Source organism: Pontibacillus marinus BH030004 = DSM 16465 (genome assembly GCF_000425225.1).
Taxonomy (GTDB): domain Bacteria; phylum Bacillota; class Bacilli; order Bacillales; family BH030062; genus Pontibacillus; species Pontibacillus marinus.
Window position 1 is genome coordinate 1 of record NZ_AULJ01000008.1, and the last position, 57,671, is coordinate 57,671.

42 protein-coding genes and 1 riboswitch (1 of these 43 running past the window's edge) are annotated in these 57,671 nt (G+C 36.0%); of the genes, 30 read left to right on the forward strand and 12 right to left on the reverse strand.

The window, feature by feature from the left end; translation table 11 throughout:
- Window positions 1-98 precede the first annotated feature (98 nt).
- Entirely contained in the window at window positions 99-1,622 is a 1,524-nt protein-coding gene (locus H514_RS22195; RefSeq protein ID WP_051254966.1) for an IS1182 family transposase, read from the forward strand.
- A gap of 110 nt (window positions 1,623-1,732) precedes the next feature.
- Here the strand turns inward: H514_RS22195 and H514_RS0101290 are convergent, their stop codons facing one another.
- Entirely contained in the window at window positions 1,733-2,080 is a 348-nt protein-coding gene (locus H514_RS0101290) for a hypothetical protein (protein WP_027445320.1), read from the reverse strand.
- 582 nt (window positions 2,081-2,662) lie between these two features.
- Between H514_RS0101290 and H514_RS0101295 the strand changes: the two genes are divergently transcribed.
- The 3 genes from H514_RS0101295 to H514_RS0101305 all read left to right on the forward strand — a co-directional run bounded on the left by H514_RS0101295 (window position 2,663) and on the right by H514_RS0101305 (window position 5,873).
- The gene (locus H514_RS0101295; protein ID WP_027445321.1) at window positions 2,663-4,183 is read left to right on the forward strand and encodes a CAP domain-containing protein; all 1,521 of its coding nucleotides are present in this window, start codon (window positions 2,663-2,665) and stop codon (window positions 4,181-4,183) included.
- A gap of 317 nt (window positions 4,184-4,500) precedes the next feature.
- A complete protein-coding gene (locus H514_RS0101300) occupies window positions 4,501-4,980 on the forward strand; it encodes a magnesium chelatase domain-containing protein (RefSeq protein WP_027445322.1) in 480 nt (159 codons plus the stop codon).
- Between the two features lie 113 nt (window positions 4,981-5,093).
- Window positions 5,094-5,873, forward strand: coding sequence for an REP-associated tyrosine transposase (locus tag H514_RS0101305; RefSeq protein ID WP_027445323.1), 780 nt, complete (start codon window positions 5,094-5,096; stop codon window positions 5,871-5,873).
- A gap of 222 nt (window positions 5,874-6,095) precedes the next feature.
- Here the strand turns inward: H514_RS0101305 and H514_RS0101310 are convergent, their stop codons facing one another.
- Complete coding sequence (locus tag H514_RS0101310) at window positions 6,096-10,661, reverse strand: AAA domain-containing protein (protein ID WP_027445324.1); 4,566 nt, start codon at window positions 10,659-10,661, stop codon at window positions 6,096-6,098.
- 14 nt (window positions 10,662-10,675) lie between these two features.
- Window positions 10,676-11,137, reverse strand: a complete 462-nt coding sequence (locus tag H514_RS0101315) for a hypothetical protein (protein ID WP_027445325.1) — start codon at window positions 11,135-11,137, stop codon at window positions 10,676-10,678.
- 254 nt (window positions 11,138-11,391) lie between these two features.
- A riboswitch (cyclic di-GMP riboswitch) is annotated at window positions 11,392-11,479 on the forward strand.
- Between the two features lie 59 nt (window positions 11,480-11,538).
- On the opposite strand from H514_RS0101315, the gene H514_RS0101320 reads away from it, so the two are divergent.
- The 3 genes from H514_RS0101320 (at window position 11,539) to H514_RS0101325 (ending at window position 15,268) form a co-directional block, all read left to right on the forward strand.
- Window positions 11,539-12,666 (forward strand): hypothetical protein, encoded by a 1,128-nt coding sequence (locus tag H514_RS0101320; RefSeq protein ID WP_027445326.1) that lies wholly within the window; start codon window positions 11,539-11,541, stop codon window positions 12,664-12,666.
- Between the two features lie 30 nt (window positions 12,667-12,696).
- A complete protein-coding gene (locus H514_RS25125; RefSeq protein WP_081672888.1) occupies window positions 12,697-12,837 on the forward strand; it encodes a YqaE/Pmp3 family membrane protein in 141 nt (46 codons plus the stop codon).
- Window positions 12,838-13,195: 358 nt separating this feature from the next.
- On the forward strand, window positions 13,196-15,268 hold the full coding sequence (locus H514_RS0101325; protein ID WP_154657291.1) for an ankyrin repeat domain-containing protein: 2,073 nt from the start codon (window positions 13,196-13,198) through the stop codon (window positions 15,266-15,268).
- A gap of 246 nt (window positions 15,269-15,514) precedes the next feature.
- Here H514_RS0101325 and H514_RS23815 read toward each other — a convergent pair whose 3' ends face one another.
- From H514_RS23815 to H514_RS0101340, 3 genes are all read right to left on the reverse strand, one after another.
- Window positions 15,515-17,395 (reverse strand): RCC1 domain-containing protein, encoded by a 1,881-nt coding sequence (locus tag H514_RS23815; RefSeq protein ID WP_051254967.1) that lies wholly within the window; start codon window positions 17,393-17,395, stop codon window positions 15,515-15,517.
- 1,144 nt (window positions 17,396-18,539) lie between these two features.
- Window positions 18,540-19,064: a hypothetical protein gene (locus H514_RS0101335; RefSeq protein WP_027445328.1), complete on the reverse strand. Its 525-nt coding sequence runs from the start codon at window positions 19,062-19,064 to the stop codon at window positions 18,540-18,542.
- Between the two features lie 26 nt (window positions 19,065-19,090).
- Entirely contained in the window at window positions 19,091-19,945 is an 855-nt protein-coding gene (locus H514_RS0101340; RefSeq protein WP_027445329.1) for a zinc metalloprotease HtpX, read from the reverse strand.
- Window positions 19,946-20,246: 301 nt separating this feature from the next.
- Between H514_RS0101340 and H514_RS0101350 the strand changes: the two genes are divergently transcribed.
- The 4 genes from H514_RS0101350 (at window position 20,247) to H514_RS0101365 (ending at window position 26,022) form a co-directional block, all read left to right on the forward strand.
- Window positions 20,247-21,638, forward strand: a complete 1,392-nt coding sequence (locus tag H514_RS0101350; protein ID WP_027445330.1) for a hypothetical protein — start codon at window positions 20,247-20,249, stop codon at window positions 21,636-21,638.
- 510 nt (window positions 21,639-22,148) lie between these two features.
- Window positions 22,149-24,440 (forward strand): hypothetical protein, encoded by a 2,292-nt coding sequence (locus H514_RS0101355; RefSeq protein ID WP_154657292.1) that lies wholly within the window; start codon window positions 22,149-22,151, stop codon window positions 24,438-24,440.
- Window positions 24,437-24,778: a hypothetical protein gene (locus H514_RS0101360; RefSeq protein WP_027445332.1), complete on the forward strand. Its 342-nt coding sequence runs from the start codon at window positions 24,437-24,439 to the stop codon at window positions 24,776-24,778. Before H514_RS0101355 ends, H514_RS0101360 begins: the two co-directional genes overlap by 4 nt.
- A gap of 29 nt (window positions 24,779-24,807) precedes the next feature.
- On the forward strand, window positions 24,808-26,022 hold the full coding sequence (locus H514_RS0101365) for an Ig-like domain-containing protein (RefSeq protein ID WP_027445333.1): 1,215 nt from the start codon (window positions 24,808-24,810) through the stop codon (window positions 26,020-26,022).
- Window positions 26,023-26,195: 173 nt separating this feature from the next.
- Here H514_RS0101365 and H514_RS0101370 read toward each other — a convergent pair whose 3' ends face one another.
- The gene (locus H514_RS0101370; protein ID WP_027445334.1) at window positions 26,196-28,316 is read right to left on the reverse strand and encodes a hypothetical protein; all 2,121 of its coding nucleotides are present in this window, start codon (window positions 28,314-28,316) and stop codon (window positions 26,196-26,198) included.
- A gap of 308 nt (window positions 28,317-28,624) precedes the next feature.
- Between H514_RS0101370 and H514_RS0101375 the strand changes: the two genes are divergently transcribed.
- The gene (locus tag H514_RS0101375) at window positions 28,625-30,067 is read left to right on the forward strand and encodes an alpha/beta hydrolase (protein WP_027445335.1); all 1,443 of its coding nucleotides are present in this window, start codon (window positions 28,625-28,627) and stop codon (window positions 30,065-30,067) included.
- Window positions 30,068-30,205: 138 nt separating this feature from the next.
- Window positions 30,206-31,054 (forward strand): hypothetical protein, encoded by an 849-nt coding sequence (locus tag H514_RS0101380; RefSeq protein WP_027445336.1) that lies wholly within the window; start codon window positions 30,206-30,208, stop codon window positions 31,052-31,054.
- Between the two features lie 88 nt (window positions 31,055-31,142).
- Here the strand turns inward: H514_RS0101380 and H514_RS0101385 are convergent, their stop codons facing one another.
- Window positions 31,143-31,796 carry a hypothetical protein gene (locus H514_RS0101385; RefSeq protein WP_027445337.1) on the reverse strand — a complete coding sequence of 218 codons (654 nt, stop codon included), beginning with the start codon at window positions 31,794-31,796 and terminating at the stop codon, window positions 31,143-31,145.
- 787 nt (window positions 31,797-32,583) lie between these two features.
- Here H514_RS0101385 and H514_RS22205 point away from each other — a divergent pair.
- The 10 genes from H514_RS22205 (at window position 32,584) to H514_RS0101435 (ending at window position 42,772) form a co-directional block, all read left to right on the forward strand.
- Complete coding sequence (locus H514_RS22205) at window positions 32,584-33,003, forward strand: YbjN domain-containing protein (RefSeq protein ID WP_051254968.1); 420 nt, start codon at window positions 32,584-32,586, stop codon at window positions 33,001-33,003.
- A 157-nt stretch (window positions 33,004-33,160) separates the two neighbouring features.
- Window positions 33,161-33,538, forward strand: coding sequence for a hypothetical protein (locus H514_RS0101395; RefSeq protein WP_027445338.1), 378 nt, complete (start codon window positions 33,161-33,163; stop codon window positions 33,536-33,538).
- Between the two features lie 470 nt (window positions 33,539-34,008).
- Window positions 34,009-34,851 carry a glycosyltransferase family 2 protein gene (locus H514_RS0101400; RefSeq protein WP_027445339.1) on the forward strand — a complete coding sequence of 281 codons (843 nt, stop codon included), beginning with the start codon at window positions 34,009-34,011 and terminating at the stop codon, window positions 34,849-34,851.
- A 506-nt stretch (window positions 34,852-35,357) separates the two neighbouring features.
- Entirely contained in the window at window positions 35,358-36,116 is a 759-nt protein-coding gene (locus H514_RS0101405) for an IclR family transcriptional regulator (RefSeq protein WP_027445340.1), read from the forward strand.
- A gap of 16 nt (window positions 36,117-36,132) precedes the next feature.
- Window positions 36,133-37,359, forward strand: coding sequence for an FAD-dependent oxidoreductase (locus tag H514_RS22210; protein ID WP_051254969.1), 1,227 nt, complete (start codon window positions 36,133-36,135; stop codon window positions 37,357-37,359).
- A gap of 43 nt (window positions 37,360-37,402) precedes the next feature.
- Entirely contained in the window at window positions 37,403-38,422 is a 1,020-nt protein-coding gene (locus H514_RS0101415) for a TRAP transporter substrate-binding protein (protein WP_027445341.1), read from the forward strand.
- Between the two features lie 14 nt (window positions 38,423-38,436).
- On the forward strand, window positions 38,437-38,931 hold the full coding sequence (locus H514_RS0101420) for a TRAP transporter small permease (RefSeq protein WP_027445342.1): 495 nt from the start codon (window positions 38,437-38,439) through the stop codon (window positions 38,929-38,931).
- A complete protein-coding gene (locus H514_RS0101425) occupies window positions 38,928-40,199 on the forward strand; it encodes a TRAP transporter large permease (RefSeq protein WP_027445343.1) in 1,272 nt (423 codons plus the stop codon). Before H514_RS0101420 ends, H514_RS0101425 begins: the two co-directional genes overlap by 4 nt.
- A gap of 30 nt (window positions 40,200-40,229) precedes the next feature.
- A complete protein-coding gene (locus tag H514_RS24825) occupies window positions 40,230-41,645 on the forward strand; it encodes a fumarylacetoacetate hydrolase family protein (RefSeq protein WP_081983659.1) in 1,416 nt (471 codons plus the stop codon).
- A 14-nt stretch (window positions 41,646-41,659) separates the two neighbouring features.
- A complete protein-coding gene (locus H514_RS0101435) occupies window positions 41,660-42,772 on the forward strand; it encodes a cupin domain-containing protein (protein ID WP_027445344.1) in 1,113 nt (370 codons plus the stop codon).
- 249 nt (window positions 42,773-43,021) lie between these two features.
- Here H514_RS0101435 and H514_RS0101440 read toward each other — a convergent pair whose 3' ends face one another.
- The 4 genes from H514_RS0101440 to H514_RS22220 form a co-directional block, all read right to left on the reverse strand.
- The gene (locus H514_RS0101440) at window positions 43,022-44,440 is read right to left on the reverse strand and encodes an NAD-dependent succinate-semialdehyde dehydrogenase (RefSeq protein WP_027445345.1); all 1,419 of its coding nucleotides are present in this window, start codon (window positions 44,438-44,440) and stop codon (window positions 43,022-43,024) included.
- 21 nt (window positions 44,441-44,461) lie between these two features.
- Window positions 44,462-45,853, reverse strand: coding sequence for a membrane protein (locus H514_RS0101445; RefSeq protein WP_027445346.1), 1,392 nt, complete (start codon window positions 45,851-45,853; stop codon window positions 44,462-44,464).
- A 40-nt stretch (window positions 45,854-45,893) separates the two neighbouring features.
- Window positions 45,894-47,042: an iron-containing alcohol dehydrogenase gene (locus tag H514_RS0101450; RefSeq protein ID WP_027445347.1), complete on the reverse strand. Its 1,149-nt coding sequence runs from the start codon at window positions 47,040-47,042 to the stop codon at window positions 45,894-45,896.
- A 173-nt stretch (window positions 47,043-47,215) separates the two neighbouring features.
- Window positions 47,216-47,965, reverse strand: a complete 750-nt coding sequence (locus tag H514_RS22220) for a sigma-54 interaction domain-containing protein (protein WP_051254971.1) — start codon at window positions 47,963-47,965, stop codon at window positions 47,216-47,218.
- A 135-nt stretch (window positions 47,966-48,100) separates the two neighbouring features.
- On the opposite strand from H514_RS22220, the gene H514_RS0101460 reads away from it, so the two are divergent.
- The 7 genes from H514_RS0101460 to H514_RS22230 all read left to right on the forward strand — a co-directional run.
- On the forward strand, window positions 48,101-48,748 hold the full coding sequence (locus H514_RS0101460) for a YesL family protein (RefSeq protein WP_027445348.1): 648 nt from the start codon (window positions 48,101-48,103) through the stop codon (window positions 48,746-48,748).
- Window positions 48,748-50,532 (forward strand): sensor histidine kinase, encoded by a 1,785-nt coding sequence (locus H514_RS0101465; RefSeq protein WP_027445349.1) that lies wholly within the window; start codon window positions 48,748-48,750, stop codon window positions 50,530-50,532. The genes H514_RS0101460 and H514_RS0101465 overlap by 1 nt, the downstream gene beginning before the upstream one ends.
- 16 nt (window positions 50,533-50,548) lie before the next feature.
- On the forward strand, window positions 50,549-51,598 hold the full coding sequence (locus tag H514_RS0101470; protein WP_027445350.1) for a response regulator transcription factor: 1,050 nt from the start codon (window positions 50,549-50,551) through the stop codon (window positions 51,596-51,598).
- Window positions 51,599-51,827: 229 nt separating this feature from the next.
- Window positions 51,828-52,814: an ABC transporter permease gene (locus H514_RS0101475; RefSeq protein WP_407946848.1), complete on the forward strand. Its 987-nt coding sequence runs from the start codon at window positions 51,828-51,830 to the stop codon at window positions 52,812-52,814.
- A gap of 149 nt (window positions 52,815-52,963) precedes the next feature.
- A complete protein-coding gene (locus H514_RS0101480) occupies window positions 52,964-53,701 on the forward strand; it encodes a carbohydrate ABC transporter permease (protein ID WP_324604025.1) in 738 nt (245 codons plus the stop codon).
- 27 nt (window positions 53,702-53,728) lie between these two features.
- A complete protein-coding gene (locus tag H514_RS22225; protein ID WP_051254972.1) occupies window positions 53,729-55,366 on the forward strand; it encodes an extracellular solute-binding protein in 1,638 nt (545 codons plus the stop codon).
- A gap of 71 nt (window positions 55,367-55,437) precedes the next feature.
- Window positions 55,438-57,671, forward strand: the 5' portion of a protein-coding gene (locus H514_RS22230) for a glycoside hydrolase family 38 N-terminal domain-containing protein (RefSeq protein ID WP_051254973.1). 277 nt of this gene lie beyond the right edge of the window; only the first 2,234 of its 2,511 coding nucleotides appear in the window; its start codon is at window positions 55,438-55,440; its stop codon lies off the right edge, out of view.

A 57,671-nucleotide genomic window follows, 5' to 3' on the forward strand; every position in this document is an offset into this window, starting at 1 on the left:
GTTCGAGACCAGTGAAAAAGTCCACCAATATAAAATAAAAACCCCCTACATGGTATAATGAGTACGACCAAATACCGAACCATGAGGGGGTTTTTCTTGTGCTTCGACAAGAGCCAAAGCAACTCAGTCTTCACTCTATATTATATAGTAAAATTCCAGAACATCATATCCTTAAATTGATTGATACCTATATCGATTTCAGTTTTATCAATGAGCTTCTCAAAGAGACCTACTGTACAAATTTTGGACGTCCTGCCAAAGAACCTGAATTGATGTGTAAGTTGTTGTTTATACAACATCTTTACGAGCTTTCGGATGAAGTAACGATACGGGAAGCTAACTTAAACTTAGCTTATATGTATTTTATCGGCGTCAATCCTGAAGATGAACTTCCGGATAAAAGCCTTCTATGCAAATTTCGTCGACATCGTCTAGGTAATTCCACACTAGATGAAATGATGATTGAAATCACCAAACAGTGTGTGGAATTAGGTATTATCAAGGGAACTGGCGTCAGTATTGATGCCACCCATGTCGAAGCGAATACGATTAAAAAGACCCCTGAACGAATGATGAAACATTTAGCACGAAACATTAAACAGCTCTTTGAAGAAGAAAAGGAAGAGGCGTTAACCAACATCCCTGAAACCCCTGATTATCAAGAGATTGAAGATCACAAAGAAGCTAAAGCCGTCATGAAAAACCATTTAGAATTAGTAATTCATGAAGCCGAAAATCAAGGTTCATCTACCGAACCACAAACATCTGAGGCAATTCAAGAGGCTAAGGACATTCTGGCTGATCCGAAGTTTATGGCTCAAAAAGGTATTCGTTCCCTTGTTGATTTGGATGCTCGTGTAGGAAGAAAAGGTAAGAACCAATCGTTTTATGGATACAAAACAGAATTTATGATGACAACAGACGAGCGAATCATTACCTCCGTGCGCACCTCCGATGGTGCCGCAATCGACGGTAGTGATACGAAGGATTTGTTGACGGAAACGAAGAAATCGGGGCTGTGTGTCGAAGAAGTGTTCGGAGATAAAGCCTATTTCAGAAAAGATATTTTAGATGACATCAAATCGCTTGGAGCGAAAGCATATATTCCTGTGAGTCCTCTCGTGTACCGAATGGATGAAGAACAATTCTCTTACAATAAGGATGCCGACGAATGGCACTGTAGCCAGGGAAATACGACAGTCAAGAAGAAGTATTACACCTCAAATAATAAAGATGGCAAACGAGAAGGGTATAAGTATTATTTTGAAATGAATCAGTGTAAAGCTTGTCCCCTCCATGACCAGTGTGCCAAGAGATCGGCTAGAAGAATACTAACGGTAGGGGTAAACACGCCTGAATTTTACCGCATTTCCCAATACCAGAAGACAGAGGCGTTTAAGGAAAAGTATAAAAAGCGAGCTTCCATAGAAGGAAAGAATGCGGAGCTCAAACGATTCCACGGTCTATCCCGAGCTAGGGGGTATGGCCTCTTAAGCATGGACAATCAGGCGAAATTAACCGCCATAGCGGTTAATTTCAAGAGGATAGCAGCCCTACTATCCTCCAAAACTCCTTCTTTTTTGATGCCAAATCCAAATTTAATGGTATATATAACAATTTGAACTTCTCACCCTACCATTTCATCCGAAAAAAGCCTACTTTTTCACTGATCTCGGACGGTTCTTGCGTTTGTGAATAATATCACTAACAGTGAGAACCGTTCCCGCATTTTTTAACGAGAACGTACTCTAAAGTACGTTTTCCCTCTAGCGTGATCGTATTTCCCGAATAACCATTCTGCTGGATGATCTATGATCACCTTATATAAGATTTGCCCATAAAATTTAGCTGCTACTTCATCATTCCGTCCACAGGCTTCCCAGATAGGCTCATAGACAGTCCCTCTCCAGTCACTTCCTGGAATCCAACTTGAGGTTATAACTTCCTCTTGATCTGCAATTCTATTTAGTTCTGTAACGATTGCTCTATGTTTATCTTGGGGGAGTTTCTTCATCAAACTTGTGTAATTCGTTTTATAAGCCACTTCAGTTATCATTTTACCTTCCGTGTTCTTTAACAAGTAAATCCCTCCAAATTAAATAAAGTGTCAGAACTACCTACGTAGATGGTTCATTAGTTCTTTTGCTGCTTCTGAACGAACGGTTTCGTCATCTGCGTTATTCATCAAGTCTTTAAGTCAATAGTGTTGTTATATAGATCTTCAATTGTTGGATAGATTGGACCATGGGGTTGCTTTGTCTCGAGAAATCTTTGGAACTCTCTTCGACTTTGTGCTTACTTTTTATGAAAATGATCACATGGGACCTAGTGATATTTCAGTGACAGTTAACAGTTTATGGGATGGGAGAGCTGGCGATACGTATTAAAACTTTGATTCAAACTTAGAGGATAGATTTTATAAAATGTATGAGATTTTATTTGGGAATGATGGAGAGCAATTAGCCAATATAGCTAAAGATGGTATTTGATAGAGTGAAAGATAAGATTTAGCCGCTTAGATTGGTACTAGGCGTTTTTTTATTTGATCAAACGTTTGATCAAGGAAACAAAAGGACAATGAATCTATTTTACGTTCCTCTTACAAAATTATGGTAGAATAAACCTGATAAAGGATAATTTAAATTTTTGAGGGGGTTCATAAGTGAAGAAATGCATAATGCTCATATTGATTGTTTTTGTAATAAGTTTTCCAATAAAAACGAATGTGTTTGCAGACAGTAATAGCCATTTTACAGCCCAGGAGTTAAATGAGGGTTTGGAGTATATTAATAGAATCCGCAAAAGCATGGGGCTAAATGAAATCGAATACGACCCACTTCTTAATCAAGCCGCACAAAACCATGCAGATTATATTGAGTTACATAATACGGAAGATAGTGGACTAGCAGTACATGATGAAACTGAAGGAAAAGAGGGTTTCACAGGGGTTGCAGCTCACAATCGTGCTAAAGCTGCGGGATATAGTAAAGGAGCTTCAGAAGTTATAAGCTTTCAAAAGGAAAATCTTATCGAAGCTGTTGATAGCTGGATGACCACAGCTTATCACAATAGTCCCTTTACATCTCCTTATACAGATGAAATTGGAGTTGGAATCAATGAGGATGGCACAGTGGTTTTAAATGCATCATCATCTCAAGACCCAGATGCTAACATAGCTGTTTATCCGTATGATGGTCAAGAAGGAGTTGGGATAGGTTTTTATGGCATGGAAATCCCGAATCCATTAGAACAGTTTAATGTAGAAAAATCTGGAACAATCATTACAATTTCGACAGCTGAATTTATAGATGAAATGGAAGCAACGATAACCAATAGTAGAGGAGAAAGTATTCCTTTTTTCAATGAAGCTAATATCTATTTATACCCTAAGCAGGAATTGGATTACGATGAAACTTATACAGTCTCGATCTCCTATACGTTAGATAGCTCAAGTAAACAACATCATAAGACTTGGAGTTTTTCTACTATGGAGGACCCTGAAAAAGTAAGGCAGCGGGAAGAACAATTTGAACAGATATTAAAATGTAAAAGGTATGAAAATCGTGTCGTCAAGAATGGAGAAGCAATAAAAGATGGACAGTTAGGCACATTACAAGTCCTTAAAGAAACCAAAATTTATCACTTAGATCCACAAACGAAGAAGATGCGTTTTGATAGAATGATCAAACCAGGAGAAGAACTCCGCATTTACTTCAAAGGACTAACTGCCCGAGCTGAACCGGTCTATGGAATTGGTGATAGAGAATATTTGAAGCAAAACAATAATGTTAAGTTCGAATGGATCAAGAAAAATGTACGACAAGTTGTATCAGATTGTGATCAAATTGAAGAACTTAAAAGGAATGTAGACATGAATGCTTACACCAACATATCTGATAGGACCATTGAAGATCCCTCTAAAGAATGGACTATCCAATTTAGTGATGAAATGGATGAAGATGACTTTTCTTATCAGAAGGTAACTGTATTAGATGGAAATGGAAACTCAATAGGGATAACACTTCAATATCAAGAAGGGACAAAAAAGGGTGCGGTGAAAGCTCCTATTGATGGTTATCAATCTGGACAGCAATACAGCCTGATCATCCATCCAGGCATCGAAACCAAGATGGGTGAGAATATTGAGCGGGGCGTAAAAATGAATTTTCGTTTGAGTAAGTAGTGGGACACTGGGTAGATCCACGGGGACAGGTCCGTCGTCGCTTCGAGGGAATAACATAGGGACGGTTCTTCTGTTTGTGAAAAAAGATACAAACGAAAGAACCGTCCCCGCGTTTGCTTCCCGCGTTTGCAATTTCGCTTTTTCATCCCATAAAAGGACGGAAAAAGATCAATTTAACTAAAAGAAAAATCACTTTTGACTATATTTCCTCCCCATAAAATCGAAAAAGACCCATTCGCCTTTCCAAAGATAAACGTGTAAACTAGTCACACAATCAAACGGAGGAGAGCTTGTTTCTCTTCGGAAGGAGCAACCGAATGTCGGCAAAAGTAACATGTATTGGATTGAAAGGACTTGATGGATACCGGGTCCAGGTGGAAGCGGAAGTGACGGAAGGTGTTGAGTCGATGGTAGTTGTAGGGCTGCCGGATGCTTCGGTGAAGGAGTCGAAGGAAAGGGTTTCAGCGGCGGTCAGGAATCTTGGTTTTTCGCTTGTTGATCAGAAGGTGGTCAATTTATCGCCTGGGGAACAAAAAAAGAACGGACCTCTGTTTGACCCTGCAATTGCTCTGGGCGTGCTTAAAAGTGGAGGTTTTTTGAAAGGAGAGATTCCAGAGAATACAGCTTATATCGGTGCGGTTTCTCTGGATGGGTCTGTGATCCCTGTTGAAGGAATGACTGCAGCAGTTCTTGCGGCGGGGAGGTTGGGTATCGAGCGTCTATTTCTGCCATTTGACCCTGATGTACCTGATATAAGCGTACGAGGACTTGAGCTTGTGTACATTTCGCATATCTAGGACGTCATCGATCATCTCTCTGGTCAGTCTAAGCTTCATTTTTTACCCGAGCGTCCCAATCATGAAGAAACGTTTGAATGTGAACAGGATTTTTTTTTAAGGCAGGGGAATTTATGCCAAGGCGAGCGAGAAAAAAGAGTAGAAGCGGCATTTACCATGTGATCGTACGAGGAGCGAACCGTCAGGAGATTTTTCATAAGGAGGAAGACCGACTACGTTTTCTGGAAACATTGAAACGATACAAGATCGAAAATGATATTGAGGTACTGGCCTGGTGTCTGATGGATAACCATGTGCACCTTTTGCTAAAGGAGAAAGACAAGACTATATCGGATCTGATGAAGCGGCTTGGAATCAGCTATGCTTCATATTACAACTGGATATACGGGACAAACGGTCATCTGTTTCAGGACCGATTCAAGAGCGAGAACGTTGAAACGAATGGCTATCTTGCGACGGTCGTACGTTATATCCATATGAACCCTGTAAAAGCGGGTCTTGTCCGTGGACCGGAGGAGTATGTGTGGAGCAGTTGTAGTAATTATTATGGAAAGCGTTCCTATCCAGTGGACCTTCTCACCTCGTCATTAGTCTTCGCTCTATTTTCCCCGGAGAAAGAAAAAGCTCAAATGCTGATTAAGGAGTTTCATGAGCGGCAGTGTGACGATAAGTGTTTGAGTGCATGGGGAGAGAAGCGAGTCCGGTTAAGAGACGAGGAGGCGAGAGGTGAAATTATGGAGGTGCTTGGCGATTTAGAGATTCCACAGGTGAAGTCGCTTCCGGGGAGGGAGCGGGATGAGGTACTGAAAAGGGTGAAGAAAATTGAAGGGCTGTCACAGCGTCAGGCAGCTAGGATTCTTGGTGTTTCGGTTTATTTGGTGAACAGGGCTTGATATGGGAACAGGGCTTGATATGGGGACGGTTCTTCTGTTTGTGAAATAATCCACAAACGTGAGGGCGTTCCTATATGTCACTTTTTTAATAGAGATGTTCTTAATCTCAAAACCTCTTTTCAGTCGTTCTTCAGGGGCTTGCACAAATATAGGGACGGTACTCGCGTATGTTTATAACTTCACAAACAGCGAGAACCGTTCCTATGGTATAAGGTATTGGGTTTATTGATAAATTTCTAAAGTAATATTTCTATCGCTTATATGATGAAAACTAGGGGCAGTATAATTTAAATGATTTTTAATACCCAAGAAAAAGCTATAATTATGGATGTTTCTTTCTTCCAAAAGAGTAGAATAGTTTGGTTTAAATAAGGTATCAGGTATGAGTAAGATTAGTTTCTTCATAGCTCGTGTCATAGAGACATTAAGCCTTTTTAAACTATAAAGAAAATCAGCTTCCCTTTCAGCCAATTCTTCATCGGTTATACCATAACTCACGATGACTACCTCAGCTTCTTGGCCCTGGGCTTTATCTACCGTTCCGATATTGGGAAGTGGTATATGATTAGCAATTAACTTTTCCTTAACCAGCTGAATTTGGTCTTTGTGAGGACAGACGATAAACAAACGATTCCCTTTCCAAATATCTTCATTGATGTTTGCTTGATTTTTGAATGGTTTGCCACTATAGTAACAAACTAGTTTCTTCACTGTTTCAAGAATAATCGTAGCTTCGACTTCGTTATCACGTCGAGCTAAGGCACCTTTTGTAATTCCGAGGGTTAATGGTGCCTGCGGATCTAAAAGTTTCGATGTATAGCTATTAGGATCTTTACGAATTTTAGACTGATCTAAAGTTTGTTCTGCTATTGAACGTTCAGGTGCTTTGTAGTCCTTGTCATCAGTGTTATAAATCTTCTTTGCGGAATAAGAAGAAATGTAATCATTCATTCTAAAATTGTCAGATAACTGACAAGGCTCAATATGATGTTTCTCTAATAATAAACTGAATAATGAATGGGTAGAGAATGGTTCTTTCTCTTGAAAGTCACCTTTAAAAACAGGTGGGAGTTGGTAATGATCCCCTACAAGGAGTAGCCTGGCACTATCGGAATTATGAAGTTTGGTTGTGGCCATTAGCCCTTCTGTTAGTTTTACTTGAGATGCTTCGTCAATAATAATGAGATCGTAATTAACTTCATAACCTTTTTCCTTTATTTTTTGTTGTTGAGAAAGTGTTGTACCCGTGATACTAATTGGATAATCCTCGAGAAAGTCTTGATAATCATCGTATATATTTCTTCTACTCTGATATTCCAAATTAACAAAGTTTGGAAAAGCGTTAGCTATCTCATCAGATTTACTTTCTTTTAACCCGTCAAGTTTACATACCCCTATTTGATCTAAGTCTAAGTCAGTAATAAACTTTTTCAAACCATCAATTATCTTTGCCAAACAATTCTCGATAGCTGTATGCGTTTGGGCGCTCACCAAAATATTTAACCCTTTATCTTGTTCTTGATAAAGTTTTATAAACAATACCAACGCTAGTGAAATAAAGGTTGTCTTGCCGGTACCAGGAGGACCCCAGAGAAGAGTAAGCTTGTTATTAACTAAATGTTTGAATGTGTTTAGTTGATCGTCTGTGAAATTTACTAATTCTTTCGCTTCCTCCCAATAGTCGTTATCTATAGAATTATTAATGGGCTGTTGATATTTATTTGGATCTTGCAATAAGAGATAACTTTCTTCAGGATTATTGTCAAATTCTCTAATGGCTTTCAAGGTTCTCTTTCTCATAGGATTAAAATAAATAGGTGCAAATATATAATTTTCATTGGATTTTAATTGATTTGGCAATTTACTTGCTTTGAAATATATACATCTCTCACTAAGATTGACCTCTTTTGGATTTAATGGGCTCATGGTATTATCTTTAATTTTATTAAGCTCAACCCAGCCCTTCTCGTCATCGTTCAAAATCATCCATCTATTAAATGGTGAATACATTTTTATACCTGTATCATTTAAGATGTTAAATTTCGCTATATTATTCTCTTCACCCTTATATTTAACATGCAAAACATTTCCCTTATGAATTTGTTCTTCAATAGGTAATTGTCGCTGTTTCACTAAATCCTGCAATTGTATATAGGATTCATAGTTTGTTATAAAAGCAAGTTTCTCACTCAGGTTATTAGAATATTCAGTCTCAATCGGAAAGGTTTTAAAACGTGCATCAAGTACAAGTCTGTCACCACAAAGCTTTTTTATTGAGTAGACTATTAGGGATAACGCATGCTGTTTAGCTTCTAAAATTGACTTAATTTTAGAAAGCTCTCGCTCCTTTTCTTTTTCCCCATCCCAGTAAGAATATAATGCATCAATTTTGACACGACCTGATAAAGGGGATAATAAACCGTTACGGTCTTCAATAGGAGCTCCTATAAGGGTGCGATAACCCACTATTCCCTGTAAATATTCATAAAATTGTTGCGATACTTCTTTTATAGTGTTTGCAAAAGGGATTGGCAATGCATATAACCTTTGAACTGCCTGTTGAACAATAGTATAGGGATATGGAACAAAGTCATTCAGTTGTTCCTCTGTATTGGGGCCTCCTATTTCTAATAGCTTGTGAGAGTAACAGAGATATAAAAGAGCTTTTGCTTTGTCTTTAATAGAATGTTCTATTGTGGCATCTTGAATGATCTGTAATAGTAAATCGATGTAAAGATCTTTCTCATAACTAGTATAAAAATATAAATGAAAGGTCTCTTTCCTATAGATTATATCTTGAATAATTTTATGAAATTCATCTACAAACTCTTTGTTCAGTTCATATGAAAGTTCCACACTTTCTGGGATTAGTGGACCGAAACTCTTCTTTAATTGAAATGATTCACTATAAACAACTAAGCTTTGACCAAAAAAGCTACCGCTAATAGGATCTTTTTCAATTGTTATGCACACACTGTTATCTTCTTTCTTGGGCATATCCACCAATTTTTGATTTGTAGGAATGATTTTGTTGGTGTTAAGTGATGTAATTTCATTCTCCAAGCCGTCACGCCTCTTGAAAAAACTATCGTTCTTTGCAAGTAATTCTGGATTTTCTGTTATTAAAAATTGTAAGGTACTAAGAGTAGAAGAAGCTTGCCCATTTGGAATGTAGCTTGAATCGAGCGAATTTAAAAAACGACTTGTATAAGGGCTGAGATCATGAAGTCGCGATATATGCTGGTCTGTTTCCGTGGTTTTTATACAGTGCTTTAAAAAAGAACAATTTTCACATTGTCTATAAATATGATAGTTAAGATCTTGAGCGTAAGTTTGATTGTCGGTGTTAATTATGTCACTCAATTCTTTATTGAAGAAGGCATGAACCACCTCTTTTACAGGGAGGAGGTCGAATGTTTCGTAAGTTTTGACGTTATTCTTTGTCCAAATCCCGCCTTTATTATTTCGAATTTTAAAGTGATGGCTAAGTGTTGGGGTGTGCTCAATAATCTTCTCTAAAATCATAGTATATAGAGTTACTTGAATCTTTTGGGATGGTTTTATTTCCTCTGAAGACTTTGCATCTATTACACGTAGATTATATTGATCGTCGTGTACATCATCTTTTGAAATTTCAATAAAATCTATTTCAATGGGTTTTATAGTGGGTAAATTTTCTTCTTTAAACTCTTTATAAAATTCTTCAGGTACAGTAGAAATAGAAGAGTAAATATAATAGTTGTGTTTATCAAGATTTAGACGTTTTTTTTGATGAAGAAATTTTTCGAGTTGATAGGTAATATCCCTATGTTTATCAATGGTACTATCTGATACTTTATGACCTTTTACAATTAGTTCAGAGCGGATCTGTTGTTCCCATTGATTGCCCGCTTCCTGTTGAATCCCATTAGCTTCGGTACGCTTAATATTCAGTTCCTCAAGTTCTTTATTGGTTTTACTATTGAGAAAAAGTTGTCGATCACAACCAGTAAAAAAATAGTTAGATAAACTAGAGACAGATACTTTTTTCTTTCTGCTGGGCTCGTGTGGTAATGACTCGCGTATATGTTCCTCATAGTCAAAGGACAGCTCATGTTTATGGGAAAGATCTTTTATTACACCCACTAAGTCTTCCGCACTATCTATAAAGAATCTAGGTTTACAACTAAAGTTCATAGCATAATCATTACAATCTACATCAATGTTTGTTGTATTTGTTGGAAAATAAGGTTCTAAACCCTTGTAATCAAAGTTATAAACCAATCCATTAGTATAAGCATAAAACTTTAAGTCGTATAAGAAATTAAATCTATGTGATGCTTTATCGCATCCTAAGTTAAAGATAAATCTGGGGTGATCAGTTTCATCAGGTATCAAAAGGTTAATATCATGATTAGGTTTTAAATTTGTAAAAACATACGGGTGATCTCTATGTTTGAGGTTAAAATAGTCTCTAAGTCCAAGAACATTGAGGATATGTTTTGTTTCACTGGTGCCTCCGAACATGTTACTAAGCCATATTTGATTTCCTGAATCATCTTTTAGTATAAAGTGGTATTCATTGTGGTTTTCATAGGAGTATTGATGCCTATTTCGGTTGAATTCTTTTAAATCTGTAAAATAGTGATTCTCATGATAATGATGTGAGTTTTTAATGCTCGCAATGTGATAGGGTGTATCATCGCTATGAATTTCGAAATGAGTAATGTTTCCAATAAAGGGTAGTATGGATTTTACATAGTCTAATCCTTCCATAGAAGGGGAAGGTTCATATGAAAATATAGCCAATATCCGTCATCCTCTCAATCAAAAAAGCCAAATTTTTTCTGAAGAAAATCAAAAGCAGAATCTACAAGTGAAATTATGGTTCTTGCAAGGTTAAGGGCTAAGATTAAGATAACTCCAAACAAGTGAACTGATAATAATACTGTTAGTAAAGTGGCGGGACTATTATTCATATTGGAAACCAAATCAATTAATGAGTAAGTGGAGGAAAATTCATTGATCTGACTTAGACTAATGCTTTCATTAAAGAAGATTGGCGAACAGAAATGAATAATACTATAAAAAAGAAAAAAAGAAAGTACATTTAAACTTACCCCGCTATGAAGTATTAAGATTCTTTTCCACACAGACACATTGTGTGCTTTCAACTTTTGTGGGTTTACTTTAAAGAACCGACTTAGATTCACAATTCCTAGTTCATCTAGAAATATGCAGTAAAACAATATCAGTAATAACAAAAACCATCCAATAGCATCCATAAAAAGTCCTCCTTTAATTTGTTCGAAATAAATATATGTGCTAATGGACAAGTATATGTCAATAGCATGTGATGAAGTTACGGGGGCTTGAAACATGGAAACAAAACATGGGGACGGTTCTTTTGTTTGTGAAAAAGATACAAACGCGAGAACCGTCCCGGTGTTACTACCGGTGTTACTATTACTGCTAAACTTCATAATTTTTGGCAACACGACTATTTTCATGGTAACATTGTACTAATTAAAGATGGTTAATTTGAGAAAAGCAAACTTATTGAAAGATAAGGACGCAAAGCTATAGGGCCTAATGCATCATTCTGTTATGGTAGCCTGGTTGCCGAGGAAGGAAGCACGTATCGACCTTATCGGTATGTGTTTTTTTATTAAAGGAGAGAAGAAACATGTGGAAGAAAATTATACTTATTATGATATGTTTAGTTGTATTAGTACCTATGTCAGCATCTGCGGAAATATTATATATGAATTACCCTCTTCCAGAGAAAGATAGCGCTAAGAAGTCTGGCGCTTGGCTGCAAGGTTTCATAACACAAAAAGATCGAATGGTGTACTTTTATAATAGAAAAATAAAAGAATTGAAAAAAGGCAAATCTCGTACTCTCTATGAGCTCAATAATTTAAAAGATGAACTTAAGCCATATGACCTTCATCTTAATAACTCTATTAATAGTTTTATTTTAGGAGACATGGATATAAAAGACGGTGATTTATATGTTTCAGGCTTGATCTTTCGTGATGCCCAATCAGACCGAAAAAAGTTAAGAGGACAATATGTAGTAGGGGAAACATATTCAATCCTTTTTAAAGTGAATGAAGAAGAAGATGAACTCCTTCATATTGGGTTAGCAAAGACTCATCTCGGCAATGACAATAGTTATGTTGTTCATGATAATGCTACTGGAATGCCAATGGGAGAACCATCAGAATATGAAGATAGATATTTTGATCCTATTTTACACTTTAAGAATATATCACTTCCTAGGTTTACATTTCATGACGATAAAATTGTTTTTGTGCAACGTCGAGAAATAGAAAGTCCATATAGAAAAGTAAATGATATTCTTTTAATACAGGAAAAGAGAACAAAACGATTAGCACGTGTTCTTTTAGATAATAGAGATAATTATAAAAATCCTGTAATGCTGGCTTATATTAAAGATGACAAACTAATAATTAATGATGACGAGGGTTATTATACCCAAGATTTGAAAAATAACCATAAGGTGTTAGATAAACTATCATATATAGTTAAATATACATCAATCCAATCTAATTACCCTTTTACTGATATAGATTATGATAACGGTAAAGTTCTTCTAATAGATAAAATGGGATTCATGAAATTAAAAGGCAAGGATAAAGTGCAATATATAGTACATTCCTCAGCCTTAGACTACAAGATTAAGGTAACTTATTTTGATTGGAATGCTGAAAAAGGTGTACTTTACACTAATGACTTTTTAAGAAGACACACATTTTGGTCATTTAGACCAACAAAAATTATCCCGTAAAAGTATTTGAAGTATGAAACGAGGGAAAACTTGATATATGCTCTAGCAATTCTTTTCCCGCCAGCTGCTATAATGCTGTTAGGAAAACCCAAAAAAGCTTTGTTGAATCTATTGCTATGGTTATTTTTCATTTTTCCAGCTATAATACATGCACTTTATAGTAGTAGATGATAATCAGGAAGATGAGTCATTAGAAATCGTACTGAACATTAAATATTAAACAAAAATAAAAGGGTCTACCCAAATTAGGGGGAGGCCCTTTGTACTATCTACTAGAAAACCATTGGTGATAAATTTGAACTGTCAATAAACCTCAAAAGTGCTTTGGACACTGGGATGAAACCTATCTTAAATTTGGGGAAGAGGGCTTTTACAAGGAACGTAGTGGACGTCCCTCTTCAAAAGAACTTACTACGGAGGAGCAGCTAGAGAAAAGTATTATAGTTTTGACTCAGGCCTTTTTCAACAAAAATTTGCTAAAATATATTTCATTATTGTTTCTCATTACCTAATAGATCAAGAGAGAAAGGTGAATACATTGACTCCCTATAGAGAAAAAATGGAAGAAGCCAAAACCATTATCGAGAATAATAATAAACAAATGGCTAAAAAATTACTAAATAAGCCGTTTAGATTTTTTCATCCAAATTCAACTTATTTAACGCTAGCTTGTAAAAATGGCAACACAGGTGACATTCGTTACTTACTTGAAAATGGTGCTGATCCGAACAAAGAAGGGATTGGCAAAAGAACCCCCCTTAACATGGTGTGCGGGGATGTTGAATTATTAGAAGCTACTGAATTGTTAGTGGAGTATGGAGCTGATGTGAATGAAGTCGGTAGTGGCGGTTCTCCACTAGGTAGAGCGTTGCGATCTTCTTATCAGATTTGTGAAAAACTTCTGGAATTGGGGGCAACTCCTAATGCGTCGCTGATGAATGTCGTAGGAAGAGAATATTCAGTTGAATATCTGAAATTATTCTTATCTAATGGAGCAGAACTGCCTCCAACTATATTAAAAGAGGCTTTAAGAGGAAAGAATTATCTCACCCTTAGATACTTAATTTCTAATGGGTTCCACAAGACAGTAGAAAATACTGAATACCAAGAATGGTATATTCGACCTTATAATGAGGAAGATAAAGGTTTATTAGAACTTATACTTGCAAACATACATGGTATAAATCTTGAGAAACTGATGATGTTAGCTCTGGATGAGGAAACAGTTAAGATTCTTATAAAGGCAGGCGCTGATATTAATAGTCGGGATACTGAAGGGAATACGAAGCTTTACAAAGAAATGGAAAAAATACCGTCAAAGACAAAATTTAGTTTTATTGTATTCCTGATCAAACAGGGTGCTGATCCTAATTTAAAAAACCATGACAATAAGTGCCCAATTGATCTTATGTTCTCTAAAATACAGCCTTGGAGACCCTTGCTAAAGAATGAGAAGTGGTGCTTTAGGTTGTTATATGAAACTACTGACTATGAAAATATCAAGAGAAAGATCACGAGATATTTAAAGAAAGTGACTGCCCCATCGGATATAGAATTTTTTATTGAAGAAATAAATGCTGATCCAAATATATTTATGAATCCTCTCCTGAAATCGAATGATCATGATTTGTTAGGTAAAGCTCTTAAGACCAACAAAGTTAGGATAGAAAGCGAATATGTTTCTGCTGCTCTTGAAAATGAAAATTTACATATGGTGAACCACTTTATGAACTATGGATATAAATTATCCGACAACGAAATAAAGAGAGCATTACAGATCGCTCTGGAGAAGAAGTTGTATGAGTATCTAAAGATATTTTTAGAAGCTTTAAATGATGATGAACGATTGTATTCTTGTGTAGTCTATTGCTACCAACAAGCACTGAAATTAGATGACTATCAAGCTATTCGACATATGATTGGTATAGGGTATTCATTACCATCAGATTTCGATTTGGCATTAGAGATCTTTGAAAAAGCCCTATATCAAAACGATGATCGAGGAATAAACCATGTTCTAGATTGCTATGGTAAGGATGTATTGAATGTTGATATAGATAACGATACTGTGCTTACGTTTCTCTATAAAAACGGTAACTATAAAATGATGGAGAAGTTTTTGGTGAGAGGTGCCGATCCGAATCAGTTAAACTCATTACAAGAAACACCTATTCATCTTTGTGTTATGGATAATAACAGTAGAATATTCCAATCATTAGTGAGTTTTGGTGCTGATTTAAGGAAATTATATAAGAAGAAAGAATCTCCAATTGGTTTAGCTTTACAACACAGTCATTATGAAATGTTTAGATTGCTACTAGAAAACGGAATAAGTCTAAACTCAAAGGTTCTATCGACTCGTCATAGGGATAGCTTATTGGCTAAGTCAATTCTTGAAGGGAAAAAAAGCTTTGCACAGTATCTGCTGCAAGAAGGGGCAGATGTAAATCAAAAGAATGACTTTAATGAAACCCCTTTACATACCGCATATAAAGTTAGTAATAAACCTATGATTGAACTTTTAATAAATATGGGTGCGAACCAAGATATAAGAAATGATTACGGTCAATTACCGAAGTACGTTAATAGGATTTACAGATAGTTGGAATAGGGACAAAGGCGTCTAATTCCCGATATATTCATCTTTTTTTACATCTTTTCCATTTAAATTACTACAGAACGTCAAGGAACTTATTACATAGTGCCTATATATTTAGCAATAAATTAAGAAGCCCTACAGAAGAATTGTTGAAGAGTGTAGGACTTCTTTTTATTGCTAGTTAAATAGATCTGTTGTAAAAATAGCTAAAAATTATTTTTCTGGAACCTTCGTATATTTGCTATATCCTTAAGGTTTAATAGTAAAGTCAATCTTAACTCCGTTCGTGATCTCATTGCTATTTACACCTTTTATTTTATGTGAAATAACCAACGTATAGTCTTTTCCAGAGTTAAACCCTCCCTCTACAGGAGAGACTTTAACTTGTTTTTTTGAATGGCTGAATACATTTTCTGGGGGGATCTTTTCACCTTTTCCATCCATATAAAAGATGTATTGCTGGTTGATATACTTTTTTTGAATAGGATTATTAAATGTTATTGTCCATTGTTTATTTTTAGAGATATCAGATTTAGCTGGAAAAGCTTTATACTCTTGTTCATGGCTTTCCTCTTTTGTAAACTTCAAAGAACCTGCTTGATTAACTTTAGTTGGGACCTGTGGTTCTATAAATGTACCATTGATTGCATGTGCCATTGTATTCATTCCCCAACCATATATTTCTCCATCTGCCGTTAAGGCTAAGGTGTGTTTGCCCTCTGCACCGACTTCTGAAGCGGAAGTCCATGTTTGGTCTTGACCGATTTGAATAGGAACATAAGACATCTTTGAAAAGTAAGTTCCATCAGAAACATTTCCTAATCTCCCTTTTCCCCAAGCCCAGAGTGAACCATCCTCTTTTGTAGCAAATACACTTGATTGACCAGTAGATACAGTTTCCCAGTCTGATTCGTTTCCAACTTGAACAGGGGACTTATAGAGTTTCTTAAACTCTGCTTTACCATTACCTATATGTCCACTTCGATTATCTCCCCAGGCCCAAAGTGTTCCATCCTCTTTTATGGCTAAAGCCATGCTTATGTCAACGGAAACGTCCTTCCAATTCTGCCCCGTACCAACTTGAGTTGGCCTTGTTCGTCGATTTAAATCTCCTAGCCCTAATTGTCCTGATCGGTTATGCCCCCAAGCCCAGAGCGTTCCATCTTTTTTAATTGCAAGGGTTTGGGCGAAACCGGGTGCAACATACTCCCAATCATTCCCTTCAACCTTCACTGGAGTGCTTCGGTTAGTTAGCGTTCCATCGCCCAACTGCCCAGCTGAATTCATCCCCCACATCCATAGGCTTCCATCCTTTTTAATGGCAGCTACATGCCATGATTTTGAATAGACACGGTCCCAATCATTGCTTGTACCAATTTGTTTAAGGGTAGCTCGGTCGTTAAAGCTTCCGTCACCCAGTTGGCCAACATCATTCATACCTAAGGTCCACAAGGTGCCATCTTCTTTAATGAGGGCTACAGAATAAGCTCCTGCTGCAACGTCTTTCCAATCTCTCACATTACCAACACTATCTATGTACATTCGATTCTTTTTCGTACCATCTCCAAATACACCATTATAATTGGATCCCCAGGCTGTTACGGTCCCATCTTCTCTTAGGGCCATGGAAAAAAACCGACCTGCGACAGCCTTTATAACCTTAGAAGTATTCTTTTTATCAGGGACAAATTCCTTCGTTATCCCGTCTTCTATTTTTTTAATAAAGATGGTGTTGGATTGCTTGTTCCAGTCTACAGTTAAGTTGAATGCATTTGAAACAAATTTGAGAGGTACATATTTAACATTCTGTTTCATTCTAGCAGGTGTTTGAAGTTTCACGACGTTACCATCTATGAATCCTACATAACTGTCCATGATGACCCATAACATTTGATTATCTTTTGTTGCTTTGATTTTCTTGTTCCCATCAACCCACTCAACTTTAGCGTTAAAAGCTTCAAAAATGTCATGTGAAGGAACGAGAATTGATTCGTTTTCTACAATAATAGGGGAACTGAGGTTTATGTTGTCCCCATTAAATATAATTGTCATGCCTTTAGCATTAACCTTTTCATCCACTGTAATGCCTAAGAAGGGTATAAGGCACAGGATGAATGATAATTTCTTCATATGTATTATTTCCTCCATTCTTTTATTATAAGACTATTGTATCATAAGGTTAAAATGGAAGTTAGATTAATAGGGATAGGTCCATCATCCCTGTGGCCAGTTAAGCGTTTAAATGTAGACCCAAGTGTGCTTACTGCTCTCTATTATAATGTTTTTTATATACAAAAAACATGCTGCTATTTTATATGAATTAAATGACAAATAAGCGGTATTTACTATGTAAACATATAAGGTGAGAACCTAAGAGGTTTGCTGTAAGTAGTAAGATCGACCTAACCGTTCCTATGATACACAACCTCTGTCTTCATTCTAATGGATAACTTAACAAGAAGAGGAAAATCGACAATAATAAAAGCAAATATAGTTTGGGGTGTTTTGTTTGGCAATAGAAAATGTTACTTATTCTTTAGATCAAATAGAAAGTAAAGAGGTAAGAACAAGATTAACTGAGGAAGTAAGGAGAACAAAAGAGTTTTTGGGCAACACTTGGTAGTTCCTCAGCAAATTTGAAGGGAGGGATCAATGTCAAAACATGGTTCACCCGTTGTGGTGGTTGCGGAGGTTTTATGGTAGAGAACTCGATGTAACATCGTAATGGTGTAGTAGATGCTTTATGTTATGAATGCTTTGAAGAATCTAGAGAGATAGCAGATAGAAAAAGGAAGAAAGGGGGATCATACTCAAGCACAAAATTTAACAGCTCAATGGGCAATTGATCAATATTTTAAAAGAAAAAGGGGAGGAAATGGAGTTTCATTAGATGAAATATACATAACAAAACCCAAAGAAGTAGAAAAACCATCAATAACCCTATGTCAAATGGGGGATTATTGGTAATTTCATTATTTGGGATACTGCTTATTACAATTATATAATATTTTTGATTAATATGAACAAACAAAAGAACCGTCCCTATGATCTGGTGAATACTAGATAGCCGCTAGCTGTTGCTTGGCGGCTATTTTGGACTGATCGCAGCCTATTTGGAATAATGACAAATGGTTAAAACTTTTAATAGTATATGATGAAATTTAATATAGAGGATAAATATGAAAAAAATCAAAGCAGCTATAGTGCTTGCTACACCAGCTGGGGAATAAGTTGTTTCTATATAATTAGAAACTAAGAGTACAGAGTACAATAATTAAATAGATCCATAAAGGTCCATGAACCTCTTTTCATATGTGTTTATATAGCTCTCTAATCTTTCTTGATTAATTTTTATGTAATTAAATTCATGTTTAGATGCTACATTCAATTTATTGGTATTATTAATTAACTCAAACATTCTGTAAAAATTAAATATATTTTTAACTGGAATTATGTTGATCTTTATTAATTCGTATTTCAAATTATTGAATTCATTTACACGTAAGTCGTTAGGCAATATAATATCAGTTTGTTGATAATCTGCTATAAAGGTGTCATAGTCTAATTCTAAATAAGGCTTCAAGTTTTTAATTTTATCATTATTCATTTTTAATTCCTCTATCAGGAAGCTTTTAATCATTTCTGATGTTCTTTTTTTTATTTCTAAATCTTCTTTTTCACGTAATTTATTCTGATGTTTTATTTCGACATGTGATCCCCAATAAGAAGCTAGGCCGCCAATAATTGCTCCTGAAAGTCCTGAAATTGCTGTTATCCATACTTCTGATTCAATAACCATTTTTACTACGCTCCTAATGCGGTTTTTTAAGTGCCTGTCTGACTATAAAACTGCAAACTTCCTATACGTTGATCTGCATCAGGGTGGTTTGATGATAATGTTGCCCACAACCCCTTAGAAGACTTATTGAATTCTAGTTCATTCATTTGATCAAGTACTTGTATTAGCAACATTCCATAACCACACTTGTAAGCGAATTGATCAGCCTCATATTCATTTTTCTTTATAGTTTTTAGCACAAGAAGCGTTCCAAGCTTAGTCCATATAAACACCATAAAAGTTAACAATAAGTCAATGAAGATTGTAATAATTCTTGAACCTATATCTTCATTAAGATAACTGAAAAACATTCCTACTACCATAAATATTAGTTTATAAATTGTAAAAGCTAATGAAACTAACATGTTTCCTACTGTTACAACAAGGATTAAATCAGTATCTTTATTTGATAAATGTCCAAATTCATGTGCTAATGTTGCCTTTATTTCATTATCCGTAAAATCTAAAAATCCTTTAGAAAGACAAATAGTTTTTCTGCCTGTAGCGAATGCATTTGGATTTTCATCCTTACTAATAAACAAACTTACATTGTCAGAAATAGTAGGGTCTAATTCTTTTGCTTTAGTATAAACTTCATTAAATAATGGATCTAAACGCTCAATATGCTCTTTCCTCCGAATTGGTTTACAATCATGCTGCAACCTTAATAGAGACTCTCCTATTGGAGATAATGCAAGAATTAAAGAGATTACATAAAAAATAACACCTGTTAAGATATCTTGGAATATCAATATAATTAGAGTGGCATTAAGAATAAGGTAGATAAGAACTCCGATTTTGCTTATTTTAAATAAATTTCGTATGAAATCTGTTATGTACATATTAACTCCCTCTTGCTTCGCATTTAAATTTTAATTAAGATGGTAGTCTTTTGAAATTATACCATATAGTGATTTAACTATGTCACCATGATTTTCTAGCTAGGAGAGAACATGGGGACGGTTCGTCTGTTTGAAAAAGAAAAAGAGAGTCAGCAATCACGATTTCAGGCCAAGAAATGGGACCAAAACCAACTTAAATGGCAACAAGACATGGGACTTAATGACTGACCTGATCTAGTTACTCTCAGTAATGATTCAGTAATGAAATGAGCCTTACAATAAATTTAATGGAGGGATTTATATGAAGATTAATAAAAGAATGGTCACACAAGTATTCATTGTAACTACTTTTCTAGTCTGCATTTTGGGAACATCAGTACATGCTGAATCAGAACTAAAGGAATTAGAGTCATTTAAGATATCTAACCCTATGAAAGTATGGACAATTGATTTTAATAAAGTTATGAAAAGTAAAACCTTTAATGAAAAGAACGTACAAGTGACAGATGAGGAAGGTAGGGTGATCAGCACAGAATTACGTTATAACAAAGGAGAGAAGAGTGGTATTATAAAGCCTCCTTCTAATGGATATCAACTTGGAGAAGTGTACAAGCTTACGGTTTATAGTGGAGTAAAAGCTCAAGGTGGTTCCAATTTAAGTCAAGGTATTACTTTTAAATTTAAGTTAGTAGAGTCTGAGATTGAATCAGCTTATGATATTGGTGAAATTGAAGGCTTATATGAAATGTTTCAAGACATAGCAGATCCTATGAAGGATGAGGATAATAATAATATAGAATCCACCTTTAAAGCTGAATTAGCAGAAGACCATGAAGATGCCTCAATTATGGAGTATATAACAAGAAGACCTATTAATGATAACCCGTGGATCGATGAAGAGTACCAAGTTCTTGCTAGCCGTTTTGAAGCAGGTATTGTTATAGATTTTAACCATGACTTTCGTGAGTCTATAAAGATGCAAGGGATTAAAGATGCAATGTATAGAGATAATTTAAATAGATCAGCAATTACCGACGAAATGAAGAGAAAACTTGAAAAAGATAAAGTTGTTGATCAAGTGGCGAGAGGAGTGTTTCGTGGTTTAGGGATTGAAACGTCAGTTGAAGACATTAAGAGGAAAGTGCTGCGAGTAGATGGATCTGATATTCATAAAAATATCAATGGTCATAAAGTTGTTTTAAAAGGAATGGGAGCTTATAGGGAATCTCTGAAAATTCTTATTTATACAAAGATGAAAAAAATAAATATAGATCCAACCAATAATAAAGATTGGTACAAGTTATTCGTGGATATAGCACAAGAAGAAAATGTATCCCATAGTATGAATAATGACTTAGGTTATGCAAGTGTGGTGAAGCAAGAAAAAACTGCAGTATATGGTAAAAGGAGAACCATGTTTGGTTTTTATCTTACTTCTTTTTCTTATAACGATGGGATAACCATTACTATGAGGGAATTTAATAATGTCTTAAGAGATGATGAATGGAATGAAAAGGGATATAGAGTAATTGATTCCTTCCTAACAAAATTAGATGTGGGTCTAACAGTGGATGAGCTCATCAAAACGTTAAACGAAAAGTGGGGTCAGGAGTTTACGGTGAGTTTTAATGGGAAAGAGTTATTATTTAAACAAAAGACTAGAAATATTGTGAAAGTCTTTATTAAAAAGTAAAAAACAGGTATCAAGTATTCAATTATATTTGTTCGCATTAGTATCTTCCTAATTTCTCAAATTACCCCTTTAGATATGATAAGCATGGGATAAATAAGTGAAAATCCGAACTACTTTCTATAGTTCGGATTTTTTTATTGAAATAATTATCCTAGCCCTATTCCTTTTGAAAAGTGATTAAAAAGCAGTAATGATTTGGTAATGCCCTTCTCTGTAAACTGAATGGTAATCGTAAAGGAGGTATAGCGAATGGAGGCAACATGTAGGGAATGCCAAAGTAAGTTAGTTTTTTCAGAAACTGCGTGTGTTCCATGTAGAAGTCATGGACTTCACATATCTACGAAGGAGGGATGGGTTCATAGTAAATCCTTTTCTTGGAGGGCAAGTGTATTTGCAATTATATTATTAAGTATCTTTTTGTCCCCTGTTCTCACCTTTATTGGTATTTTAAGTTATATATTTTATAGCTCCAATACAGCTAGAGCTTTTTTAGGTGGGTTACTCATTCCAGTGGCATTAATGTATTTTGTTCCTTCACCTGTATTCATTTTTATAACCCTAGCACTAGGTGGAATCTTTTTGTTAATGGCTTATTTTATTTCTAGTTTTGATACGAATAAGAAAGTGTTAAAAGCGAACGCCCTTAACAATCTCGTCTTACGTTATAAGTTTAAGGAACTTGGACTTGAGCGTAACAATCCTCAACATTTTTTAAAGGTGATTATGCTTGGGGATCGACGTCTTGCTCAAGAATACATACAACATTTTAAAGATGATCCTGAAAACTTATCTTATGAAGAGGATGGATGGGATGCATTAAAGCTTGCGATCTATTATGGACATAACGAAATATTAAATGACCTTCTCCGTTTTCGGAACGTTGAATCTCTTGTTAAAGAGGGGAAATGGGGAGAACAATCTTTATTACGAAAAGCATATGAACTTAATCATTTATCCATTGTAGAAACACTTAAGAATTATGGGGCAGTGTTAACTGTGGAAGAGCAAAAAGAAGTAATTAGTGAAAGACAACATGATTTAGAAGGGTTGCAGAAGTTATTTCAAACTATGAATCCTGCCCGAGAAGTTCTCAATGACCGTTTTCAAAAATCTATTAAGAATAATGGCGATCTTTCCATAATTAATCTGTTCTTAAAGAATGGGAGTGATCCATTTCTTGAGGATGATGAAGGTTATAATGCTTTTGATCATGCCTTTTCAAAAAACAATTACGATCAAATAGAAATATTCTTAGATACTATAGACATTACTGAGAACTATGCTTTTCTTCATAATTTCCTTCTCCAGGCAGTCAGTGAAGAGAAGGATAGTTTAGTTATTCTACTTAATAAAAAAGGGATATCTCTAACACACTCATATGAGAATGAACCATCTGCTTTAGAATATGCGATAGTAAACTCCCGATTTGTAGCTCTTGAAAAGATCGCGAATGAGGTAGGCGAGCCCCGAAAAACAAAAGCTTATTCATTAAGAATGTGGGATTCTATTGAGGTACCTGGCAATGTAGATCTCCAAACGTTTTGCTTGGAGTTAATTAAAGATAATGTACAAAAATGGAAGAATGTGATCCAATCTGTCTGGAGTTCTAACACGCTTCCTGATATAGCTGCAGAAGGAATGTTGGTACGAGCGCACGCTTCTTATGATTATATGCAAGAAATTGATCATTGGGTAGAAGATTCCTTATATGGTTCGCCAACCTATTCAAAAGATGAGATGTTAGCGCATTTTAAAAAACATTATCAAGATCAAAAGGAAATTGAGTACGTCAACAGCTCGGTAAAGGTAAACTGTAGTCATTGTCAAGATGGAAAAATAACTTGTTTAACTTGTGATGGAAGGAAGAGGGTTGACTGTAAAGAATGTGATAGAGGCTTAACCATATGTGATACCTGTGATGGTTGTGGGGAATATGAAGTAGAATGTGATGTTTGTAATAGTGAAGGTACCTACAAATGCCCGTCCTGTTCATTTGAGCAAGAAGTAGACTGTACAATTAAGGATTGTATATATTGTGAAGGAATAGATACCCATAAATGTGAACATTGTGTTTCTGGAGAGTTATTATTTGAAAGAGAGATGATAATTCCTAGTAAATCCAGGTCTGGTTATTTTAAAAAAGTATGGGAAAGGTACGATCCTGAACAAAAAAAGCTTGTTGTTATCGGTACAACTGAAGACCATTTGAAATGTGAGGGGTGTGAGGGCCATGGCGCATTCTATTGCGAAGAGTGTGACCGAGAAGGGCATATTACGATAGAGTGCCGAAACTGCCGTGATGGTTACGTACGTTGTGCTAATGCAGAATGTCATAATGGGATCCAAATTTGTGATGATTGTAATGGAGGTGGATATCATTTTTGTGAGGAATGTAATGCAACAGGGGAACAGTTTGAAGATCATTTTGTAAAGGTTACATCTAAAGTATATGAAGGACTTGAATCTAAGAAAATTTATGACGAGCTTAATTATGTATCTGATCGACTCATAAATCAAATAGAAAATACTTCTATTCCAGCAGACCAGTATAGGTATCAAGCTGAATCCGCTGAGGAAAACCTCGATCATATATTGTCTGATAAAAGCTTAGCCTTATGGGTTAAAAAGTTTGTTCAACGTCAAAACCGACCTTCCTATATGTTAAAAGAACACGTAAACCTTGAACCTCTTCATTATCAGGTATTTCAGGTAGAACAAGAAAAGCTTTTGTTGTTTATCAATACAACATTTTTCTCTGAAATTAATTCATCAGACTTATTAGCAGATGAGGTATTAACATGAAAGATAAACAAGTGACAAAAAGAAGTCGTCAAAGAAAATATGGGAATATTAAGAAGACCGCACCATACTACTACAGGAAGAAATCGCACCCAACACCTGCTCCCCATAGAAAAAAGGTTGGAGAAGTTGGTTCTGAGACAGAAGAATCAAGATCCTCTGGGGGAGCTTTAAAGGTGATAGCCGGATTATTTTTCTTATCTATGATCATTGTGTCGATTTTATTGGGGGCACTTTTCCCAAACCTTGACCCAAGTGGGAATATGGGTTTGTTCTTTACTTTAGTCTTTATAGTATTTGGGAGCTTCATGTTTATAGTCTATAAGATCGGACGTTCATAACAAACGTCTACACCATGGGAGGATGAAAAATGAAAAAGTTATTATTAGCTTTCTTTCTATTAAGTTTCAGTTTGTTTTTTATCAACAATCCAATACATGCTGATAATTGGAAAGATAGAAAGAATTATAAAAATAAAATTCAAGGAAAAGGCATGTTGCAGGCCGATGTAGAATATGGTGTGCCTATAGATAAAGAATGGACAATTACGTTTAAGGAACCTATGGATAAAGAGTCGATAAAGAATTCCGTTTTATTACTAGACGAAAATAACGCCGGAATGGAGAGAGACATTGAATTTGTAGATGGGACCAAGGTCATCAAATTAATTCCACAAGAACCTTTAAAACCTTATAAACAATATATGGTGATTGTTACGGCTAAGGCTAAAACGGAGCAAGGAGATTTTATAAAAAATAACTACTTGCAGCCTTTTGAAACAGCCCTTGAAAAACCAAAATCTAGTGATCAGAATGTAGTCCACGGTATAGAAGAATTTAAAGAGGTGATGAATTCACAAAAACCAGACCGTACCTTACCTCACCCGAATAGTGGAAGTTGGCAAACGTTTCTGAGTGATGATTACCTAAGCTACAGAGTTGTACATGAAAAAGAAGGGGAGATAGTTGGAGGTTATTCGAAAACCGAAGGAGATACTTTCCATGAAGCATCTGTAGGAGATGTTTATGAAGCGATAGGTACAAAAAATTTAGGTATTTGTACTAATAGCTATTGCTACAAATGGGATAAGGAATATACCTATTATTACTTTTATAAGCGGATACCGAATAAATTTCAAATAACTGCTATTCAATGGATAAAGCGTGATGTGGATAGTTCGCCTGATTTTCATAAGGAAAATCTTAATGAAATTGCACAAGGACAAAAAACTATTCTCTATGATTTATTAAATGTGGATCGAGTCAAGCTTGGGCTAGAACCATTTGAAAGAAATAGTGAAGTGTCTGAGTTAGCCGATACACATGCTGAAAAGAAACTAAATGGAAAACTTTTTATAACGAATACACAAAAGATGTTGCAAACTGTTGATAAAAAAATAACTTCAGGTGATTTACTTTATAATGTGTCTGCTGAAAATGTCTTTCAAGGTTACCAAGGAATGATTAGCGATGTTTTTCAAGATGGATTCTTGACAAATATTGAACATACAGGAGTTGGTGTAGGGGTTCGATTTGATCGTGATAAGCAAAAGTTTGGATATGTTATGATAAACTATGGTTACTGATAGGTCCATAGTCTATCTGAATTTCTACATCGTTTTGTTACGTTACTAATATTTAAAAGAACCGCATCCATCTGAGGATGCGGTTCTTTTAGTCTGACATGCTTTGGGTTAGGTCGTAATGATAAGACAAACATTTTCGTTTACGTAAAGGGAGAGGAGATATTTATTTCCTTTTATTTTAGTTCAATATTCAGTTCTGCTAAAACTAACTGTGCTGAGTGTCTTTTAACTAATAATTGAAGCGTTCTATCCTCTAAATCCCATGTCATATACCTATCTGTTTCTTTCGGATTGTCAGTATTAAATTCTTCATTTATATGGTTTATATAGTTTTTCTTTATATCATTCACTGTGCCTTCATGAAAACCACTAACTGTGTAACTGTAGAGATTGTCACCATGGTAGAAGTTTGACAACCCAAGACCGTATTTACCACTATATCCAAAAAGCTGATCTAAATTATAAGTGATTTGGTAATCACCATCACCTTGATGATTAATGCGTTTAGGTTTTACTTTAAGTAAATCAGTGACACTCTGCTTTGTATAATCTTTGTTGAATTCTGTTAAAAAACTCAAATCCTTTACACTTTTAGCATTAGGGTGGTAACCGTCAACAACATTAAACCTCATTACGATGGGGGTGATTGTTTTACCGCTTGTTGATTTGATATTACGTATATATAGAAAATGAGGTTTTGATTCATATTTAGAATTAGGACGAATAAGTAATGTTCGTTTATTTTGTACTTCTGTATTGAGGTCAATAAAACTCCCTTCATAATCTTTTACATATACGTTGTTTGTATTTACAGTAGAGAAATCTATGTCTTGACTAAAAGTTACATTCCACTCCTTATCCACAGGTATATTGTACTTTGTGTCCAGTTCCTTGGCTTTGGAATGGACTTTATAAGGAAATGTTTTGGAAAATCCCTTATAAGTAACGTTAAATTTACCTTCTCCAGAATCTAAAACTTTTAAGGTATTACGAGTTGCGTCTAGGTGTTTGTTTTTAATTCCAATAGGAAGATTGAACACCTTTTCTGTTTTTCCACTTTCATATTCAACCATAAAATAATATTTGAGTTCATCTTTAATATCTAAATGTTTGAGTGGTATATCAAGAGTTGTTCCTGATATATTACGCATTATCCGAATATTATCAATCTCAGGTTTTTTTATGATTTCCTCTGAATCAAAGGATTGGATTAATTCTCCCATATTTATGTTCTCCCAAAAAACAGTAGGTCTGTTCTTTTCATCTTTAACGATATAAGAAAATTTATATACAGTGTCCTGGTAAATGGGATTACGATCCATATCATAGCTGAGAGTAATGTCATCGATGGAACCAAATAACTGGAATACATTCTTTATGGAACTATGTGTTTCTGATAAATTTATACTCTGACCATATACATGTTCCGAATCATTTATAGGGCGATTTGCTTTGAAGTATATTTCGTTCTTTTCAGGGTCGCCTCCAATGAATTCTAAATTTATTGGTTCGCTTTTTCCTTCCAGAGTAGGATGTTTTGCTTTCATTCCTGTGAGATCTTCAAAGTATTTTACTAATCCAGGTACATGTTGAGGATAAGGAATAAACGTATTCTCTTGATATTCTTTATTAATTAAAGCCTTTTCACTTCCATACAACTGAACATAGTCTTCTGCTGCTATCTCATTTAATCTCCACATGTGATCCACTTTTGTGTTTGTTGTCACATTTTTATGGCTACGGTATTTAGCGTAACTGAGATTTCTCAAGTTATCGGTTAAGTATTCATCGTTTTTTTTATCTAAATAATAATAAGTAACATGGTGACCGTATTCATGTGCTATTAAACCAGCAAGGTATTTGTCGGCTTGAGCAATATCATCTGAATCAAAGCGTCTCATATTCAACAATTCAATCCAGTTACCGTTTGTGAGTTTGCGATCTTTATAAACGGGATGATAGTAACCATCCAACGTATCCACTCTATCATTCAACACGATAAAATCGAGGAATTTGATTTCTTCACTATACGAATTCTGTAATAGTTCTTGAAAGATCCCTTTTAGTTTATCTTTATCATCCCAATTTTCACTATAGCTGTATATCTGTATTGTATGGTTATAATCAGGAACATTTCCTTCATATTGCGCATAAAGCTCACACTCATTTTCACCACACAATGCTTCAGGATCGATATCCTTTACATTAGCCATTACTTCAACCTCAGGAATTAATGATACTGTGATCACCAATATTGCAAAAATAAAACAGGTTCTTATTAGATTTTTTCTCAAAACTTTTCCTCCTTTTTAATATCCTATAATTATTCATAGTATAAAAAGAAACGTTACCAAAGCATTACTGGGAAGAATAGGGGGTAGGTCCATAGACTCTTAAGCTTTATTTAATTTCTTGAGTGATTGGTAGAAAAACTTTTAAGATTAACCATCGGAGATACCTGTTTTCTTTCGAAAGTAAGAATATCTCAAATAATTGATGTTAGTCCTTTTTGCTTACTATCTATAGATTTTTTGTTCTCTACCTCATAAAATGGAATTAAAAGTTATTTATGTGCGTCGTAATATGCGTAGGAGGGGAGAATGTGAGTTTTTACACCAAAGATAACGAAGAAGCGGTTTATTATAAGTACATACAAGGTGAACAAGAGGATGGAGAAACGCTTTTACTACTACATGGCATTGGTCTTGAACTAACGATGTGGGAGAAACTTATCCCTTATTTACACGATTACAATATTTTAATGCTAGACATTCGAGGGCATGGTCGTACACAAGGAAGTATGACGCCTGTTCAGTGGAGTTTATTTATTGATGATATTGTGATGTTAGTCGAACATCTAGGAATAAAAGTTGATCATATTGTGGGTCATGGACTCGGGGCGTTTCTTGCCTACGAAATCATACATAAAGAAATATTACCTTCAAAGAGTCTTACCATTGTTTCCACCCCCTTTTATTATCCAATTGAACCAGGGAAAAAAGGAGTTCAATATAGGAGGGATCATTCAGATAATTTAGCTGATCTTATGATTCACTTTTTATTAGCTAAAAAAACTGAAGAACATGAAGCGTACATTCGAGATGCTTTTGGAAAAGTTAATTTGCAAGAGTATTTTGAAGTATTAGAGTTCCTATACAAAAATACTTCAATTGAGAAGTTGAAAAATATTGAAGTACCAGTTTTCATGCTTTCAGGTGAGCATGACCTGAATTATCCACCACAATTGTTAACTTATAACGCTCATTTCATTAAAAATGTACGAACCTTGATTGTGCCTGCAGCATCCAATTTAATTCCCATGGAACAGCCAGTTATCATGGCAAAATGGTTAATAGATTTCTACGAGAATCTAAAAAACGATCATTCAGTCGTCACAATTCCTTACTTAGCAGAACTAGGCCACCACTTACATCCCCAACCTAAGAATGAATCCATTCCAGGAGAGGTGCGTATTTTAAATGGGTTTGAGTTCTATTATAAGGGCCATCAATTACAAGGCAATTGGTCGAAGCGTAAGATGAAAGAAATTTTAACGTTTTTATCCATTCATCAAAAAGTGTCTAGAGACCAAATCTGCGATCATATTTGGCCAGAATCCCTCTTGAAGAATGCGAAAAACTCCTTGCGAGTCAGTCTCAATCATATAAAACAACTGCTTAAAGAGAATAATGCAGAAAATATGCTATCAATTGATCATCAAACTGTTTCTTTCGAAGTGCCGGTAATTTGTGATGCTGTCACGAAATGGGAGCAGTTAAAGCTCATTACTGATGAAGATGATAATGATGTATTAAGAGACAAGTTATTCAAGTTCTTAGATGATTACCCTACTAAACCATTCCCTCATATTTTTGAGGACTGGATTTTGGAATATCAATATGAAATTGAAGAACGAATTAAACAAGCCTTAGTTGATATTTATCAAAAGAACCTCGATTCAGAGAATAAAGCCCAACTTAAAGCAACTGAACAGTATATGGAGCGATTTGGTATGTACGATGAAGTGATGGAACTAGTCTATTAATCGATCGAACATAGGGACGGTTCGTCTGTTTGTGAAAAAGATACAAACGCAAGAACCGTCCCTATGATAAGGCGATAAAAAATGGATTTATAATAATATTACGAATCATTACTTATTAAATTGATTGGACTGATTTATTTGATTGAGAATTTTAGTGAAGTTTCAAGTGTACTTTTTGGTGTTTCTAGTGGATTGTTAACTATTGTGGGTTTGATAGCAGTGTACATAACATTAAATAGTCAGCAGAGTGTGGAAAAAGCAAGAGAGATATTATGGAATTTGCAATCATTAAACTTTTCAATTAAAAAAAATTTCAGTGAAGAGAATACTGACTCATTACAAGAAATAAGATGGTGGTTTCGACACTATGAAAATCTAGTAAGTAAGAGTAAACCTACCGATGTTGTAACATATTTAGCAATAATAACAATTTGTTTTGTTGCATTCTCATGGACTACTTTTACACTTATGGTTGATCTAAGTTCTCCATTAAATGTTTTTATGGTGGGATCTATTCTTGTTTTATTATCATTTAGTTATATGCTCTTTAAACTAAATGATAATAAAAATTTGGGTAAGTTACCTAGCTACCATGAATTAATGTCAATGAATCACAAAGACAAAACAGAAATGGACATGCTACAAATCTTGAAGAAAACAACAATTTGTGAAGTATCCTTTGAAGATGATAGTAGTATTAAGTTATTCTTTCATTTTCCTTTTAATAAAATGGAGTTTAAGTATGAGGTAACAGTGTTCGACACTGAAGAAGGAATACTCGGTGGAGAGGCGATTGCTTCTAGTCATTTCACGCTTGAGGAATTAGATACAGTTTATTCTCCTTCCGAATTGATGGGGATGGACCTGGATTACTTATTAGTAAGAGTGGATTTTTGGCATGACTCAAAAGAACAGGATATTTATGGACGAGAGTTTAAGTTTCCTCTATTTGAGTATAAGGAAGAAGATGATTTTCAGACAGTGTGAGGAAATGGGGACGGTTCTCCTGTTAGCCGTAGGGGGGAGTTTCATCTTCCTTTTATAAACGTAAGAACCGTCCTCCCTATATATAAAGTTATGGTGTGAATTCCATCTTAACCCCCTCAGATAACGCAATACCGTCTTTACTCTGTACTTCGCTAGTTATCACCAAGATATGAGTCTTGTCCATCCATCCCATTACAAATGGCTTAAACTTGACTGTGGTTTGCCCATCTGTTGTGTATTCAAGCTGCCCATTACTTTCAGGATGTCTAATTCCATTTTTATCGATGACATAGAAATTATCCCTATTAATTGTACTTTCTTTTAACTTAGTAGAAAAGGTTATGGACCACACTTTATCTTTACCCACATTAATCTTTGTAGGAAGACTTTTATACTCTTTTATAGTGTCTAACATTTTTTCTCTTTCTAGTTCTTCTTGTTCTCTTTTTTCTTTTTCAGCTTCATATTTACTTTCATATTCTACATTACTACTGTGTTTTATTACTTCAAAATTACCTATATTATACCATATGTGTTCCTCACCATACACAACACCTAAGACTTTCACAGTTGTCCCTTTTTGAATCGTTCTTGATTTAGGGAAATCTTTAGAATTAAAATAGACATTTGTTTCAGCCTTTACAGTAAGCTTCCCAACTGAATCTACTTCGGCATTAGTTACTGGTGAACATACAAGAAAAATGAAGAGTATCAAACATATGGATATAATCTTCTTTAACATAAAATCTCCTCCTGCTAATTTTCTATATCCTCTCTATTAGTTATTTTATACCATATAGTAATTTAATACTATAAAGGGATAGGCCCATCGTCTCTTTGGAGTATCGAAATATTAGGGAGATTATTCATACAGAATTTTTTGAAGGATAGGTTTCTGGATTCAGATTAAATACATATATGGGATTGGTGGTGTGAAGGGGTAATGCTATTCTTTTCCTTTGTTTCAATAGTGGAGGTATTAGTTGGGGAGTCTCTTCTTATGTATTTAATAATTTATTTCCTATAACATTTTATAAAGAGATAAATGGAACTGGAAACACTAAAAGTTCTGAACTACTAGATGATAATGTTGGATTAAACCCACACCCGAGAGTTTATTTATTTCCGATTTATCAATGTTTTATGAGACAGAAGACGATCCTTACATGCCTGTTTTAAGAGGCATGCAGTATATCCGGTTTACATCTGGTACGAACCTTCCTAAGGATATAGAGTTAAACAAATGGTATAAACGAGTCGTTGATGTGAAATTTTCTAAAAAAAAGACAAGGTGGAGATCCTGTGAGCTGGGATACTGCTAAGTCGGTTTTAGATGGAGTGATTCCTATTACTTCATATGAAGAACTGAAATAAACACGGGAATAGAACCGTCCCTATGTATGTATCTGTATGTCATATAAGCTTATATACTTATTAAATCATTTAGAGAAATCACATTTTTTGGGTTTTTTGATTCATTTAATTGTTGTAAACTAGTAAATGAATACTATATTTTGAGGGGTGACACCATGTCTAATGTTGAAAGATTCAAAGAATTATTAAGGCAAAAAGAAATTTATATGAACGAAGGAACAAATGAAGACGGTAGTGTGTTTTTTCGTACTGAACAAAAATTAAAAAATGGTGGTTCAATCGGTTTAGTTGTAGCATTCTCAGTCGAAGAGCATATGGTTGATGTTTATGGTTTTGATATTGCTGAAATAACAGATCCATTAAAAAAGGAGTCAATACATAAATTACTAAATGAAATTAATATAGATTATAGATTTAATAAATTTTATATGGATAATCAGGGGAGAATAAGTAGCAGTGCTGCTTTAATATTTGAAGACAATTTCAATCCTAATGTAGTTTTCAGATTAATGGTTATGGCGCTAAATACTGCTGATGAGGTTTATCCGAAGTTTATGAAAGTGATGTGGTCATAAAGAAGACAACCTTTTATGAGGTTGTCTTTTCTAAACCCATAAACATATCACTATGTTTAAATGATTATTAACAGCTAAAGGATGAAAGGCATACCAGCTGTTATATAATATAACAATTTTAAAGACAGAACCCATTATCCTAAAAGGAGAGAATTAAGTGAAAAAAGATAATAGTCTTACTGACATAACAATTGATTTTGAAGGACAAAAACTAAAATTCCCAAATATGAAACTGTCCGAGGGTGCAGTGCTTTTTTATTTAGAATCTCAACCTCATTTGGAAAATCCGTATGAATTGATGATTTTTGAAGATTATATGGAAGCTAAAAATTTAGTGGCATGGCTTGAGGTAAGTAAAAGAACATTATCTGAAATAGATAATCATATAAAAGACAACTGTCCATCATTTAAGGGATGTTCTCACTTTAATCATTCCAACCTTCCAAAAACGAAAACAGTTGATTTTGTGAACGATAGAAATGAAGTCGACTTTTCTGCTCAAATTATCAACTTTGAAAACATCTTTTCAGCATAAGGAAACATGGGAAGGAAACATGGGGACGGTTCGTCTGTTTGTGTCGTCCCTTTATATTGTTTTTTAACCGAGATGTTCATAAGGTCATTTTCTGCAAACTAATCCTCATATTTTTGTACAATCTCAAAAACTCTTTTCATAAATGCTCCTCTTAATTGTTTTCTGCAAGCAATCTCATTTTAGGTTAAAGATCATTATTGTGAATAATCCTAATGACAATCATCAGAACTGCACTACCCTTTACACGTTTATTATTAATGAACGCCAATGAATTCACCGAACACTGCCAATCTATATACCAGTCCCTTTGATAAAACGATCGCATACTTATTATTTATAAAAATAGATATTTCTGTTAAAATAAATAGTAAATATTACCTATAACCTATGGAAATAGTTAATACATTTTAACTGATAACCATAGGCTTGGGTTGATGGGAATAAATTCTATAATAAGAGGTTACGATGAAATGAATAGAGGAGAAAAAATAGTGGTTAGTCCATATGTTTCTATTGTTATCCCCACATATAATCGGTTGCTATACTTGACGGAATTAATGGAATGTTTAAGTAGACAAACCTTTCAAAGCTTTGAAATTATTATTGTGAATGATTGTGGAGAAAAGGTGGATATTGTAAAAGAGTTATACCCTCAGTTGTTGATAACGATTATCGAAATGGACACGAATGTAAAGCATGTTCATGCTCGAAATGTAGGCGTAGCTCATGCAAATGGTGATTATATCATGTTAATCGATGATGATGATTTAATTGTTTCTACACACCTTAAAACCATGCTCGAGGTTATATCTGAATATGATTTGATCTATTCTGATGTAGAGATTGTTAATTATGAATGGATTCATCAAGTACGTGTGCCTAAAGCACGTTTTTTATTTGCTTATGAGTTAGACTTAAAAGGTATGCGCACATTCTCGACCTTTATTCCTTCTGGATGTTTATATCGAAAAGAAATTCACGATCAAATCGGTGGGTTTGATGCCGACATGCATCATTACTGGGATTGGGATTTCTTTTTACGTGTGTCAGAAAAGTTCCGAGTCAATCGCGTTCCTGTGGCAGGCGTCCTTTATGACTTCTCTGATAGTCATGGTAATCAATCCAAGAATGTAGATTCGATGCAAGGATATTTAAAGAAGTTATCAGAGAAACATAATCTAGGCGAGCTCCCAACCAAGAATTTTTTTACGTTGTTAGATGAACCAGGGGTAAAGAAGAGGAAAGCAGGAACCAAACAAGTATGGGATGGAACTCCTTTTAGAACACGAGCGACTAATCGGACGCACCTTTGAAAAAGGGGGAGAGTTCTATTGTTTGTGAAGTGTTGGAGGATGCAGGGACGTTTCTTGTATTGGTTGATATTGTCACTGAGAATTTCTTGAACAAGATGATAACAAGGGTGATAACAAGGGGACGGTTCGTCTGTTTGCAAAAAATACAAACGCGAGAACCGTCCCTTTGATACACCTGTTCAAAATAGGATGAAGTTGATCCTTATTACTTGTAGTGCCTGTCCCCTGCCGCCGAGATGATGCTTTAATGTGGTGGGGGTCAGGCACTTTTTATTCACTTTAGTGCTGAAAAGTAGTTGGGGTGATCGTCAGTTTTTTATGAATTTTCTGAAAAATATTGACTAGTAGAAAACAAGGGTGTTAAACTTTTCATTAACATCATGTTAATATTGTTAACTCATCGTTAACAAAAAGGGGCGGCCGTTATTTGACAATACCCTGATTGTTAATGAGTTGTTAACACCAACAAAAGTTTATAATGAAACGTGTTAAAGGGTGTAGAGATTATGAGTCAATCGAAGAGTGGGATACAGGCAGTGGAAGTGGCTTTCAAAATTTTAAAAGCATTTTCACGGAGTAAATCAGAACTCACATTAAATGAAATTTCGAAGGAAACAGGCTATCACAAGAGTCAGTTGTATCGTTATCTGAACAGTCTGGTGAATATCGGCGCATTGATCAAACATGAAGAATCCACCTATCCACTATGGAGTCTTGGACCTGAACTGATTGAACTTGGGGAAGCGGCTTTTGCATCATTGGATGTTGCTAATGAAGCGAAGCCACATCTCATCAAACTGAAAGATAAATTAAATGAGACAGTCGCTCTTTGTATTTGGAGAGAGAATGGTCCATTTTTCGTGCGATGGGAGAAGAGCAACAATTTAATCAATATTGGTTTAGATACAGGTTCCTATGTACCGCTTTATAGTGCTACGGGAATGATTTTCCGAGCATTTATGCCCGAGACGATTACAGACCCAATCTTAGAAAATGAACTAGAAGAAAGTGCTGTTGACCCAACTTTATTAAAGGGAGAAATTGAGCAAGTAAAGGAGAAGAAATTATCAACCAGTAACAGTCGATTGATAAAAGGAATCTCTGCAATCAGTACACCCATATTTTATCCATCTGGTTCATTGGCTGCAGCCATTAGTGTTGTAGGTTTTGAAGGAAACTTAGATGTCAGTGAGGATGGAGAAGCTGTTCAATCCTTAATTGAAACAGCGAATGACATATCAAAGAAATTAGGCTTCATGAAATAGAAAGGTGTGAATACAGATGACAAAACCAATTGTAGTATCTGGGGCGGGTCCAGTAGGATTAACGGCTGCTACCATTTTATCTTCAAAGGGCATTCCAGTTATTGTATTAGAAAAAGAAAATCAACCAAGTAAAGAGTGGAGAGCTTCAACATTCCACGCAGGAACATTAGAATTGTTGGAAGAGGTAGGGATTGCTCAAAGCCTTGTTCCAAAAGGAATTATTGCAGACAAAGTGCAATACCGGGATCGTCAAACTGGCTTGTATGCTGAATTTGACTTCAACTTAATTAAAGATGAGACAAACTATCCTTATAGACTTCAATGTCCACAATCCACATATGTAAAGATGCTTAAAGAGGAATTCTTAGATCCGGCAGACAATGTTGAATTGCTTTTTAATAGTGAGTTAACCTCACTAGAGCAAGATAAAGATTCCGTAACCATTAAAGTACAAACCCCAGAAGGTGAACGTGTAATTGAAACACCGTATCTCTTAGCTGCGGATGGTGCGCGTTCCACAACAAGAAAACTACTAGACTATGACTTTACTGGCTATACGCTAGAGGAGAAATTTTTATTAGTAGGAACCCCTGCAAACTTCCATGACTATATACCAGACATCGCTTATGTAAATTACGTATCGGACCCAGAACAATTTTTATTTCTATTGAAAGTGCCAGGAGCATGGAGATTGTTATTCCCAGTTCCATCTAACATGACGGATGAAGAGGCAACATCTGAAGAAAATGTACAAAAACAACTTCAAAAAGCCCTGAAAACTGATGATCAGTTCGAAGTCATTGAACAGATGATTTACCGTGTTCACCAAAGAGTGGCAGAGAAATTTTACAAAGGTCGTGTTGTATTAATGGGAGATGCGGCCCACGTAAACAGTCCAATGGGTGGATTAGGACTAAATAGTGGAGTTCATGATGCGGTGGATATAACGCGTCGAATTGAACGCATTATAAATGAAGACAATGAATCTACCATCCAGGAAGAGTTAGAAACGTATTCAGATGTAAGAAGAAAAGTTGCTTTAGAGTATGTAAAGCTAATCAGCGAGAAAAACACCCGACTAATGAAAGAGAAAGAACCAGAATTGAGAGTGCAAATGCAAAAAGACATGCATGAAGAGGCGACAAATGAAGACTTAGCTCGTAAGTGGATTTTACGATCATCATTAATTTCTAGTGTTCGTGAGCAAGGGATAGGGAAACCTCCTGCATTTTATATTAAATAGATTTATGTAAGCGCTTAAAACAAAAAGAGAAGGGTGTATGAGAGTGAAAAAATTCAAAGGTTCATTATTGCTTATTTTAGCTTTAGTTTTGGCTTTAGGAGGATGTGGCAACCAAGCTCAAGGTGGAGCTGACAACGGAGGTTCAGAAGCTAAATCCGTTAAACTGAAAATTTCAACCAACGTGCCCCCTGGTCATATATGGACGCAAACGGTAAACAAGTTTAAGGAAGATGTTGAAAAGCAAACAGATGGAAGGATTACGGTTGAAGTATTCCCAAGCTCTCAATTAGGGGGAACAAATGATGTTGTTCAAATGTTGAATTCAGGATCAGTGGACTACGCAGTGATCCCAACAGCATTTTTAACATCAAGCTATCCTGACTTAAATGCATGGTTTATGCCGTTCCTTTTTGAGGATATGGAAGATGCAATGAAAATGAGAGGTACCGACGAATCAAAAGAATTACTGAAAGTGTTTGCGAAAGATCAAAATTTCAAAGGTGTAGACTGGTTGTTTACGGGAAATCACAGTATCTTAATGAAAAACGGAAAAATGGATTCTCCTGAAGACTTTAAAGGGAAAAAGATTCGAGCTCCAGGAACACAAGCGATCACTGACCTGTACAATGCTTTAGGCGCTAGTGCCGTTTCCATGCCATTAACAGAGGTATATTCAGCACTTAAAACAGGCGTAGTGGATGGCATTAACGCCAGTGTAAACTCTATTGCCTCCCAAAAATATCATGAAATCGCAAATGACTTTACTTTACTGAACCAGACAGCATTTAATGCGGTTGTTTTACAGAGTAATTCAACGAATAAAAAATTAAGCGATTCTGATTTGGAATTGATCAACAATGCTATGAAGTCTGCTGTTGATTGGGGTAATGATGAGGCAATTACAGAGCTTGAAGAAAATATGAAAAAAGTTAAAAAGACAGACTTGAACATTCATAAAGTAGAAGATATCAAGCCTTTCTTATCAGTAAAAGACGAAATTTATCAAAAATATTCAGAACAATCTGACATAATTAAAGCATTTATTGAAAAAGCACAAGACTAATCGGATGTGATGAAATGGCTGTATTGAAGAAAATAAGTGATGGAATTTACAAGTTAGAAGCGGTTGTTATAAGTTTAGCGATCTTAATCATTTTTGTATCACTTACATTAAGTGTTATTTTTCGCTACTTTTTGGACAATCCATTGGAATGGTCAAGTGAGCTTTCACTTTACGGATTAGCTTGGACAACCTTTATCGGTGCGAGTATTACCATTAAGCGGCAGCAAAGCGCTGCCGTGACCATGGTTTATGAAAAAGTACCAGAGAAAGTCCAAAAGGGGCTAAAAGTTTTCATTCAATTGGTTGTGGTTTGTTTTGCTGCGTATATGTTTTATATCTCGTTTGGGTGGATTACACAACCAACTATAAGCTCACAAAAATCGTTAGGAATGGAGATCCCCTTATTTTATCCGTATCTGTGTGTCCCAATTGGATTCTTATTTATGACCATTCACTCGTTATACTTGTTACTTGATTCTATTCGTACATCGAAGAGGGATAACTTATGATCATATTATTGATTTTCTTTGCCTTATTACTCATTGGAATCCCCATATTTATGGTTCTTGGGATTAGTGGGATTTCTTATATTTTTGCTTCTGGCAATCTACCATTATTGGAAACAGCGCCACAAAGGCTGTTTTCTGCAAATATCAATTTCTCACTTCTCGCTATTCCGTTGTTTATTCTAGCTGGTGAGTTGATGAACCATGGCGGGATTACGAAAAGGCTGATCAAGTTCGCTCAGGTCTTAGTGGGTCACTTCAGAGGAGGACTGGCCTATGTGAATGTGGTGACCAATACCTTTTTGGCATCAATCCTAGGGTCTTCCTTAGCCCAAACAGCCATGATGAGTCGAATCATGGTACCAGCTATGGAAAAGGAAGGGTATAAAAGGGAGTTTAGTACTGCAACTACTGCAGCTGCTGCGATGATGGGGCCTATCATTCCACCAAGTATGACGTTCATCATTTATAGTGTCATCGCGGAAACATCGATCGGTACCATGTTTTTGGCTGGAATTGTTCCAGGGATCCTGATGGGGATTTCATTCGTAGGCTTAATTGCGTATTTTGGCTATACAATGAGTTTCCCTAAAACGGAAAGGTCAACATTTTCTGAGATTATTACAGCCTTTGTGCAAGTTTTTCCTGCGCTATCAGTACCGATAGTAATTGTAGGGGGAATTATTCTTGGAATCTTTACGGCAACGGAATCGGCAGCCTTTGCTTGTTTAATCGCCCTGCTAGCAGGACTTGTATTTTATCGTGAACTAAAAAAAAAGGAACTTCCGAAGGTATTCCTTGAGGCTGGTGTAACAACAGCTATTGTGACGATTTTAATTTCGATGGCTAAGTTATTTGGGTTAACACTCACATTTGAACGTATTCCGCAAATGATTACAGAGTGGATGGTGTCAGTGACAGATAACCCATTGTTCTTCTTACTTTTGATTAATGTCTTCTTATTATTAGTAGGAATGGTGATGGACGGTATTGCAGCGCTGATCATTTTAGCTCCAATACTAATCCCTGCTGCGGTTACCTATGATATTAACCTGATTCACTTCGGTGTTCTTTTCTGTATCAACATCGTGATTGGAAGCTTAACACCACCAGTTGGTTCAGGGCTGTTTGTTGCGGCAAGTACTGCTGAAGTGAAAATTGAAAAATTAGTGCGGTCATTAGCACCATTCTTGGTAGCTGTAGTCATCGTATTACTGATTGTAACGTATTTTCCGGAATTAATTATGTTTATTCCGAATCTAGCAAAATAACATATTAGTAGATTTAAATGGAGGTTTAACATGAAACTCGTAACTTATTATACAGATGCTGAAAACAGAATTGCTGCGATGCATGAAGAGTCAAAAATCATTGACTTGAATGAAGCGTATAAAGCTTATTTAGAATATAAAGGAGAATATTTCCCTGATGAGGTTGCGGATGCAAGAGTACCAAGTGACTCTCTTGCTTACTATTACGGGGGAGATGAAACGCATCGTGAAGCAAAAAAGGGTTATGAATTTGCTTTAAATCGCCCAAGTGAATTTTATACTCTTCAAGCAAATGATGTAAAAATTGGACCGCCAGTTTTAAATCCGAACAAAGTCATTTGTGTGGGTCACAACTACCGTGAGCACATTTTGGAAATGGGGCGTGACCTTCCGACTCATCCAGTGCTATTCGCTAAGTTCAACAATGCGATTTTAGGACCTGAAGATAACATTCCTTATTACAGTAACTTAACTGAGAAGCTAGATTACGAGGCGGAGTTCACTTTTGTTGTTGGTAAGCAAGCTAAAAATGTTCCGAAGGAAGAGGCGCTTGAATATGTTGCTGGTTACACGATTGTAAATGATGTAACTTCACGTGACATGCAAAAAAGAACTCTACAGTGGCTGCAAGGAAAATCAGTCGATGGAAGTGCTCCAATGGGGCCTTGGCTTGTCACTTCAGATGAGTTGCAGGACACAACTAATCTAGATGTTGTATTGCATGTGAATGGTGAGGAAAGGCAGCGTTCCAATACGAAAAATCTAGTTTTTGATGTTGCAAAACTGGTTGAGTTTTTATCTGAAATTATGACGTTGGAGCCGGGGGATGTGATCTGTACGGGAACACCTGGAGGAGTAGGTGTTGCTATGGATCCACCTCAATTCTTAAAGGATGGAGACAAAGTAACCATTTCTGTTGACCAGGTAGGTACGTTAGAAAATAATGTAAAAGAAGTTCATAAAGAAAACGTAAAAGAATATGCAAATAAGATTAATAGCTTATTGGATGAATTTGTAGAAACAGTACGCCAGGCTGACGATGGAATCATTGACGTGAAGCCATCAGAAGAGGAGTGGTCTATCCTTGAAGTGGTCAACCACGTGAATGAAGCCAACCAATACTGGTTGACTGAATTAAAAAGAGTTACAGAGGTGCCAGGCACTGAATGGGGGCGTGGATTGACTGACTCTGAAAGGTTGCGTGCTGTTGAAGAGGCGACGATGAATAATTTTGAAGAGACATTGAAATCTATTCAGTCGTTCAGAGCAAACATTCGTAGAGAAATCGTTGCTTTAGACGATGAACACCTGGATGAGGAGTCTCCGCATAGGAATCCGAAATTTGGGACAAAACCAGTATCGTTCTTACTGGACCACTTTATGGTAGAGCACATTGAAAAGCATATTGCACAAGTAAAACGTAATATGGAAAAGCTACAAAAATAATAGGAGGGTCACAAGTGGCTGGAAAAAATAGTTTTTTTGAAAGTGAAGAAGTTAAAGCGTTTAATGAGGATATTCAGCAGTATAATTTGGGACCTTTATGGAATGCGATTCCTGACTTAATGAATAAAACTCCGGATACGGGTGCAGAGCCGTATCTATGGAAATGGGAAACGATCTATCAAAAGTTAATGGAAGCGAAGGAGATCTTTACACCAGAGCGTGGTGGCGAACGTCGGGCGATCTATCTGCAAAACCCTGGCTTAACAGACAGAAAGCCGTGGGGATGGGGTTCGACAACACAGAACCTATATGCAGCGGTTCAGTTGATTTTACCTGGTGAGAAGGCGCCTTCCCACCGCCATACTCAAAGTGCGCTTCGTTTTATTACGAATGGAGATGGTGCTTTTAGTACGGTAGATGGTGAGAAGATGTACATGAATGAAGGAGACTTCCTCGTGACCCCAGGGGGACTATGGCACGGTCATGGTCATGAAGGGGACGAGCCGATGATTTGGATGGATTGTCTAGACATTCCTTTTGTATATAGTATAGGTGGAACATTCTTTGAGCCGTATCCAGATGGTCTACAGCCTGCGAAAAAGCCTGATAACTATTCGAGTCATCATTATGAAGGGGGAATGGTTCGCCCAATTACTCACCGAGAGCCCCAAGTTGCCCCCGTTGGGAAATATACATGGGCACAGACAAAAGATGCTCTAGATAGTATTAGCCAATATGAGCCAGATCCATATGATGGCTATGGCGTTGAGTACATTAATCCATCAACGGGTGAACAAGCGAACCCAACCATCCTGGCTAAATTATTGAAGCTACCAAGTGGGTTTAAAGGAAAAGCTCACCGTCATACAGATTCGAATATCTTTACGGTGTATAAAGGAAGCGGCTATACAGTAATTAATGGACAGAAGTTTGAATGGTCTAAAGGAGATTACTTTGTGATCCCGAGCTGGGCTACTCATGAGCATGTAGTAACCTCTTCGGAGGATGCTTATTTATTTAATGTTAGTGACCAACCAATCATGGAAAAGTTCAACTTCCAACAAGAAGAAGCCTATGAAGAAAATGAAGGACATCAACAGATTACAAGTGTTTTTGAACCGAAGTAACTGGTATCTTCCCCCCGACTGTTTAAACGCAAAAACGTAGTGGGGTCAGGCGTACCTGGGGCAACTTGGGATAGGTCAATCGTCCCTTCGATTCTCGAAATAGTAGGATAATGAACCTATACCATCGTACTGAAACTGTTAATATTAAAAATAGAAACTTTCTAGTTACTCTATACTCCATTGTTGTGGAAGCATATGAAAAGCCTGCACTCGTAATGAATGCAGGCTTTTATATATAGCTTGTCTTATTTACAACCCAACGGATATATACTTCGTCTCCAAATACTCCTCAATCCCATGATGACCACCTTCACGCCCAAGTCCACTTTGCTTAAACCCACCAAACGGAGCCTGTGGAGTGGATGGGAGTCCATCATTTAAACCAACAATTCCATATTCTAAATGCTCACTTATGGTGATACCTTTCGTTATGTTTTCTGTAAAGACGTAAGCAGATAGACCATAAATCGAGTCATTAGCTCTATGGATTGCTTCCTCTTCTGACTTGAAGGTTGCGATGGGTACAAGTGGCCCAAATGTTTCTTCCGTCATACAGATCATGTCATCTGTTGTATCTCTTACAACTACAGGATCAAAGAAGAGCCCATCTTGATTTTCTCCTTGATAGAACACTTTTGCGCCTTTTTGTTCAGCATCTTCTACATGACTTTGTACTTTTGATACAGCTTGCTCATCAATAAGTGGACCAATGTTGACGCCATCTTCTAATCCATTTCCTACTTTAAGTTTTTTTACTTCTTCAACTAGCTTATCTGTGAAAGGTTCTACGATTGATTCATGCACATATATACGGTTTGAACAAACACAAGTCTGACCAGCATTTCGGAATTTTGAGCCCATTACACCCTCGACTGCTTTATCCAAGTCAGCATCATTTGTAACGATTACAGGTGCATGTCCTCCTAGCTCAAGGGAGACTTTTTTGACCGTATCGGCTGATCCTTTCATCAATAGCTTTCCAACTTCAGTTGAGCCTGTAAATGTTAATTTGCGAACACGTTCATCTTCTAGCCAAGTCTCTCCAATGGCTTTTGGATCGCCTGTCACAACATTGATAACACCTTTAGGAATCCCTGCTTCTTCAGCAAGTAATGCTAGTTTAATAGCTGTAATCGGTGTTTGCTCAGCGGGCTTTATGACCACCGTACATCCTGTAGCAAGGGCAGGGGCAACTTTTCTCGTGATCATGGCTGCAGGGAAGTTCCAAGGTGTAATAACAGCGACCACGCCAACGGGTTGTTTTTGAACGAAAAGTCGTTTGTTTCGTTGTGTTGCGGGGATTTGTTCGCCGTACACGCGTTTTCCTTCTTCTGCATACCAAGAGATGAATCCATTAGCGTAGTTGATCTCGCCTCGGGATTCTTTTAATGGTTTTCCTTGTTCGATCGTCATCGTGCGTGCTAGGTCTTCTTTGTGTTCATTGATGAGGTCATGCCATTTTCGGATGACCTCACTTCGTTCATAGGCGGAATATTGGGACCAGCTTTTGAACGCTTGGGATGCAGCATCAACGGCTTGTTTTGCTTCATTGGCTCCTGCATGAGGAACGGTTGCAATAATCTCTCCAGTTGCTGGGTTGTTTACTTCTAATGGTGGTAATTCTTTTCCGATATCTTCTCCGTTTATTCTCATAGCATATGTTTCCATCGTTATCCTCCTTTTTGCTTGTTACGAGATTTTTTGTTTGATCTCTTCTTCTTCAATGTCTTTTGTAAAGATCTGATCGTTTTCACCAGTAAAGAACTGCTTACCGTACACTAATAGCGTCAGTAGTACACCTACAGCGAAGGCCCATGTTGCTCCTTTTGTTGCTAAGACAGCTCCGATAATACCTGCGATACCAAGGTCACGGTGACTTCGTGATTCTAATATACCTACTCGCACACTTACATAACCCTGGATTAATAACGTTAAAGCAAGGGCAATTCCTAGAATAGGTTGAACCAAGCTTACGATTGGCATGAGAATCAGTCCTGTATTGGTACCCCAACGGAAGGAACCTGATCCACCGAATAAGGAGTTCATCGCTTTTTTACCTTCTTTAAAGCGTTCAATGACAACAACTTGCATCGCTGCCCATAATGGACCAGCCATTGTTACGTCTGGACCTAGGAAACTCATGATCGAGTTACGTCCGCCGAAGATCATGTGAGCGCGGTTTTCGTTATAATCAATTTTTTCATCTCTTCGTACATCATCAGCTTCAGAGATAAGTGCTTTACTTTGTAGAACATCACCAAATAGGACAATGTAAGCTGCTAATACGGTCGGTACGGCTTTAACAAATAGCATAAAGGACGGGAAGCCAACTCCGAATACCGTATACTCGCTCCAAAGCGTGGCGAAGTCAGGGTTGATTAATCCCCATTCAATCGTTGGCCATGAAGCTTCACCGAATAGGGGAGCAATCACGACAGCTAAAATGATAATTGGAAAGATTCCTAGTTTCCCGATTAATCCCCATGCTGAGTTGCGATTTTTAAGTTTGTTGAAGTGTTTGGAAAAGATAATATAAAAGGCAATCCCTACAGCAATGGAAATGGACCATGGGAAGCTTTCGAATCGTCCGCCTACTTCAAACACGGATTTAACGGCTGCGATACCAGCTCCTAAAATAATTCCGGATTTAATCGCTGGTGGAACAAACGATACAACTTTTCTTGCTAGCCCGGTAACTCCTAAAAAGATAGAGAAGAGCCCGAGTGTTAACTGAAAGGCGACGAGAGCATGAACCCGGTCAACACCTTCAGGGAACGTGGATACATAAGCCATAATTAATGGAATGGCTGGTGTGATCCACCCTGGCACAACGGGATCTCCAAGTAGGTGGTGGGTTAAGTACAAGATACCGTTTAAAAGCACAACAGCTAAGGCAACCTCAAATGGCATGCCTAACAGTTCCGTCATTAAGGGGATTGCTGCCAAGTCAACAGCACACATCATAAGTCCTTGCACATAGTCTGGCCATTCAAATTTGTAGTGAATAAAAGGTAGTCTTAATTTGAATGGGCCTAATGGGATGTATGGAGATTCTTCTCCATAGTTACGATTTTTCCACATTTCGCATACCTCTTTTCTTATAGTTTTGGCACACTAGTTTCTAGTATGCAGATTGATAGATTTGTTCAATTTCTTTCTTTCCTAGTTTGCGAGGGTTGTTATTGAGCAATCTTTCAATTTTACTAGCATCCTCAGCCATGTTTGTTATGTCGCTTTCCGGTATATCAAAAGACCTTAAGCCTGTTGGGATATTCACTTCGGTGCATAGGCGTTCCATCGCTTTTACAGCTTGGTCTGCAGCATCTGAATCGGAAAGGTGAGAAACTTGTTCTCCGAAAGCATCTGCAATGTCACGGAAACGTTCGACGCAAGCGATTTTGTTCCATTCCATCACATAAGGGAGAAGGAGAGCGTTACTTACACCATGAGCGATATTGTAGCGGCCGCCTAATGGGTAAGCGAGTGCGTGTACAGCTCCTACGCCAGCGTTCCCAAACGCCATACCTGCCATCAGGCTAGCTGTCGCCATGTTTTCGCGCGCTTCCATGTGATCTGGATTCGCATAGGCTTTTGGAAGGTTTTTTGAGATCATTTTTATAGCCTGAATAGCTAGGGCATCTGTAATAGGGGAAGCGTTTACTGATATATACGCTTCGATTGCATGAACGAGGGCATCTACGCCACTTGCAGCTGTTACAGATGGGGGCATGGTTAACGTCATCTCCGGTGCTACAATGGCAACATCCGGGAGTAGGTAATCACTGACGATCCCCTTTTTCAACTGTGCTTCTTTATCAGATAGTATGGAGATATTGGTCACCTCAGATCCTGTTCCAGCCGTGGTAGGGAGAGTGATAATCGGACAGCCTTTCTGAGGGACAAGGTCTGTTCCAATAAGCTCCGCTAGCTGACCGTTATGGGATGATAAAGCCGATACACTTTTTGCGATATCAATCGCACTTCCTCCGCCAATGGCGATCAGGCTATCGTGATTCCCTTGTGAAAATACTTCGGCGCACTCTTCAACAATTTTTAATTCAGGATCTGGTTTAACCCCTGTAAATGTTTCATAAGAAAGCCCTTTCAAAAGTGGGGTGACTTGATCGACAACACCAACTTTCTGTAAGATTTCATCGGTTACGATTAACGGGTTGGAGACCTGTAGTCGATTCATTTCTTCCGACAGTTTTTCAGTTGCTCCGTTACCGGTTATGAGTTTGTTTGCGATTTTAAAAGTAGAGATAGACATGTTGTTTGGTACTCCTTTCTCGTTTACTTTTAAATATGCAAAATTCATGCCAAAACGGTGAATTTCTGAAAATAACGACAACGAGGCGGTTCGGAGTGAAAACGTTGCCATAAAAGTTTCGAAATTTTGAACAGGAAATCAATCGAAAATGGGAAGGGTGATTTAAATTCTAATCACCCTTCCCATTTTTTCATTTTCTGTACGATCGTTGATTGGCTTACTTCTAAAACTTCCGCTACTTTTCTTGTGGTTTTATATTTTCGCATTGCTTTTGTGATCATTTCTCGTTCGACTTGTTCAATTGCTTGTTTAAGAGGGATGATTTCTTGATCGTCTTTTCGTTTGGCGTCGTCCCGACTTTGGATAAGTTCCTCGGGGAGGTCTTCGCGTGTAATTTGATCCTCAGGTGTGATCACGACTAACTGCTCAATCAAGTTTTTCAACTCACGGATGTTCCCAGGCCATTCATAGTCATATAAAGCATCTAGGGCATCAAGCGTAATGGTTTTGTTGAATCCATAGGTTGAATTATATTCTTGCAAGAAATGCTGCGTCATCGCATGAATTTCTTTTGTTCGCTCACGTAGTGGAGGGATGCGAATCGGTACGACATTTAGTCGATAGTATAGGTCTTCACGGAAGTCTCCTTTTTCAACTAGGTTCTTCAGATTCTTGTGAGACGCTGCAATGATTCTGACATCAATATGTTTTAGTTTTGATGAACCAACAGGGTAAAAGGCTTGATCCTCAATGACTTTTAATAGTTTGACCTGGAGCTCCAAAGGCAAGTCTCCAATTTCGTCTAGAAATAACGTGCCCTGATCAGCAACCTCTAAAAGTCCTTTTTTGCCTTTAGTAAGAGCACCGGTAAATGCTCCTGGTTCATAGCCGAATAATTCAGCTTCGATTAAATTGGAAGCCAAATTTGTGCCTTGAAGTAAAGTTCATTGAAGATATTCCATTCAATTTTGTAAATTTACTTTTTCATCCAAAAAGTAATTATGTATAATAGAATAAAATACAGAATTTTTAAAAATTTTAAACACGAGGGGGATTACATGCAATTTCATGGTTTTTTAGGTGTATTTAACCGTATTTCTATTTGGATTATGCGTTTAGCATATCTGAATTTACTTTGGATCCTATTTACAATCATAGGCTTAATATTATTTGGTATGGGCCCCTCTACTATTTCCGTGTTTGTTATTATCCGGAAAATGCTTAATAGGGAAGAGGAAATAAAGGTTTTTAATGTTTTTAAGGTGCATTATAAAAAATATTTTCTAACAGGTAATATGTTGTTTATTATCTTTATCGCAATAGGGTTTATTTTTTACTTCGATGCAAATTTGTTTATTCAATATAACCATATTATATATCAATATATTGCTATTGTATTCTACATACTTACTTTTTGGTGCGGTTTATCCATAATATATGTAGGACCAATGTTTACTCATTATAATATGAGGTTCTTTGACTATATCAAGTATTCATCTTTATTTCCGTTTTTCGCACCATTTCAAACACTAATTATTTTATTAGGTATTTTAGGTTCTAATCTACTCTTTACATTTTTACCTGGTTTACTCCCATTCTTTTTTATTAGCTTACCTGCATTTATAATAAGTGTTTTCGCCTTTCAAGGGTTCAGAAAGTTAGAAGAGAAAAGAGCACAATCGAAGCAATTATTGAGGAATTTATAATGATTAAAAAGTTAAGAAGATTGTCCATTAAGTCGAAGCTTTTTCTATTAGTAGTTTTCTTTATTTTTTTTCCGTTCCTCTTTTTCGGATTTCTTTGGTATAGCCAGTCTACCAAGTTAATTGAAAAGACAGCTAAAAACTATAGTGAACAATTAGTTCAACAACAAAATCATTATTTGGAATATTACTTTGGGAATCTTGAACGTCTAACCTTTCCTGTAGTAACACATCCAGTTATCCAAGATTTTATTCTATTAGGCCCTGATGATAAATTTCAGAGTTTTATATTATCAAAAAGAATCGAAGAAGAAATTTCGCCTGAACTATATGGAAGAGGGGATATTTATTCCTTTAATGTTGCTTCAGAAAATGGAGTAGCTACATCAAGGTTTACTGCAGAAAAGTTTAAACGATATTCAAACGAGGATTCACCACAAATACGAGGCTTTAGTCTGAGGGAAGTACATACTGATAATATTGATTCCATTCCAGTTATAACCCTGACTCGCTCCTTTTTGGATTCTAAAACATACAGTACCAATGCTATGTTAATCATTGACTTAAAAATGAAGGTATTAAAAGAAATAAGTGAACAAACTCGTTTAGGAAAAACGGGTTTTATATGGATTACAGACGAAGAGGGAAGGATTCTTTACCATCCAACCGAGGAGAAGATCGGAAAGAAAGTAAGTGGAAAAGATTCAGAAAGAATTTTCACCTATAGTAAAGGTACTTACATTGAAGACATAGAAGGTGAAAAAACATTGATTACATACCATCAATCACCTTTAACGAACTTGATTATAGTAGCAGAGGTCCCTTTAAAAGAATTAATAGGAGAACTGGGTTCTATAAGGGGGTATTCTATTACGATCGGAATCATATTAATCACTACAGCATTATTACTTGTTGGTGGATTTTCGTTGTCATTAACAAAATCTTTAACAAATCTAAAAAAGTTAATGAAAAAAGCAGAAGAGGGAGATTTCACAAAAAGATCCCTTGAAAAAAGAGAAGATGAAATAGGTGAAGTAAATCGAAGTTTCAATAAGATGGTTCAAAAGTTACAACAACTGGTTGATGTCGCTCATCGTTCCGAAATAAAACAAAAAGAAATGGAAATAAAGCAAAGAGATTCTACTTTAAAAGCTATGCAATCTCAAATAAACCCCCATTTTTTATATAATACCCTGGAGCTCATTAACTCCCATGCAATTATGGATGATAACTCGACGATAAGTAGAATGGCTACCTCATTAGCAGATTTGTTTCGTTATAATATATCAAACCAATCTCAATTCGTTACCTTATATGAAGAAATGCAACAAGCGAAAGCTTACATGGACATTCAACAAGAAAGATATCCTGGCTTAAAAGTAGATATGGATTATGACGTAGAAATACTAAAGAAAGTAAAAGCAGTACGAATCATTTTACAACCACTAATTGAGAATGCATTTGAGCATGGTTATGAAAATCATAAATTGAAACCTAGTTATTTAGAAGTTAAAGGTTTTGTTAAAAATAGAAATTATTACTTAAATATTAGAGATAATGGGAGGGGGATGACAGCAGATATAAAAAATAAATATGAGTCAGCTTTTTCCATTAAGGGAAACCTTGGTTTAGTCGATGAGGTAGAAAAAAATGATATTAAACGGATTGGGCTATGGAATGTGCACTCAAGAATACGCTTAACGTTTGGTGATCAATATGGCTTAAAGATTGTTCGGACAGATGAAAGTGGGACAACGATACAAATAGAGTTACCAATGGAAGAATAAGGGGAGGGAAAGTTTTATGTATCGTACCATTCTTGTAGATGATGAGCCAATTATTAAGAAAAGTATAGCAAAGTTGATTGAAAAGAAGTTTTCTCATTTTGAAATTATTGGTGAAGCTGAAGACGGGCAAGAAGCACTAGAATTAACATTAAATTCTGATCCGGACCTCATTATTACTGATATACGAATGCCTGAAATGGATGGTATAGAATTAATAAGAGAAATACATAAGCTGAATAAAGGAACCCATATTGTTGTCGTTTCAGGCTATAACGAATTTGATTATGCTAAACAAGCTATTCACTATAATGCAGTTGATTACTTGCTCAAACCAGTAAAGCCACAAGAATTATACCTAACAATGGAAAGAGTGGAAGAAAAATTACAGAATAGAGATAGATATAAACCCGAGAATAGAAAGTGGCTCTGGGACTGTAAAATTTATAGTGAGGAGATGGTTGAATACATTTGGAAGGGGAGGATCATTGATATTAAATCCTACCTAACTAATGTACATAACTCCCTCCTTAATAATGATTTAGATCTGCCTGTTTTAAGACAGTTTTATATTGATATGCTTGCATTAATAAGAAATGGTTTGATTGAAAAAATTGGGGACAAGCCCGTCCTTAACAGGTTAAATGTTAAAGATATACCGGATAGTGAAATAGTTTCATTTATTATTAATATATTTAATGAAATTATAGAATTCATACAAGAATCTCGAGATTGGAGTAAATATTCTAAAGTTAATTCGGCTTTAAAGTTTATTGATAACCAATACTCCGATCCGGAGTTAAATTTACAAGTGGTCTCAAGGGAAATTGATATGTCTCCAACCTATTTTAGTCGGCAATTTAAAGAGGAAAAGGGAATTAGTTTCATTCAGTATTTGACACAACTTAGAATGGAAAAGGCGAAGGATTTATTGGAAGATGTCACTTTAAAAACGTATGAAGTTGCTGAAATGGTTGGGTATAATGATTATCCACATTTTGCAAAAACATTTAAGAAGCTTTATCAAGTTTCTCCGAATTCATATAGAAAATTGTTGAATAACTTATAATCTTAGAGTATCTATAGGAACTCCTGTTTTTAATTTGAGGTGAGAGATTTCATTGAACATTTAAAAACTGGGGTCTTTTTGTGTTAAATGATATAAATTTATTAAATTAAAATTCAGAATAATTAAAAAACGTAGAAAATTCACAACAAATCACAAGAAATTACATGGAAAATGAAAGCGATTTCAATTACAGTTTATATAACATAGCAGAAGGGACAGGAGGTTCGTAATGTTAGAAGATCAAAAGAAAGAACAAGCAGCACCTAGTCCAGAGTTTTTCGGATCAAATAAAAAAGTAATACAGCCTGTTAAAGGTAAGAAGAAAAATTATTTTATAAAACATTGGCAAATCTACTCCATGCTTATACCAGGAATTTTATATTTTATTATATTCAAATACATACCTCTTGGTGGAATTGTAATTGCCTTTCAAGATTACAACGTTTTTAATGGTGTTTTTGATAGTCCTTGGGTAGGTTTTAAACATTTCAAAAATTTGTTTGAATATCCAGAGTTTTATCAAGTTCTTAATAACACGATTTTAATCAGTTTGTACCAACTTATCCTTGGTTTTCCGGCACCAATAATTTTAGCATTATTATTGAATGAAGTAAGAAAAATGATGTTTAAACGCACAATTCAAACGGTTTTATATTTACCCCACTTTTTGTCTTGGGTAATTGTTGGGGGATTAGTAATTAGCTTCTTATCTCCTTCTACGGGTTTAGTAAACGAAGTAATTAAATACTTTGGAGGCGCTCCTATCTTCTTCGTTCAAGAGCCAGAATATTTCCGAGGCATAATAGTTTCTTCAGCTATATGGAAGGAAGTTGGTTGGGGAACAATCATTTACTTAGCTGCAATTGCGGGTATAAACCCTGAACTTTATGAAGCTGCTGAAGTGGATGGAGCGGGGAAGTTAAGACAAGCGATTAGTATTACAATTCCTAGCATTCTTCCCACAATTATGGTTCTACTATTACTTAAAATTGGAAACATTTTAGATTTAGGTTTCGAACAAATTTATATGCTACTGAATCCATTAGTACGTGATACTGGGGAAGTGTTTGACACATATATTTATCGCGTTGGATTGTTAGGAGGACAATATAGTTATACGACTGCTATTGGGTTGTTTAAATCTGTGGTTGGGTTCATATTGCTTGTTGGTGCAAACAAATTAAGTAAAAAAATCACAGGTAATTCTGTTTATTAAGCGAAAGGAGTTATCTTATGATTAAGCAGTCCTTCAGACAGAGATCATTTGCAAAGTTTAATTATGTTTTTCTTACAATACTTAGCATTTCGATGTTACTTCCCTTTTTTCACATAATTGCAGGGTCTTTTAGCTCAGGAAATGCCATTATGCAAGGTAGAGTTTCCTTATGGCCTGTTGAATTCACCTTTGATAATTATCGGGCTGTCCTATTTGATAAAAATATTTGGCGATCTTTTGGTGTGACAGTCTACATCACTGTTATGGGGACTTTTTTAAATTTATTTTTCACCTCATTAATGGCGTATGGACTCTCTAAATCAAATTTAAAAGGAAGAAAGATTATTATAATTATGGTGCTTTTTACAATGATATTTTCAGCACCACTTATTCCTTCTTATTTAGTGGTTAAATCTTTAGGGATGCTTAACACCTTATGGGCTCTGATGATACCGGGTCTAATAAGTGCATTTAACTTAATAATCATGATTTCATTTTTCCAAAATATACCTCAGGACCTTTTTGATTGCGCAAAAATTGATGGTTGTGGAGAATATCGAACACTGTGGAGTATAGTCATTCCGTTGTCCATGCCCTCACTAAGTACAATTGGTTTATTCTATGCAGTTGCTCATTGGAATGGATACTTTCAGGCATTGTTATTTATACGTGATCAAAGTCTCTTTCCATTACAAGTAAAGTTACGACAGTTGATTGTGGAAAGTGATGCAGAACAAATGATTCAAACGGCTGCTTTAACTGTTCAATCTATAGAGGGAATCAAAATGGCTTCAATTATTTTTGCTACAGTACCTATTTTAGTTATCTATCCTTTTATTCAAAAGCATTTCATGAAAGGTGCAATGCTTGGGTCTATTAAAGGGTAAATATAAAAAATTTGAGGGGGAAACCAAATGAAAAGAAATTTTATGTTTATCTGTCTAGTGTTTTTATTAGCTTTATTTGGAGTATTAACAGGTTGTAAATCAACTAGTGATGAAACATCTTCTGAAACAAATCAAAGTGATGAAGCATCATCTGAAACAAATCAAAGTAATGAAGAATCAAATGAAAAATCTAACGATGATTCAGCAGCTAAGACACCAACTATAAATGTTGCTCTTGAAACTGGCGGACTTCAATATATAGAAGGTCATAATGATATTAACAACGATCAATATGTGAAGCAGCTAGAGGAACTTGCTAATGTCAATTTAGAACTAGAGGTACTTCCTCATGAAAATTATGATCAAAATATTCAATTATTACTTGCTGGCGGAGAACTCCCTGACTTATTACAAACAAAGGGTATTAACCGTCCTGAAATAGCTCCTGCAGTAGATGCGGGTGTGTTTATGCCATTAAATGATTTACTTGAGAAACATGGGAAGAATCTACTGAAATATGTTCCTGAGGAGTCTTGGGATAACGCAAGGGTTAGTAAAGATGGGAAAATTTATGGTATTCCGCAAGAAAACCCTATTCGAAATTGTTGTGTTACTTATATGAGGAAAGATTGGCTAGATAAGCTTAATTTAGAAATTCCAAAAACAGTTGATGAGTATATTGAAGTTTTACGAGCATTTAAAACACAAGATCCAAATGGAAATGGATTACAAGATGAAATACCGTTCTCTGCACGAAAGAACTTTTCTTTCGGCCATGCATTTTTTAGTGCTTATGGAGTGCAACCAAGCTCATGGTCATATGAAGATGGAAAGTTATTACCTAACTTTATAAAACCTGAAATGAAAGAAGCTTTAAAAGTCTATCAAACTCTTTATGAAGAGAAATTATTAGACAATGAGTTCTTAGTTCAATCAGGTAAAGATTGGGATTCTAAAATTATAGGAGCTACACAGGTTGGAATGTGGGCACACTCTTCAGCGGCACCTGATTCATGGATACAGAGAATCCAGGCAAGTAATCCAGATGCTGAAATTGTTATTGTACCGTCCCCAGTAATTCCTGGAGGAGAGCCAGGAGGAATTTACCCGTTAGGCTCTAGTGTGTCTGACTTTGTGTGGACAATTCCAAAGGGTGCTAAAAACCCAGAAGAAATTATTAAGTTTTTGGATTGGTTCTATGCAAAAGGTAACGAAAAAGCAGATAAATTCTTCTTATATGGTATAGAAGGAAAAGATCATACTGTGGAAAATAACTCAGTTGAGTATGAATACCCTACTACCAATGAGGGGATTGGACAACAATTTATGTATCAGCAGTGGATTCATTTCACGGGACCGAAGGAGTTCTTAACTAATGAGGAATTTGTTAAAAATAAACCTCATGGCGAGTTAATTTATAATTCACTTCAGGTTGCTGATAATGAAGGTTTTGTAGATGATGGAGCAGATATGCCTCCGATGCCAACCCTTAAGGCACGTCCAGAGCTTGCATATGATGGTTTATGGTTAGAGTTTGCAGCAAAAGTTGTAACAGGTAAAGAATCTGCAGATAAATTTGACGATTTTGTTGAACAGTGGAAGGATCGTGGTGGTCAGAAACTTATCGAAGAAGCAACCGATTGGTATAACAAGAACAAAAAATAAAAAATGTGAAAATCCCTCAGATGGTACTCATCTGAGGGGTATTTTCCATATAGCTAGTAAGGAGAATAATTGTGAAGAAATTACATTTGTTATGTAATGCTCATTTAGATCCAGCATGGTTATGGGAACTAGAAGAAGGGGCAGGAGAAGCCCTTTCTACATTTAGAATAGCTGCTAATTTTTGTGAACAATACGATGGTTTTGTTTTTAATCATAATGAAGTTATTTTATATGAATGGATAGAACAGTTCGATCCTAAATTGTATAAAAGGATCCAAAATCTTGTAAAAGAAGGTAAATGGAATATTATGGGTGGTTGGTATCTGCAACCAGATTGTAATTTGCCTAGCGGTGAATCGTTTTTAAGACAAATATTACATGGAAGAAATTATTTTAAAGAAAAGTTTGATAAGCAACCAACCACTGCCATTAATTTTGATTCCTTTGGACATACAAAAGGGTTGGTTCAAATATTAGCAAAATCCGGGTACGACTCTTATATATTTTGCCGTCCTGATCAAAATGACTGCCCTTTACCATCAAACGATTTTATTTGGGAAGGGTATGATGGATCAAGTGTAATGGGGCATCGCGCATTCAACGCTTATTTATCAGGTAAAGGTAAAGCGCATTCAAAAGTCGGAAAGTGGATGGAGGAATATCCAGATAAAGAAGTTGGCCTAGTGTTATGGGGGATAGGGAATCATGGAGGAGGTCCCTCTAAGATCGACTTAGACAATCTAACAGAATTACAAGCAAGTTGGGAAGAATTCGATATTGTTCATTCTACACCTGAAGAATATTTCTCCGAGTTAAAAAGGTTAGAAAATCTTCCTACATATCAAAACGATTTAAATCCTTGGGCGCCAGGGTGTTATACCTCCCAAATTTTAATAAAACAGAAGCATCGCCAATTAGAAAACGAAATTTATATGGTTGAAAAAATGTGTTCGTCAGCTTCATTACAAGGTTTAATTGAATACCCGAAGGAAAACATTAATCAGGCAGTAAAAGATTTATTAACTGCTCAGTTTCACGATATCTTAGCGGGAACTTCTATAAAGGCAGTAGAAGATAGCTCACTCAGATTAATGGATCATGGTCTTGAGACCCTTTCAAGGGAAAAGTTAAAAGCGTTTTTTGCACTGACAAGTGGTGAGGATAAACCTAATGAAGATGAATTACCTATATTTGTTTACAATCCTCATCCATATAAAATAAAAACAATCATCGAGTGTGAGTTTCAATTACCAAAGTCATCGAAAGATAAATTCACACAGCCAGTTATTTTTAAAGATGGAGTACAAATTCTTTCGCAGGTGGAACAAGAAGAAAGTAACTTATATATCGATTGGAGAAAAAAAGTATCCTTTGTTGCTGAACTTGATCCATCCCAAATGAATCGATTTGATTGTACAGTTAATCTGCTTGAAGAAAAGCCTAAACCAACACTCATGAAGGAAAATGATTTTATTGAATTTCAAACAGAGGAGCTTCATATCATCATAAATTGTCGTACTGGATTAATCGATAAGTATGCAGTAAACGGTATAGATTACCTGAAAGAAGCTTCATTTTTACCTATTGTGGTTGATGATAATGAAGATTCATGGGGCTCACAAGTAAAAAGCTTTCCATCCAAAGTGGGAAAATTTAAATTAATGAGTCCAGCTCAATCAGCTAAAATGTCGGGTGTCCAGGCAAGTACGTTAGCACCTGTTCGTGTTATTGAAGATGGAGAAGTAAGGTCCATTATTGAAGTAATGTTTGAATACGGAAACTCAACTATTTGCCAACGATTCAAGCTTCCAAAAAAAGGGGCAGAAATAGAAGTAGAATTGATTACTCATTGGCTAGAAAAAGGTAAAATGTTAAAGCTTTCTGTACCAACTTTATTTGAAGAAGGAAAGTATTTTGGGCAGGTCGCTTATGGTTCTGATGAATTGGAACAAAATCATAGAGAAGTCGTTTCTCAGAAATGGAACTGTATTGTAAATGAAAGCGAACAATTAGCTTTTTCTTGTATAAATGATGGGGTGTACGGATCAGATGTGAATAATGGAGAGGTCAGATTATCCTTACTTCGTTCAGCAGGTTACTCTTCACTTATTGGTGGAGATAAAAATACGGTCATTCCTCAAGATAGATTTTCTAATCGATTAGATCAAGGGGAAAGACATTTTAAGTTTTGGTTTAATGCTTCAAAACTAAATGAGCGTATGGAGAAGGTTAATCATGAAGCCTTAATCCATAATGAAAAACCTTATGCCTTATCCTATTTTCCTTCAGGTGAAGGGGATAAGAC

Bases quoted from the DNA above. Each gene is read 5' to 3' on its own strand.
- H514_RS0101300 (WP_027445322.1), top strand. From the start codon at position 4,501: ATGTCGGCAAAAGTAACATGTATTGGATTGAAAGGACTTGATGGATAC.
- H514_RS0101305 (WP_027445323.1), top strand. From the start codon at position 5,094: ATGCCAAGGCGAGCGAGAAAAAAGAGTAGAAGCGGCATTTACCATGTG.
- H514_RS0101315 (WP_027445325.1), bottom strand. From the start codon at position 11,137: ATGGATGCTATTGGATGGTTTTTGTTATTACTGATATTGTTTTACTGC.
- H514_RS0101320 (WP_027445326.1), top strand. From the start codon at position 11,539: ATGTGGAAGAAAATTATACTTATTATGATATGTTTAGTTGTATTAGTA.
- H514_RS23815 (WP_051254967.1), bottom strand. From the start codon at position 17,395: ATGAAGAAATTATCATTCATCCTGTGCCTTATACCCTTCTTAGGCATT.
- H514_RS0101335 (WP_027445328.1), bottom strand. From the start codon at position 19,064: ATGGTTATTGAATCAGAAGTATGGATAACAGCAATTTCAGGACTTTCA.
- H514_RS0101340 (WP_027445329.1), bottom strand. From the start codon at position 19,945: ATGTACATAACAGATTTCATACGAAATTTATTTAAAATAAGCAAAATC.
- H514_RS0101350 (WP_027445330.1), top strand. From the start codon at position 20,247: ATGAAGATTAATAAAAGAATGGTCACACAAGTATTCATTGTAACTACT.
- H514_RS0101360 (WP_027445332.1), top strand. From the start codon at position 24,437: ATGAAAGATAAACAAGTGACAAAAAGAAGTCGTCAAAGAAAATATGGG.
- H514_RS0101365 (WP_027445333.1), top strand. From the start codon at position 24,808: ATGAAAAAGTTATTATTAGCTTTCTTTCTATTAAGTTTCAGTTTGTTT.
- H514_RS0101385 (WP_027445337.1), bottom strand. From the start codon at position 31,796: ATGTTAAAGAAGATTATATCCATATGTTTGATACTCTTCATTTTTCTT.
- H514_RS22205 (WP_051254968.1), top strand. From the start codon at position 32,584: ATGTCTAATGTTGAAAGATTCAAAGAATTATTAAGGCAAAAAGAAATT.
- H514_RS0101400 (WP_027445339.1), top strand. From the start codon at position 34,009: ATGAATAGAGGAGAAAAAATAGTGGTTAGTCCATATGTTTCTATTGTT.
- H514_RS0101405 (WP_027445340.1), top strand. From the start codon at position 35,358: ATGAGTCAATCGAAGAGTGGGATACAGGCAGTGGAAGTGGCTTTCAAA.
- H514_RS22210 (WP_051254969.1), top strand. From the start codon at position 36,133: ATGACAAAACCAATTGTAGTATCTGGGGCGGGTCCAGTAGGATTAACG.
- H514_RS0101420 (WP_027445342.1), top strand. From the start codon at position 38,437: ATGGCTGTATTGAAGAAAATAAGTGATGGAATTTACAAGTTAGAAGCG.
- H514_RS0101425 (WP_027445343.1), top strand. From the start codon at position 38,928: ATGATCATATTATTGATTTTCTTTGCCTTATTACTCATTGGAATCCCC.
- H514_RS24825 (WP_081983659.1), top strand. From the start codon at position 40,230: ATGAAACTCGTAACTTATTATACAGATGCTGAAAACAGAATTGCTGCG.
- H514_RS0101440 (WP_027445345.1), bottom strand. From the start codon at position 44,440: ATGGAAACATATGCTATGAGAATAAACGGAGAAGATATCGGAAAAGAA.
- H514_RS0101445 (WP_027445346.1), bottom strand. From the start codon at position 45,853: ATGTGGAAAAATCGTAACTATGGAGAAGAATCTCCATACATCCCATTA.
- H514_RS0101450 (WP_027445347.1), bottom strand. From the start codon at position 47,042: ATGTCTATCTCTACTTTTAAAATCGCAAACAAACTCATAACCGGTAAC.
- H514_RS0101460 (WP_027445348.1), top strand. From the start codon at position 48,101: ATGCAATTTCATGGTTTTTTAGGTGTATTTAACCGTATTTCTATTTGG.
- H514_RS0101465 (WP_027445349.1), top strand. From the start codon at position 48,748: ATGATTAAAAAGTTAAGAAGATTGTCCATTAAGTCGAAGCTTTTTCTA.
- H514_RS0101470 (WP_027445350.1), top strand. From the start codon at position 50,549: ATGTATCGTACCATTCTTGTAGATGATGAGCCAATTATTAAGAAAAGT.
- H514_RS0101475 (WP_407946848.1), top strand. From the start codon at position 51,828: ATGTTAGAAGATCAAAAGAAAGAACAAGCAGCACCTAGTCCAGAGTTT.
- H514_RS0101480 (WP_324604025.1), top strand. From the start codon at position 52,964: ATGCAAGGTAGAGTTTCCTTATGGCCTGTTGAATTCACCTTTGATAAT.
- H514_RS22225 (WP_051254972.1), top strand. From the start codon at position 53,729: ATGAAAAGAAATTTTATGTTTATCTGTCTAGTGTTTTTATTAGCTTTA.